Origin of the sequence: Arenibacter sp. ARW7G5Y1 (genome assembly GCF_003201775.1) — a bacterium.
Taxonomy (GTDB): domain Bacteria; phylum Bacteroidota; class Bacteroidia; order Flavobacteriales; family Flavobacteriaceae; genus Arenibacter.
This window is the reverse complement of sequence record NZ_QJJZ01000020.1, coordinates 1-57,671: the sequence shown is the minus strand read 5'-3', so window position 1 is coordinate 57,671 and position 57,671 is coordinate 1. Positions and strand designations below refer to the sequence as shown.

The following is a 57,671-nucleotide window of genomic DNA, read 5'->3' as shown; positions in this document are numbered from 1 at the left end:
TTCCACCACCGCCGGTTTGCTGCATTTCTTTCATACGCCTCATAAACTCAGGTTCCGTTATAATGAACGGAGAGGAGTTACTATCCATGGCCTCCAATTGAACGGTATAGCTTTTATTGTTGATGGCAGTCTCGATATCGGTTTTTAAGACTTCTTTCTCCTCATCGGACAGCTTGGAAATTTGGGTGTCCTCTTTTTTGATGAGATTGTCCAAGTGATCCGCATCCACACGTGCAAATGAAATTTTCTCCTTGGAGGTTTCCAGTTTCTGCATTAAATGCGATACTATAGGCGAATCCAACAGTAAGACCTCGAATCCTTTGGCCTTGGCAGCCTCTATATAACTGTGCTGTTCCTCCTTATTGGAGGCATAAAGGATTACTAATTTATCGTCCTTGTCCGTTTGGTTCGACTTTATTTTTTCCTGTAGTTCCTCAAAAGTATAGAAGGCGCCGTCCACAGTTGGGTACAATGCAAATTTATCCGCTTTTTCAAAGAACTTGTCTTCCGAAAGCATACCATATTCGATAACGATTTTGATATCGTTCCATTTTGCCTCAAAATCTTCTCTGTTATTTTTAAATAAAGAGCTTAATTTATCGGCAACTTTACGGGTGATATAGGTCGATATTTTCTTGACCGCACCATCGGCCTGCAAGTAAGACCTACTAACGTTCAACGGTATATCCGGAGAATCGATGACCCCTCTGAGCATGGTCAAAAATTCAGGGACGATTCCTTCCACGTTGTCAGTGACAAATACCTGATTTTGGTATAATTGAATCCTATCCTTTTGGGTATTTAAATCATTGGTGAGTTTTGGGAAATATAAAATCCCTGTAAGGTTAAAAGGATAATCAACGTTTAAGTGTATGTGAAATAAAGGTTCCTCAAATTGCATTGGGTAGAGTTCCCTATAGAATTCCTTATAATCCTCCTCCTTCAATTCCGTTGGCTGTTTGGTCCATGCCGGGTTGGGGTTGTTAATTATATTGTCTACCTCTTTTGTAGGTGCAGGGTCTTCTTCTTTTGCTCCTTCGGGTTTGGGAAGAGTTTCCGTTGTAGTCCCAAACTTAATCGGGATTGGCATAAACTTGTTGTATTTTCGAAGTAGTGTGCCAATCTTACCTTCTTCCAAAAATTCTGTGGAATCATCCGCGATGTGTAGGATTATTTCCGTACCACGGGTGGTTTTCTTGGCCTTTTTTAGGGTGAAATTGGGCGAACCATCGCAGATCCAATGTGCTGCAGGCTCGTCTTTATAACTCTTGGTGATAATTTCCACTTTGGATGCTACCATGAAGGCCGAATAAAACCCAAGTCCAAAATGGCCAATAATTCCTGAGTCCTTGGCAGAATCCTTGTATTTGTCCAAGAATTCTTCAGCCCCGGAAAATGCAATTTCATTGATGTATTTTTGTACTTCCTCCTCGGTCATACCTACACCTTCATCAATGATATGGATCTTTTTTCCCTCCTTATCGATCTTTACCTCGATAAGTGGATTTCCATATTCAACCTTGGCTTCTCCAATGGTGGTAAGGTGCTTAAGTTTTAAGGTTGCATCTGTTGCATTCGAAATAAGCTCCCGTAAAAATATTTCATGGTCGCTGTAAAGGAATTTTTTTATGAGCGGAAATATGTTCTCTACGGAAACATTGATCTTGCCTGTGGCCATACTTCTATATTTTTTAGTTTAACGACTTAACACTGTCAAAAAAAATACCATTGTTGGTGGAAGTGACAAACTGACATTTTTTAGGGGGTTGAAAATACTCCAAATGCCATTGTGTGTATTGAAATTCTCCCAATGGCCTTATGATCAATATCATTATATTCCAATATATTTTTATTTAAATTGGATGTAACTAAAATTATTTCCCATATTTTAGATTTTATAATAGAAAAAGAGGGGAGCCTTGGCTCCCTAATAACTTAATTTTCCAACAGATGTTCAATTCAAAAATAACGGGTCTTGGTTACTATGTACCAAAAAATGTGGTTACCAACGATGATTTGTCTAAAATAATGGACACCAATGATGCTTGGATTCAGGAGCGTACCGGTATCCAGGAAAGACGGCATGTTAAAAAAGGCGACGGGGATACCACTACCACTATGGGGGTTAAAGCGGCAAAGATTGCTATAGAACGCTCTGGAATAGATAAAAATGATATCGATTTCATTGTTTTTGCCACATTGAGTCCCGATTACTATTTTCCTGGTCCCGGGGTCTTGGTACAAAGGGATTTGGATATAAAGACCGTTGGAGCCCTGGATGTGCGCAACCAATGCTCTGGATTTATTTATGCCTTGTCTATTGCCGATCAATATGTAAAAACTGGGATGTATAAAAATGTTTTGGTAATCGGCTCCGAGCTACATTCCCATGGCCTTGACATGACTACCAGGGGTAGGGGGGTATCGGTGATTTTTGGCGATGGGGCCGGGGCTGCCATCGTAAGTAGGGAGGAAGACGCCCAGAAGGGCATTCTTTCCACCCATTTGCATTCCGAAGGACAGCACGCCGAGGAATTGTCCCTTATAGCACCAGGAATGGGAAAGCGTTGGGTAACGGATATTTTGGAGGATAATGACCCCAACGATGAGTCCTATTTGCCCTATATGAACGGCCCATTTGTTTTTAAGAACGCGGTGGTCCGTTTTAATGAAGTAATCATTGAAGGATTAAAGGCCAACAATCTTGAGGCAAAGGAAATAGATATGTTGGTACCACATCAGGCCAATCTGAGGATATCCCAATATATCCAAAAGAAATTCGGGCTAGGGGATGATCAGGTATTCAATAATATTATGAAATACGGCAATACTACTGCAGCTTCCATACCCATTGCTTTGACCGAAGCTTGGGAGCAGGGAAAAATCAAGTCTGGGGATTTGGTAGTGCTAGCCGCTTTTGGTAGCGGATTTACTTGGGGCAGCGCTATAATAAGGTGGTAAAGGATTCAAAATTATAATATACAAAAACAAAACCCGGAACATATGTCCCGGGTTTCTTTCATTGATAGACTATACTAAACACTAACCATTAACTATAAATATATAGCGTTATCAATGACCAAAATTTTTATATACACCTTAAAGTACGAATATTCCATTACCTTCTTACAAGTATTAACACACTTTAACTTCAATATAGCAGAGTGTTAACACCAATTTTTGGGTGCCGTTCTTTTTAAGAAATAAGCCAATAAATTCAAATTGCATTGCGGCTATAGGACTGGGGGAACTATGCCTTGAACAAAATAAGGGTTAATTATTTTATTATCAAAATATACCACTCACAACTTTATCTTAATTTCCTGTAAAACGACTTTAAATTGATAGCATTTGGTATTAATAAATACAAGTCTCAGGGAGTGGATTGTGAAATGTATGTTGTAGGGTGTGTGTTTAATTTGTTGTAAATCAGAATGTAAGAAGATTGTTCCTTGTGTTGGTTCCATATGCCTTGTTACACCTGTGTGAATTAGGGGTCAATTTGATGGACTGTTTTGAATCTGAAAATTATTTATAACGTATTGAGTTGCCTATCGATGAAAGGTTATTTGTTTCGACAAATGGTAAGCAAATATTGGGAAAGCATTTACAGTGGAAAATGGTACGATAAGAAAGGTGATTTGCCAACATTCAATTTGCAGGGCATATTCACATTTAAAACTAATGGCAAGTATTTATCGTTGGGCCTTGATGATATGAATTGTAAAATGCTTGAAATTTACTTTTAGTGGGAATGCCTTAAATTAATGGTATAAAATTGTAATTTTGTGGTTATGGAATTTTCATCTAAATTATTGGAAAATGCGGTCTATGAGATGTCCCAATTACCAGGTATAGGAAAACGTACCGCGCTGAGGTTGGTCCTACATCTCTTAAAACAGCCAAAGGAGCAAACCGCTAGATTGGCAAATGCATTGATCAATTTAAAGGACAATATCAAATTCTGTAAAAATTGCCATAATATTTCCGATGTGGAGGTGTGTGAGATATGTTCAAACCCCAGAAGGGACGAAAGTCTTGTTTGTGTGGTAGAGGATATTCGGGATGTGATGGCCATAGAGAATACAGGTCAGTTTTTAGGGTTGTACCATGTCCTAGGAGGGAAAATCTCCCCTATGGAAGGTGTTGGGCCCCAGGATCTGTCTATTTATTCCTTGGTGGACAAAGCAAAACGGGGAAAAATAAAGGAATTAATATTCGCATTAAGCTCTACTATGGAGGGGGATACCACCAACTTTTATATTTACAGGCAATTAGAAGGTCTGGACATAAAAACTTCAACCATTGCAAGGGGCATTGCGGTGGGAGATGAATTGGAGTATGCGGATGAGGTAACTTTGGGGAGAAGTATTCTGAATAGAATTCCGTTTGAGAATTCATTAAAAGTATAGGGGTTGTTAGTAAAAAGAATGAATAAAAATCAAAAATACGACCTTTTATTTGTTAGTTTTGCAATTTATTAATCATTACAAGTGTATTAAATAAGGATATGTCAAAATTTGAGCTAAAATTACCACAAATGGGAGAAAGTGTTGCAGAGGCAACACTTACCTCATGGCTGAAGGAAGTTGGCGATACCATAGAAATGGATGAAGCCGTTTTTGAAATAGCCACGGATAAGGTAGATTCTGAGGTTCCTAGCGAGGTAGATGGCATTTTAGTGGAGAAATTATTCAAAATAGACGATGTTGTTAAAGTAGGCCAGACCGTTGCCATTATAGAAATAAATGGAAGCGGATTAGAGTCTGATAATGAAGGGGATGGTCATAGTGTTTCTGTAAAGGATGATGTTTCGAACAAAGTGGTAGAGGAATTGGAAGTTGCGGTTTTGAGTGCCAAGGAAAGTACTAGCGCGCCGGTAATTGATTATAGTGGAACCGATCGTTTTTATTCTCCCTTGGTAAAAAATATAGCAAAGCAGGAGGGAATTACCTTGGCGGAGTTGGATACCATAAATGGCACTGGAAGTGAGGGTAGGGTAACCAAAAACGATATTTTGGATTATGTTGCTTCGGGCAAGGTGGGCCAAGGGCAGCCTTTTCAGGAGAAAAAGCAAGAGAATGCAATGCCTGTGGTAGAAATGGAGGAACAAGTTGCCAAACCTGTTCCCGACAAAAAGGAGGAAACAAAACAGGAGGAGGTTAAACCGACTTTGGAGAAGGAGCTGCCAATTAATGGCGACGAGCATATTCCTTTGACACGTATGGGTAAATTGATTGTCCAGCATATGACAGCAAGTGTTGCTACTTCGGCCCACGTGCAAAGTTTTGTTGAGGTTGATGTGACCAACGTGGTCAATTGGAGAAATAAGGTCAAGGATGCCTTTGAAAGAAGGGAAGGCGAGAAACTAACCTTTACCCCTATCTTTATGGAAGCGGTGGCCATTGCCTTAAAAAAGTATCCCATGGTGAATATATCCTTGGATGGCGATACCATCATAAAGAAAAAGAATATCAATATTGGTATGGCAGCGGCCTTGCCCGATGGAAATTTGATTGTTCCCGTGATTAAAAACGCCGATCAGTTAAATCTGGTAGGTATGGCCAAAGCGGTCAACGATTTGGCCAAGAGGGCAAGGAATAATGCGTTAAAACCAGAAGAGGTGAAGGATGGTACCTATACCGTTACCAATGTGGGTACCTTTGGTAGTGTTTTTGGTACGCCAATTATCAATCAACCACAAGTGGGTATATTGGCATTGGGGGCTATACGTAAAATACCCGCAGTAGTCGAAACCAAAGAGGGCGATTTTATAGCCATTCGAAGTAAGATGTATTTGTCCCATAGTTATGATCACAGGGTAGTGAACGGGGCTTTGGGAGGAATGTTTGTAAAGGCTGTAGCCGATTATTTGGAGGCCTGGGACGAGAATAGGGAAGTTTAATAAATCCCTGGGATTGATTTATTTTCCTTGTTATTTTTAATTATGCATTTTAGCATGGTTTGTTCCGCTGGTCTGTGGGGTTGTGTGTTTAATTCTGATGGATATTCTTGAATTTCCCTGCTTCTAAAAGGATTTTAAACATTTTGTGGGGCTATTTTTAGTCAAAACCTTTGTAAAAACTATCTTTGTATAAAGAACCTACAACATGCAATTAAAGCTTACAAGACCAATTTGTTTTTTCGATTTGGAGACCACGGGAACTAATGTTGCCAAGGATAGGATAGTGGAAATAGCTATTTTGAAAGTGTATCCAAATGGAAATAGGGAGAGCAAAACATGGTTGGTGAACCCGGAAATGGAAATCCCTGCCCAGGTAGTTGCCATTCATGGCATTTCCAATGAGAAAGTGGCCAACGAACCTACATTTAAACAGCTTTCCAAGGAAATTTACAAAATGATAAAGGATAGCGATTTGGGAGGCTATAATTCGGATCGTTTTGACATTCCTCTGTTGGCCGAGGAGATGCTCAGGGCCGAAATAGATTTTGACATGAAGAATACGGTTTCTGTGGACGTGCAGACCATTTTCCACAAAATGGAGAAAAGAACCTTGGAAGCTGCCTATAAGTTTTATTGCGATAAAGACCTTGTGGATGCCCATAGTGCTGAGGCCGATACCATGGCTACTTATGAAGTGCTATTGTCGCAATTGGACCGTTATCCTGAATTGGAGAACAATATTAAAAAGCTATCCGAATTTACTACTAGGAAACAAGCGGTTGATTTTGCGGGCTTTATTGTGTTGGATGAAGAGGGGGAGGAGATTTTTTCCTTTGGAAAGCATAAGGGCAAAAAGGTGCATGCTGTTCTGGAAAAGGAACCTGGGTATTTTGGTTGGATCTTAAATGCCGATTTTCCATTGTACACAAAAAAGGTTTTGACCCAAATAAAATTGAGCAAATTGAACAACAAATTGGGCTAAGGATTTGGTATAATGGTAGTTACCGATTTTCAAAAAGGTTACTTGCCCTACTTTTCCAAAACAAATGCCCAAAGTCAATTGCCGAACATCACTCTGTAATATGAAGATTATTTGCATTGGTCGCAATTATGTGGATCACATAAAGGAATTGAATAACGAGAGGCCTTCAGATCCGGTTTTGTTTATTAAGCCGGACTCGGCCGTTTTGCCTAAAGAACAGGATTTTTATATACCTGAATTTTCCGAAGATATACATTACGAAGTGGAAGTGTTGGTGAAAATTAAAAAAGTAGGAAAGCATATAGATTCGCGATTTTCACATAATTATTACGATGAGGTGGGTTTGGGAATCGATTTTACGGCTAGGGATCTACAATCTCGATTAAAGGAAAAAGGATTGCCTTGGGAAAAGGCCAAGGGTTTTGATGGATCTGCGGTTATAGGTAAATGGTTGCCAAAATCCAATTTTGATGATGTAAATAATTTAAATTTCCAACTTAAAAAGAACAATATAGTTGTTCAGGATGGGAACACCGGGTTAATGCTTTGGAAGATAGATGATATAATTTCCTACGCGTCTAGTTTTTTTACTTTGAAAAAGGGAGACATTATTTTTACCGGTACCCCTGCCGGTGTTGGTAGAATAAGTGCAAATGATTATCTTTCGGGTACATTGGAGAATGAACAAATGTTCTCATTAAATATAAAATAGATGATTTATAATCTGGACAAGATAAATGAAATGGCAGAAGGTGATGATGAATTTATTAAATCTGTCGTAGCTGTTTTTTTGGAAGAAGTTCCTCAGGATTTGGATGAACTTGAGAAAGCATTGGGGGTAAAAAATTATGATAGCGTATATAAACTGGCACATAAGATTAAACCTAACGTAGATTTATTGGGCATGGAACAAACCCGAGAAATAGCCCTTCAGATAGAGACTTTGGGAAAAAAGGTAGAGGATACTGAAGAAATTGAGCGTTTGGTGCCATTACTTAAAAAGGACGTAGATCAAGTGGTTTCAGAATTAAAAAATGACTTTAGAATTTAATGTTTGCTGAAATCATAACTATTGGCGATGAGATTCTCATTGGTCAAATTATAGATACAAATTCGGCCTTCATTGCCCAGGAACTAAATAAGATAGGGGTTTCCGTATATCAGATTTCTTCGGTACAGGATGAAAGGCTTCATATTCTCGAAGCTCTTAAGGAAGCGGAATCTAGAGCCGACATTATTATAATTACGGGGGGATTGGGCCCTACCAAAGATGATATCACCAAACATACGCTGTGCGAGTATTTCAATGATACCCTGGTGGAAAGCAAGGAAGTGTTGTCCCATGTGGAGGCTATCTTTAAAAAACACTTGGGAATACCTTTGTTGGAGGTCAACAAAAATCAAGCCTTGGTGCCTTCTACGGCCGATGTACTCCACAATGAATTTGGTACAGCGCCCGGTATGTGGTTAAAAAAAGATGGAAAGGTCTTCGTTTCATTGCCAGGTGTACCCTTCGAGATGAAAAATCTAATAACATCCAAGGTCATTCCTAGAATAGTACAAGAGTTTAAGCGGCCTTATATTGTCCATAAGACCATTATTACCTATGGGATGGGGGAAAGTTCGCTGGCCGATAGGATATCCTCTGTGGAGGACAATCTGCCCAGTATGGTAAAATTGGCCTATCTACCAAGTCTTGGGTCCGTTAGGCTTAGACTTTCTGCAAAGGGAAACAATAGTGAGGAGCTAAACTCCATGGTGGAGTTGGAGGCGGAGAAAATTAGAAACCTCTTGGGCGATATTGTCTTCGGTGAGGAGGGGGGAGAATCTGTAGAATCGGTGATTGCCCAATTATTGACAAAAAAAAGGATGACAATGGGTACGGCGGAGAGTTGTACCGGGGGTAAAATAGCCCAACAGATTACGAGTATGCCAGGTGCATCCGCCTATTTTAAAGGGAGTATTGTGAGCTATGCCACAGAAACCAAGATAGAGGTCCTTAAAGTTTCCAAAACAACTATTGAACAATTTTCAGTAGTGAGCGCGGAAGTAGCCATTGAAATGGCCACTAATCTGCGAAATATGCTGAAGACCGATTTTGCTATAGCCACTACTGGGAACGCAGGTCCAACAAAAGGAGACTCGGATGCGGAGGTAGGAACTGTGTTTATTGCAGTTGCTAGCCCCGAAGCTGTGGTGGTAGAGAAATATCATTTGGGGAGCCAGCGTGAAAGAATTGTGCAAAAGGCTGTAAATAAGGCTTTTGAAATGCTTCGAAAAGAAATTTTAAAATTCTGACAAAGAATTTTGTCCGTCCCATAAAATTAATTTAAATTTGCACCCTGTTTATAACAAAATAAAAGTAGAGAGATGTCAAAAGTTTGTGATGTTACTGGAAAGAGAGCCATGTTTGGGAATAATGTGTCCTTCTCGATTAATAAAACCAGAAGAAGATTTGATGTAAATCTTTCTAAAAAGCGTTTCTATATTCCAGAAGAAGATCGTTGGGTAACCTTAAAGGTTTCAGCCAAGGCGCTAAAGAGTATCAATAAAAAAGGAATTTCCGTTGTTTTAAAAGAGGCAAAGGAAAAAGGGTTAATTAAATAATCCTGAAATACTAAGATTATAATGGCAAAGAAAGGTAACAGAATTCAGGTTATTTTGGAATGTACAGAGCATAAGGAATCTGGCATGCCAGGTACTTCAAGGTACATAACCACTAAGAACAAAAAGAACACTCCAGATAGGATGGAAATTAAAAAATTCAATCCTATTCTAAAGAGAATGACAGTTCATAAAGAAATTAAATAATACGTCATGGCAAAGAAAACGGTAGCGAGTTTACAAACAAGTTCAAAAAGATTGACCAAGGCCATTAAAATGGTTAAGTCGCCCAAAACAGGTGCTTACACTTTTATGGAGTCTGTAATGAGTCCGGAAATGGTAAACGACTGGTTGAAAAAAAAATAATAACCTAAATTTATTGGTTATAAAGCTACTTTCTGATGAAAGTAGCTTTTTTATTTTTATATCTTTGATGAAAAGGAACATGCCAAAAATATGAGTTTATTTAAGAAAATATTTTCTGCACAAAAAAAGGAATCTTTGGACAAAGGTCTGGAAAAGACCAAGACCAATTTTTTATCCAAACTTAGTAAGGCGGTAGTTGGAAAATCCAAGGTAGATGATGATGTTTTGGATAATTTGGAGGAAGTATTGGTTTCCTCCGATGTAGGTGTAAATACCACTTTAAAAATAATAGACCGTATAGAAGCTCGTGTATCCAAGGATAAGTATTTGGGGGTAGACGAGCTTAATGTTATATTAAGGGAGGAAATAGCAGGATTACTGTCCGAAACCAATTCTGGATCAGAAACCGAGTTTACGGTTCCCTTGATAAGAAAGCCTTACGTAATAATGGTTGTTGGTGTCAATGGGGTAGGTAAAACTACCACTATAGGTAAATTGGCCTATCAATTTAAAAAACAAGGTTTAAAGGTAGTCCTTGGTGCGGCCGATACATTTAGAGCAGCCGCAATAGACCAACTTCAGGTATGGGCCGATAGGGTAGATGTCCCTATCATAAAACAAAATATGGGCAGCGACCCTGCCTCTGTGGCCTTTGACACCCTGAGTTCGGCACTTAAGCAGAATGCGGACGTGGTAATTATCGATACTGCGGGTAGACTGCATAATAAGGTTAATTTGATGAATGAATTGACCAAAGTGAAGCGCGTTATGCAAAAGGTGGTTGAAGGTACTCCTGATGAGGTCCTCTTGGTTTTGGACGGATCCACAGGGCAGAATGCCTTTGAGCAGGCAAAACAATTTACCAAGGCCACGGAAGTAACATCCTTGGCAGTGACAAAATTGGATGGTACCGCTAAAGGTGGTGTGGTTATTGGTATTTCAGATCAATTCCAGATTCCGGTAAAGTATATTGGGGTAGGGGAAGGAATGGAAGATTTGCAGGTCTTTAATAAGATTGAGTTTGTGGATTCGTTTTTTAGTGGAAAAGAATGAAGATAGTCCGTCGATTATTGAAAGGAATATTTTTTTTACTTCTCCTGTTGTTTATTGTTTATTTTTTAGGTCCCAAAGTAGATAGGCCTGTATTGACAATGGATTTGCCAGTAGTGGAAACGGATTTAAATATACTGAACAACAATCTTCTACAAAGGGAAAAGGAAAATACAAAAATTAAGATCAATAACGAATCGCGAATAATTTGGTACGATTCTATCCCTGGAAAAACAGAATATTCTATTCTTTATCTTCACGGTTGGTCCGCCAGTCATGAGGAGGGTGCGCCTTTGCACAGGGAATTGGGGCAAAGATATGGTGCCAATGTATACTTGCCCCGTTTGGAAGGGCACGGAGTCCGGGAAGAACAAGCAATGCTTCACCTAACGGCTACAGACTATTTTGATTCGGCAAAGGAGGCTTTGGCCATAGCAAAACGGATTGGAAAAAAGGTTATTGTTATGGGGACTTCCACTGGGGGTACCCTGGCACTTTATTTGGCCCAAGGGGACAAGGATATAGCGAGCCTTCTTTTGTATTCCCCAAACGTAAAGATCTACGACCCGTCGGCAGTATTACTGTCGGGGCCTTGGGGATTGGAAATAGCCAAAACCATTATGGATAGCGATTTTTATGAATCTGAAGCGGATTCTTTAAAAAATAGTTATTGGACAACAAGATACAGGGTAGAGGCATTGACGCAATTACAGGCCTTATTGGATGTAACAATGAAACCGGATGTCTTTCAGAAGATCCATCAACCCACTTTTTTAGGATATTACTATAAAAATGAGGAAGAACAGGATAAGGTGGTATCGGTCCCTGCCTTGTTGGAAATGTACGATGAATTAGGGGTAAAGAGCCATTTAAAGCGCAAAGTTGCGTTTCCACAAGTGGGTAACCATGTAATGACCTCTTATATAACATCAAAAGATCTGGAGTCCGTAAAAAGGGAAACCATAGGGTTCTTGGAAGAAGTGGTGCAACTTCACCCGGTCAAGTAAAGGTTTTGGGTTTCAATATAATTTAGTTGATTACGGCATTTATTTTTCCCCATAAATCATTATCAAAGGTAGATGGTCCCAATTCATCTTCATTGGCAGAATCGCCCATTCGTATAATTACCAATCCTTTACTGGGTACTACATATAGTTTTTGGTCAAAGGCACCTAGTCCGGCTATTAGGTCGTCCGGAGCATTGGGGATTAATTTGCCAGGGTATAGTTCTTCGGTACCGGGCAATCTAAAACTACTTTTTCCATTCAACCACCAGAGATAACCATAAGACTTGTTCAGTTCTTGGGAGGTCGTGGTCATGTTGGTGAAATAATTGGGATCGTCCAGAATTACGGTTTCGCCCCATATGCCTTTGTTCAGGTTCAGGAGTCCAAATCGGGCCATACTTCGGGCGTTGCTAAAGTACAGATTAAGATATCCTGTCTTTACCCAGGATCCCTGCATCCCAATCTTGTCACGGACCTTATTGTTAAAGTATTCCTTATACTCTTGATCAACAGCACCACTTAAAATATTGTCCAATAAGGTATAGGTGGCATTATGGTAGTACCAAAAGCTGTTGGGATCATCTTTGTAAATCAGGCATTCAGCATCAGTGCAAAAATTATTTTCTACGGTATAATCCAGCCCAGTTGTCATGGTGAGATGGTTTTTTACGGTAATCTGCGCCTCTTGCGCTGGGCTAAGGGAAGACCAACCCGTTCCCATATAGTCCGATGAGGGATGGTCCAGGGCAAGATGTCCCTCTTTTTGGGCAATTCCCACAGTAAAGGCGGTCAAAGTTTTGGCTGCCGAGTTCCAGGAGTGATTTTTTGTAGCGTTGAAACTTCCAAAGTATTTTTCCAGCACAATTTTTCCATCCTTCAATAAGATAAAGGCCTCTGTTTTATTTGTTTCCAGGAAGTCATACAGTGGTTGTTCCGCATTTGAATTCCAATCTAGCTCTTCCAGGGACACAGTTTTCCATTCGTCGGAATTTAAGGGTGGAAAATACAGGGCTTCCTCGGGTGGAATCGGGATTTGGTCATCATTGCCTTTGGAGCATCCCATTAAACTGCAAATCAGAAATAAACCGGAAATAAAAAGTTGGGTTTTCATAGGGCTTTATGAGTTAGAGCTCAATTGGTTATAAAGGTTTAACGTTAAAAGAATAAAAAAAGATATATTGGGACTACAATCTTTTTTCAAGTTGTACTTTTGCACTTTATTTGAAAAATATGCGTACTAAATCACTTAAGAAGAATAGGATAAATGTAGTAACCTTGGGGTGTTCCAAGAATGTGTACGATTCAGAGGTGTTGATGGGACAATTGAAGGCCAACAACAAGGAAGTCGTACATGAAGAGGAAGGGAATGTTGTGGTGATAAATACATGCGGTTTTATAGCCAATGCCAAGGAAGAGAGCGTAAATACCATTTTGGAGTACGTTCAAAAAAAGGAAGCCGGGGAAGTGGATAAGGTATTTGTTACAGGTTGCTTAAGTGAACGTTATAAACCTGATCTGCAAAAAGAGATCCCTAATGTGGATGAATATTTCGGAACCAGCGAATTGCCCAATCTATTAAAGGCCCTGGGGGCCGATTACAAGCACGAACTTATAGGGGAGCGATTAACGACCACGCCAAAAAATTATGCTTATCTGAAAATTGCGGAAGGATGTGATCGTCCCTGTTCTTTTTGTGCCATCCCCATCATGCGGGGCAAACACAAGAGTACTCCTATAGAGGATTTGGTAATGGAAGCTAATAAATTAGCAGCCAAAGGGGTTAAGGAATTGATCCTTATTGCCCAAGATCTTACTTATTACGGATTGGACCTTTATAAGAAAAGGAATTTGGCAGAATTGCTGAACGAGTTGGTAAAGGTAGATGGTATTGAATGGATTAGATTGCACTATGCTTTCCCTACCGGATTTCCTATGGATGTCTTGGAAGTGATGAAACGCGAGCCTAAGGTATGTAATTATCTGGATATTCCGTTGCAGCACATTTCCGATGCCATATTAAAGAGTATGCGTAGGGGAACAACCCAGGCCAAGACCACAAAATTGTTACAGGACTTTAGGGCTGCGGTACCGGAAATGACCATTAGGACCACCCTAATTGTAGGTTATCCAGGCGAGACAGAAGAAGATTTTCAAACTTTGAAAAGTTGGGTGGAAGCAATGCGCTTTGAAAGATTGGGATGTTTTACCTATAGTCATGAAGAAAATACGCATGCCTATAATTTGGTAGACGACGTTCCCGAGGAGGTGAAACAACAAAGAGCTTCGGAAATTATGGAGCTCCAATCACAGATATCATGGGAGTTGAACCAAGAAAAAGTGGGTAAAACTTTACGTTGTATAATAGATAGAAAGGAAGGCAAGTATTTTGTGGGTCGATCGGAGTTCGATTCCCCCGATGTGGATAACGAAGTCTTGGTGGATGCGGCAAAGCATTATCTGAAAGTAGGGGAATTTGTTGACCTTCATATTTTTGAAGCTGCGGATTTTGACCTTTATGGAGAGCCAATTCAAGGTTGATCTGTTAAAATTAAGTTCCAACTCGTTGTAGCAGCCATACGATAATAGGTCCATGACCCCTTTGGGGCCTATTGGTTACATTAGAATCTTGAACTGTTAGTTCTAGCCTGTAAGTGGGAAATACGTCACTTTTTTTCATATTTTAGTCGAATAATAAACTTTAATATGAATCGCAGATCCTTTATTGCAGGAGCAGCCACAGCTAGTGTTGCAACAATCTCGTTGGCCAACACCGTGCCAATGGAAATTCCAAAAAAAGAAAAAAGATACCAAAATGGACAGAGTCCGTGGCCCATTTGTTTGGATACGGCGACCATAAGACCTGCCGAGGGTTTGGAAAAAAAGGTAGAGATTGCCATAGCTGCTGGTTACGATGCCATAGAACCATGGGACAGCGATTTGGAGGAATACGAGAAGAGTGGCGGCGATCTTAAAAAATTAGGCGCTAAAATAAAGGAAGCCGGATTGTTTGTGCCCAGTATGATAGGCCTGTGGGGTTGCATTCCCAGGAATGAGGAAGAGTTTCAAAAATCCTTACCAGCTACCAAAAACAGAATGAGAATGGCATCTGAAATAGGTTGTACCTATGTACAGGCCATACCCAATCAGGTGGGGGATAATTACGATGTTGGATTTGTTGCTTCTTGTTACCGAAGGTTATTGGAAATAGGAATTAAGGAGTATAATGTAATACCGGCTTTGGTATTTGTAAAGATGTTCCCTCTCAAGACCATGGGCCAGGCATCCGCTGTTGCCCTTGACGCCAATCACCCCGAAGCCAAAATAATACCCGATGTATATCATATGTATATTTCGGAAGGAGGTTTTGAAGGGTTAAGGCTTTTGAACGGTGATATATTTGCCATTTTTCAATTTAACGATGCTCCCAAAGGAATGGAAATGGCCGATATGGAGGATAAGCATAGGGTTTTTCCAGGTGACGGAATTTTACCGTTGCCACAAATATTGAAAGACCTTAAAAGCACAGGTTTTAACGGTTGTATTTCCTTGGAGCTGTACAATCCGGAGTACCACAGTATGGATTTGTTGGAGGTGGCCAAGACCGGCTTACAAAAGACCTTGAAAGTTATTAAAGAGGCGGGAGTTTAGCCTTTTTCCGCATCGGTAAAACAAATGGCTTGTCGTAAAAGGTGATTCGTATTCCCAAGAGTAAAATAATACCGCCTAAAATCATTTGTAGGGTAATTAACTCGTTGAGGAATATCCAAGCCAAGATGGCGGCCAAGATGGCCTGCGCCAATAGACTTAGGGAGACTCTTGTGGCTCGCATATGTTGGGTGGAATAGCTTATGGACAACCATGCCAATAACTGGCAGACCAATCCTTGGATAAACAGTACGAACCAACCAATATTTGAGAAGCCTGTAAAAGGCTCGTCCAGGGCATAGGACAGGATTCCTAAAAACAGGGAAGAAGATATTAGGCTTAGCGTCATAAAATTTACTATGGATGTCTTGGTCAGGACTTCTTTACTGATTAGAATATAGATGGCGTAGAACACCCCGGACAATAATCCAAAACTAAAGCCAATATCAAAAGAAAATTGGGCAAAGAATTTAAATCCGACCAAGGTGATCATCCCTAAGAGGGCAATTACGGTACCTATCCAAAAATTAATGGAAGGTTTAGGTTTTAAAAAGAAAAATGTACCGATGCCTACCCAAACCGGAGATAGGTTTGTCAGGAACGACGCTTGTGTGGCCGTGGATTCCTGAATGGCAATATTCCATACTGCCACGTCAGATCCAAAACATATTCCGCAAATAATAGTAAGCAATAATGTGCGCAGATCCGGGATTTTCAATTGTTTGGTAAATAGAACATAAGGCAAGATTATGCTTAGCGCGATAGCCATACGATAGAAGGCGGAAATAAGGCCCGGAGTATAATTCAGTTTCACCAATACCGGGAATATGGAAATACAAACTATTCCGGTAATTAGGGCAATACGAGGTTTTGTTATCATTTTTGAAAAATGGACAAAAATAGAAAATTGGCAGAATTGTTGTTACCCATATCCTTGTAAAATCATTATAATATTGATACCCCTAAATAATTACAAATTCAGATCCCGCGCAAGCTTGGTTTTGTAGGCCATTTATTATGCCATTCCGGATATAGTTGTCCATTTTGGTAATCTTTTCTTGTGCGGCCCTGGGATGTCCGTTAGGAGACTTTTAAGTGGCTTTGCCCAAAAACCAAACCGTAATTCCTCGTACAACAAGCCCAATAAATTTTTTCCATATTGGTTTTTTGTAAAGGGGGGGGCAAAATTTAAGGCTGTCATTGTCGTTGTTTTCTTGCTATTTCCAGATGATAGATCTCTCTGCCCAATTGAGCCAAAAACGGAAGTGCTATATCTTCGTATTCATAGGAGTTATCGTTAAAGATTTTATTTTTATTGGCCAAAAGAGTGGCAGTAAGTATAAATTCCACATTATTTTTACGGTCCCATATATAGGCACAATCCGTCACTGTGCCATAGGCATTGCCTACTTTATTGTATATTTTGAGATATTCTGGTATGGTATCCCTGGTATCTCCGAACATAAAAAACTTGCAATAGCCGTCATAATACTCCATGTCATCGTACCCCAAATCTCTAGGAGGGTCACTCATGGCCTTCATGAGAAAACTATGTTGGTCGGGGCTAAGGTTGAATCGCTCACTTTTCGGGAATTGCTCCGGGAAAACTATCCTTTTTAAAACCTCGTTCTGGGCACTAATTGGAAAATAATTTTTTAAGTTAAAATCGAAGGGTTCCTTAATTAGGGTATTTTCTTCATAATGGGCCGTACCTTTTTTTATCCTGTTCAGGGCCAAGGGAACAGCAGGTTTGTTTACGCTCGGTTTTAACCAGCTTAGTGTAGTGTCGTTTAGGAAGACAATAAGTGGTTTTGTAGTTACTTCAAAAGCATTTTCCGTTGAAAGTCGATGGGAGATTCTCACCGGTGCAATACCCTTGTCCTTTAAACTCATGTTTATTCGGTCCTGTCCCAAAAATTCGAAAAGTCGATTATTGGCTTCATTGTCACTTACGGCAAAAATCTTGATAATTTCGTTGGCAAATGTTGTTTCAATGGAATCACCTTCCACATAAAACCGGGTGTAGCGGTCCAAGGAGTCCATTTCATTCAGTTTTTCTAGGGCAAGTATGGCGGTTAGGGTTTTAACCGTGCTTGCCGGGTAGAAGTAGTTGCTGTCGTTAACCTGAAAATTGAAATCAGTAAAAATTATACTGTCCCTATTCCGGTCAATTCGGGTATATCTTGCTTGCAGCTCATATTGGTCCAAGCTATCCATAACCTTTCTTATTTTGGAATTGTTGGAGGCCAGGGCTATTTTTAATAGGTCAGGATCCTCAGTATGGTGGGTACATGAGAAAAATAGGGTCGTTATTGGGAAAATGAAAATTAAGAATCTACTGCCCATGGGTTCTTTATATGGATTTAAGCTAGTCTATTGGAGTATAGACTTCACCGCGATGAGGCCTTAAGGCGTCCCTGACGGCAATCATCTGGGATTCGTTTACCACTAGAAATGCTATGGAGTGCATATTGGTAATGTCTGCACTTCCCGTAATGTTCAAGGTCATATTTTGGGTCAACACATATTCTTTAAGATGTATTTCATGATGTTTTGCTGTTTTTTGGGCCGCTTCACCCCTAAAATCCCAAATGAGTTTTATTTGTCTATCCGTCATGGAATAAAATTAATGATAAAAGCAATAATAATAGCAGTAAACCTTCCGATAAATGCTGGAGGATTTTATTGGGAAATGAGGACTTGCATAATGCTGCTTAATTGCTAAATTTGCGGAATGGATTTTTGTCAATTAAAGCTGGAAAAAGTATCAGTGTTTTTAGTAAGTGTAGTATTGTTATGCACTTTTATATCCTGTGATTCGCTTTTTAATAAGAAGGAAGACAAAATTCCTGTGGCCAGGGTAGGGGATACATATTTGTACAAGGAAGACCTAAAAGAGTTACTTTTGACCAATATGTCCAAAGCGGACAGTACCTCTTTGGTGAACAACTATATTAACAATTGGGCTTATAAGCAGCTGTTGCTTTCCAAGTCCAAAATAAATCTACCCGAGGAGAAGCTGGAGCATTTTGAGCAATTGGTATCCAATTATAGAACGGATTTGTACACGGGTGCCTATAAGGAGGCACTGGTACTACAATCGCACGATACGGCTATAACCCGTAACCAACTCACCGAGTTCTACGAACGCGAAAAGGAAAATTTTAAGCTTAAGGAACGGATAATACAGTTACGGTTTGTGGAATTGCCCACGCAATTCTTGGACAAGGATGTGGTTGCTAAGAAGTTAAAGGATTTTAAGGAGTCCGATAAACGCTATTTGGATTCTATAAGTGTGCAATTTAGAAAAGTGAATTTTAACGATTCTATTTGGGTAAATGTTTTTCGGGTAATGGAAGAGATTACTCCCTTAACTAATGAAAATCAGGACAAGTACTTAAAAAAATCACAATTTTTTGAATTACAGGACTCTTTAGGGGTATATTTGGTGAAGGTAAACGATATGTTGGATATCAACGATATTGCTCCCCTTACTTATATTGAACCTACCATTAAACAACTGCTTTTAAATAGAAGGAAGTTGGATTATATGAAAAAATTGGAGGTAGAGGTAATGGATGAAGCTATTAAAGAAAAAGAATTTGAAGTTTATGAACAAGGTAATTAAAACAGGTTTTTCCCTTTCTATTTTATTTTTGACAGGGATAATAAGTGCACAGGAATCGGAAGGTATGCCGGACACCCAGGTAGAACCGCAAGAGGTGAAGGTAGAGGAATCAATGGTTTCCAAGAACGATACTGTCAACAATTTTAAAAGAATTAAGTTGGACGGGATAGCTGCTGTGGTAGGGGATTATGTAATCCTGGAATCGGATATTGAAAAAACTTTGATAGATCTAAAGAGCCAGGGGGCTTCCACTGCCGATGTAACAAGATGTAGCCTTTTAGGTAAGCTAATGGAGGATCGTCTGTACGCGCATCAGGCTGTACAAGACAGTATTTTGGTTTCGGATGATGAGGTAAATGCCCAAGGGGATCGACAATTGCAACAATTGGTTTCCCAAATTGGTTCTATGGAGAAAGTATTAAACTATTATAAAAAGGATGATGAGATCAGTTTTCGTGAAGAACTGTACAAGATTAACAAGTTGAGAATGCTTTCCGAAAAAATGCAGAACAAGATTGTTTCGGAAATAGAGATTACCCCGGAGGAGGTAAGACAGTTCTTTAATAAGATCCCGGTAGATGAGAGACCGATCTTCGGTGCAGAGTTGGAAATAGCCCAGATTGTAAAACAACCCAAGGCATCCGAAGAAGAAAAGCAAAAGGTTATAGATAAACTAAATGAAATTAGGGCAGATATTCTGGAGAACGATGCCAGTTTTAGTGTAAAGGCAATTCTCTACTCCCAAGGACCGTCAAAGTCCAGTGGTGGACTTTTGGGAAGTATCACCAAAGAGTCGGGATATGTTAAGGAGTTTAAAGATGTAGTATTTAGTTTAAGGGAAGGGGAAATTTCGGAACCTTTTGAAACAATGTTTGGATACCACATTGTGTTTGTTGAAAAAATTAGAGGTCAGGAAAGAGATGTGCGTCATATAATTATGATGCCGGAAGTTTCCCAAAAAGAATTGGATAAGGCGAAAAATGAATTGGATAGTATTAGGCAGGGGGTGCTGGACGGTAAATTTAGCTTTGCAGCTGCAGCTCTGAACTTTTCCGATGAAAAGGAAACCAAGTTTGATGGGGGACTATTGAGAAACCCACAGGATTATAGTTCCCGTTTTGAGCTTACCAAAATGGAACCATCGCTCTATAACCAGGTGAGGGATATTAAGGACAATGAAATTTCCATGCCCATCTTGGAAAATGATCCTAGGGGAGGAGCTCCCAAGTACAAGATTATGAAAATCACCAATCGTTATGATGAGCATGTTGCCGATTTTGCAAAGGATTATATAAAAATCCAGGAATTGGCACTTAGGGAAAAGCAGTACAATGCCATTAAAAAATGGATGGACGAACATATTGAAGATACCTATGTGAGTGTTAATTCCGCGAATAAAGAATGTGATTTTGCAAATAATTGGGTAAAGGAATAAATGCATGTCAGACGTAGCGGCAATTAAGGCTCTAGTTGAAAAAAATAAGGTTCTAAAACAAGAAATAGCCAAAATTATTATTGGGCAGGAGGAAGTGGTAGATCAAATACTACTGTCTGTATATACAGGAGGGCACTCTTTACTTATCGGAGTTCCCGGTTTGGCCAAGACCCTCATGGTAAATACAATTGCCTCTGCTTTGGGATTGGGCTTTAAAAGGATTCAATTTACCCCAGATCTGATGCCGAGTGACATACTAGGGAGTGAGGTGTTGGATCAAAATAGAAATTTCAAGTTCATTAAGGGACCAATTTTTTCGAATATAATTTTGGCCGACGAAATAAACCGGACCCCTCCCAAGACCCAAGCGGCATTGTTGGAAGCCATGCAGGAAAGAGCGGTGACCATAGCTGGTAATCAATATAAATTGGATCTGCCATATTATGTTTTGGCAACGCAGAATCCAATTGAGCAAGAAGGAACTTATCCTTTGCCCGAAGCGCAATTGGACCGTTTTATGTTCGCCATAGAATTAAAATATCCTTCCATTGAGGAGGAAATTAAGGTAGTAAAGGAAACCACATCGGATAATAAGCAAATAATTGTCCCCTTATTTACCCCAGGGGAAATAATGGATATTCAGCATTTGGTCCGTAGAATTCCAGTACCTGACAACGTGGTGGAATATGCCGTGAAGCTAGTGAACAGTACAAGGCCAAACCAGGACAATGCCTCGGAATTTGTAAAGCAATTCGTAGATTGGGGAGCAGGTCCCCGAGCTTCCCAGAATTTGATATTGGGAGCCAAGGCCCATGCCGCCGTACACGGTAAATATTCTCCGGATATCGAAGATGTAAAAGCAGTGTCCCTGGGTATCCTAAGGCACCGTATAATAAAAAATTACAAGGCGGAGGCCGAAGGAATTTCTGTAGAGCATATTATCCTCAAGCTTTTATAGCCAAACCTAATAGGCAAGGAAGTACTACTTTTCATGGTATTAAAAAACTGTAATTTATTGCATTTCCATTCCAATTAGTGCATTCTTTTTTACAATTACATAAATTTGGCGTATTCTTGGGGTATTCTTGGTTTAAAAGTTTTATAAACGTAAGGTATTTTCTTAATTTTGAAGAATAACTTAAACTAAAATTTTATAGATAATGGCATTCGATATTGATATGATTAAAAAGGTGTATGCCAACATGTCTGAACGTGTTGATAAGGCACGTGAAATTGTTGGCAAACCCTTAACCCTTTCAGAGAAAATTTTGTATTCCCACTTGTGGGAAGGCAATCCTGACAAAGCGTTTAGAAGAGGTAAGGACTATGTTGATTTTGCACCGGATCGAATTGCCTGTCAAGATGCTACTGCCCAAATGGCGTTATTGCAATTTATGCAAGCCGGAAAGCCAAAAGTGGCAGTTCCTACCACCGTACATTGTGATCACCTTATACAGGCAAAAAGTGGTGCGGTGGCCGATTTAAAAGTGGCCAATACTTCCAGTGCCGAAGTCTTTAATTTTTTGGAATCCGTATCCAATAAGTACGGAATAGGTTTTTGGAAGCCCGGTGCAGGTATAATTCACCAAGTAGTTCTTGAAAACTACGCCTTTCCTGGAGGAATGATGATAGGGACGGACTCCCATACCGTTAACGCCGGGGGTCTTGGAATGGTAGCCATAGGTGTTGGTGGCGCAGATGCCGTGGATGTGATGGCCGGAATGGCTTGGGAGCTTAAGTTTCCAAAATTGATAGGAGTAAAGTTAACGGGTAATATCTCTGGCTGGACATCTGCCAAGGATGTTATTCTTAAAGTAGCAGGTATACTTACCGTAAAGGGAGGTACAGGAGCTATTATAGAATATTTTGGAGAAGGGGCAAAAAATTTGTCATGTACCGGTAAAGGTACCATATGTAACATGGGGGCTGAAGTTGGGGCCACCACTTCTACATTTGGATATGATGCCTCCATGGAAAGATATTTAAGGGCCACGGATAGAAACGATGTGGCGGATGCGGCAAATGCGGTCAAGGATTACCTTACGGCTGATCCAGAGGTATATGCCAATCCTGAAAAATATTTCGATGAAATTATTGAAATAGATTTGAACACACTTAAACCACATCTGAATGGTCCGTTCACCCCTGATTTAGCTACTCCGGTAGGGCAGTTGGGAGAAAAGGCCAAAGCGAATGGATGGCCTTTAAAAGTGGATTGGGGACTTATAGGGTCTTGTACCAATTCTTCATATGAGGATTTGACCAGGGCTGCCTCCATTGCTCAACAAGCTGTTGATAAAAAGATAAAGCCAAAATCCGATTTTGGAATCAACCCAGGGTCCGAGCAAATTAGATTTACGGCGGAACGGGATGGTTTGTTGCAGATATTCGAAAATTTAGGGGCCACTGTATTTACAAATGCATGTGGACCATGTATAGGGCAATGGGACCGTAGTGATCTAAAAGGCGATGAGAAGAATACCATAGTACATTCCTTTAACCGTAACTTTTCCAAAAGGGCGGATGGAAATCCAAATACCCACGCCTTTGTAGGTTCCCCGGAAATGGTGGCGGCCATAGCTATTTCAGGTCGTTTGGATTTTGATCCAATGAACGATACCCTCATCAATGAAGATGGCCAAGAAGTTAAGTTGGACGAACCCTTGGGGATTGAATTGCCCCCAAAAGGATTTGAAGTGGAAGATGCAGGTTATTTGGCACCCATGGAAGATGGTACAGGGGTTCAGGTAAAGGTAGATCCCAAATCAGAACGTTTGCAATTGTTGGAACCCTTTACTCCTATAAAACCAGAAAGTCTTCAAGGCGCTAAACTATTGATCAAGGCATTTGGTAAGTGTACTACAGACCATATTTCCATGGCTGGTCCTTGGTTGCGTTTTAGAGGTCATTTGGATAATATTGCCAATAACACCTTAATTGGGGCAGTAAATGCCTTTAATAAAAAAACAAATTTCGTTAAGAATCAATTAACGGGAGAATATGGTGGTGTTCCTGATGCCCAACGGGCTTACAAGGCGGCTGGGATAAAAACAGTGGTTGTGGGAGATCATAACTACGGAGAAGGATCTTCTCGTGAACATGCCGCAATGCAGCCAAGACATCTCGGCGTTGCAGTGGTAATCGTGAAGTCTTTTGCCCGTATCCATGAAACCAACCTTAAGAAGCAGGGAATGTTGGGGCTAACCTTTGCCAATGAAAGTGATTATGACTTAATTCAAGAGGATGACACCTTCAACTTTGTAGATATAAAGGATTTTGCACCAGAAAAGCAAATTACCTTGGAAGTGGTACATAAAGATGGTTCTAAGGACACAATAAAATTGAACCATACCTACAATCAATCGCAGATTGAATGGTTTAATGAAGGTTCTGCCCTTAACGTGATAAAGAGGGAGAACGCAGCTTAAAATTGTGTTGTAAATACTTTGTAAAAACTCCTGATATTCATCAGGAGTTTTTTAGTTTTGACAAAAGGATAAATTAAATGAATATTCGAAAAAAAACTGTTTTGAACATCGCTGTAATGGCTTTGATTTTATCTTTTTTTGTGACCCCTTTAGGGGATTATAGTAAGGTATTGTTAAATAAATGGTTCTCCTTTTCGCCAGAAGTGACTAAAGAAATAAATAGGGGACAGATCAAGGATTACGATTGGAAACTAAAGGATGCCAATTGGAATTTTTTCAATTTTAAGAAATCCAAAGGTCGTGTTGTCTTTATCAATTTTTGGAGGTCATGGAATATTCCGAGTGAAGCCGAAGTGGAGAGTATACAAAAACTATATGACGATTATAAGGGAAAGATTGATTTTTATATCATTACCAATGAGGAAAGGGAGCCGGTAGAGAAATTTATGGCAGATCATGGTTTTACCTTTCCGGTGACCTATTCCATAGTGGGCGATCCCATGCCAGTGGATGGTTCCAAGCCACCACGGTCCTATTTGCTGGATAAGAAGGGAAGGATTGTGATTAGCAAGGAAGGGGTAGCGGATTGGGACAATGATAAGGTAAAGGCCATTCTGGACGATCTTATTGCTAAATAGATGCTATATGGTTCCCAATAGGAAATGGATTTTTAACGGTGTGCTTATTCTGGCTGTACTTGTACTTCTTTTTACTCCAGTAGGTTTTTATATAAAAGTATACGTCAACCGCATTTTGGCATTCAATCCTACACCAGTTGAAGCACGTGAACAACAACTTATAACGGACTATCACTGGAAATTACAGGATTTGGGGAATAGCGATTTTAATTTTGAGCAAGTAAAAGACGAGGTAGTATTGATCAATTTCTGGGCTTCTTGGTGTCCTCCATGTGTGGCGGAAATGCCATCGCTACAAAACTTATATAGGGATTATGGCGATAAGGTAATTTTTATGTTTGTAGCTCAAGATCAACAGAAAAGGGTGGAAAAGTTCTTGAAAAAAGGAAATTATGAATTGCCTGTTTATTATGAGAATTCCACCACTCCAAAACAGCTTTTCTCTAAAAGCATTCCATCTACTTACATCATAGATAGGGGTGGAAGAATTGTGGTGGCAAAGACAGGCGCTGCCGATTGGAACAGTAGTGAAACAAGGATGCTTTTAGATGGGCTGTTGGGCCGATAGTAATAGGGGTTGGTTCTATTTATCTTTTTTCTGGAAATATTTAAAGGGTACCATTAACATTCCAAAACATTCCCCATCCTCTTTTCCCAAGTGTTTATGATGCATTTTGTGTGCCCTCCTTACCCCTTTGGCATACCAATTATTTGCATTTCTAAAGAATTTAAACCTTTGGTGTATAAAAATATCATGCACCAAGAAATAAGCGGCGCCATAAGCCAATATTCCAAAACCTAAGGGCCATCCGTACCAAAAATCGGTTTGGGAGCCCAGCCAAAAGAAAGTCATACTGACCCCTGCGTAGAACAAAAAAAAGGCATCGTTTCTTTCGAACCATGAATCATGATCCTTTTTATGGTGGTCCCTGTGCAACGACCACAGGAATCCATGCATTATATATTTATGGGTAAACCAGGCCATAAATTCCATAAAGGAAAAAGTAGCAAAGAAAATTAAGATCCAAATCAACATTTTCATTCTAAACCAGTTTAAATTTATAGTCAATATACGATTTAGCCAATAATCTAAATTTACGTAGGTTGGAAACCCGTATTCTGGAAGACATGATCTTCGATGATGGCGTGTCCTCCAGTTTTTTCAATAGCTTAAAATAATATCGATATGCCGTAAAAACACCAAATTTCGCTTCCTTGGGCAAGCGGATTATTCCAGAATAACCCAACTTGAAATCAGCTTTTATTTCATTGACAATTTTGTTTTTGGCATCTTCGGTCATATTATGGAGATCGGTGTTCGGGAAATAGGTCCTGTTCAAAACTTCAAAATCGGTTTTTAAATCCCTTAAAAAGTTTACTTTTTGAAAAGCAGACCCCAAAGCCATGGCGGAGGGTTTAAGTTTTTCGTACTCTGCTTTGTTGCCCTTTACAAATACCCTTAGGCACATTAAGCCAACTGCGTCGGCGGAGCCATAAATATATTCCTGATATTGGCTGTCCGTAAGACGAATCCTTTTCTCTAAATCCATCCGCATACTTTTTAGGAATGAGGTTATCAAATGCAAGGGGATGTCATATTTGTGGAACGTATGTTGAAAGGAGTTTAAAATGGGATTAAGGCTTATTTTTTGTTCAAGGGCATCATTTAAATCCTTCTCAAATTTATTCAATAGATACAACTTATCATATTCATGGAAACTGTCCACAATTTCATCGGCAAATCGGACGAAGCCGTATATGTTGTATATATCCCCTCTAATGGAAGTAGCCAACATTTTAGTGGCTAAGGAAAAGGAGGTGCTATAATGTTGTGTAACGAGCTTACTGCAATCTAGGGAAACGGCATCAAAAATTGACTTCATAAATTATTTTTTTTGATGTTCAACAATAAGTTCGGAAACCAGTTTTCCGGAAATTAAGGCTGGCGGTACACCGGGACCAGGTACGGTAAGCTGCCCGGTAAAAAATAGATTGTTCACTTTTTTACTGTGCAGTTTGGGCCTAAGAAAAGCGGTTTGCAAAAGGGTATTGGCCATGCCATAGGCATTTCCCTTATAGGAATTGTACTGATCTATAAAGTCATTTACACAAAAGTCTTCCTTAAACAGCATGCTATTTTCTACTTTTTGTCCTGTAAGTTTTTGAAACCTGTTTAAAATAATTTCAAAATACTTATTTCGGAGATCCAGGGTATCTTCCAGACCTGGGGCTATTGGAATTAAGAAAAAGCCCGTTTCACAACCTTTTGGAGCCATGCTGGCATCGGTAATGGATGGAAAGTTGGCGTAGAAGAGGGGTGCTTCGGGCCATTTGGGGCTGTCATATATTTCTTTGGCGTGTTGCTCAAAGCTGGTGTCGAAAAATAGGTTATGGTGGGATACATTTTGCAGTTTTTTATCAAAGCCCACATAAAACAACAAGGAAGATGGGGCAAAGGTCTTTTTGCTCCAATAGGCCTCCGAGTATTGGCGATATTGCTGGTCCAACAGTGTTTCTGAATGGTGATAATCGGCACCACTTAGTACAATATCTGCCTTAATGGTGTTGCCGTTAACTTTAATGCCTGTGGCCTTACTCCTGGTTACTTCAATCTTGGTTACCGTTTGATCGGTGTAGATTTTGACTCCCAGTTCCTTGGACAAAAGCTCCATAGCCTTAATTACTTGGTACATTCCACCTTTGGGATGCCAAGTGCCCAGTCCAAAATCGGCAAAATTCATAAAACTATAAAAGGATGGGGTTTTGTTGGGTTTCGCCCCTAAGAACAGCACTGGAAATTCCAGGGTAGCAATTAGTTTTGGATTTTTAAAACGTTTGCGGACCTCTTTACTTATAGATTTAAAGAACTGGTCCAGACGTACTATGGTATCTTTAGTGACCAATTCCATAGGGGAAAGGCCTGGGCGAAGTACTATTTTGTGAATCGCAATTTCGTAATTGTCCTGGGCTTTTTTAATGAATTTTCGCAAAGGTTCCGCACTTCCCTTTTCTATTCGTTCAAATTCTCTGCAAATTTTATCCATACTGTCCCCTATGGTCATCACATCGTCTGAAAAGAAAATATTATAGGCAGGATCTAGTTTGTCCAGTTGATAAAAATCCGATGGACTTTTTCCAAAATCATTGAAAAAGCTTTCAAATATATCTGGCATCCAGTACCAGCTCGGCCCCATATCGAATGTGAAACCGTCACGTACAAATTGCCTTGCCCTACCTCCAACAGTTTTGTTTTTCTCATAGATGGATACATCAAAGCCTTGTTTTGCCAAATAGCAGGATGCAGAAAGGGATGCAAACCCAGATCCAATGATGATAACACTTTTGCCCATAGGTATTTATATATAATTTCGGCACTTCAATTTTGCTAAACGTCCGATTATGAAAATAAGGCTTATTTTCCAAATATGTATCGCAAATTTTGTAATTGATGGCTTGCAATCATTTCCTTATACGATATATGTTTGACCAAGCGCGAATTTGTTCTTGATCAGGAAATAAGGTGTGGGAATAAAAAAAACCGCCAACTTCATTTAAGAAGTCAACGGTTTTTGGTGCCCACGACTAGATTCGAACTAGCACGTCCTTGCGAACACCACCCCCTCAAGGTGGCGTGTCTACCAATTTCACCACGTGGGCTCTAAAAGTCTTGTTAAGGTACTTTTATGTATTCTTAAATAGTCCCTAAATTTAAGTAATTCGAAACTATTTTAAACAAAAAAAGTTAAGTACGTGACTTAACTTTTTTGTGACCGGGCTGGGGCTCGAACCCAGGACCCTCTCCTTAAAAGGGAGATGCTCTACCAACTGAGCTACCAGGTCAAAATGTGTTGCAGACTATTGCTGTTTGCGGGTGCAAATATAATATCATTTGTTTGTTTTGCAAGGCCTTTTTGAGAATTTTTTATTTTTTTTTGAATTACCATTAAATTAGACCATTTTTACAAAAAAAATAGGAGGTGAAAATAGTATTGGTTGGATATATGGGTAGTGGTAAGTCTACCATAGGCAAATTGTTGGCTAAGAATTTGAAAATTAGTTTTTTAGACCTGGATGAAATCTTTGAGGAAAGACAGGGAAATTCTATTGCAAATATTTTTAAAGGACAGGGCGAAATTTTTTTTCGGAAAAAGGAACATGAATATTTAATGGATGTTTTGTCCCAAAACAACAACTTTATACTATCTACCGGTGGTGGAACACCTTGTTATTCTGGAAATATGGAGGCTATGTTGGACAAGGCGGACTATGTTTTCTACTTAAAAATTTCCATTTCGGGACTCGTTGAAAGGTTGATAAAGGAAAAAGAACATCGTCCCTTGATCAAAAATATAGCGGATACGGACTTGCCCGAATTTATAGGCAAACATTTATTTGAAAGAAATAACTACTATCTAAAGGCTACACATATTGTGGAATGTGACCATAAGGATCCTGAGACCTTGGTTGCAGAAATACAAGAACTACTCGCTTAGATACACAGAATCGTTTTTGGCCTTGAATTCTACATTGATGTGTTCTTGGAGCGATGTGGACAAGGATATCCCTTTGTAATCTGCTTTTACCGGATATTTCTTATGGTTCCTGTTTACCAATACGGCCGTTTTAAGTTGTTTTAACGGCACTCGTAAAAAATGATGCACTCCATATATTAAAGTTGTCCCTGAATTAAGCACGTCGTCTACCAAGACAACCGATTTGTTGGTGTATTCCGATTCAGGGATGGAAGTCTTGACCCCACTGGCCAAAGGGTTGGACTTGTCCATGATCACTTTGCACAAAATAATGTTGGCTCCTGTAATCTTTTGTAGCACGGCCTGAATCTTTTTGGCAAAATTTAATCCCCCTCCTTCTATCCCGGCAATAATAATTTCGGGTTCGTCAACGTTGGTCTCATAAATCTGGTAAGCAATCCGTTTTATTTTATGTTGGATTTGCTCGTGGGATAAAATTCTATTGGACATAGTCATGTTTATTTAGATTCAAATATAAAAAAGAGTTCCTTATCCGCTCTCGGTTTTATGGAATTGTATGCGGTTTCCAAGATCTTAATTTGAAAATGTTCTTGAAAAAGGGTTTTATATTCGGATAGGCTACCCCCAAAAGGCGGTCCGGATTCCGTTAAAGGGAAATTAAATAGCAGCCCTGCCAGTTTGCCATTAGGTTTTAACAGTTGTTTCATTTTTAGAACATATTCCATTCTAAGGCTTGGATCTAGTGCGCAGAAAAAAGTCTGTTCCAGGATTAGGTCAAAATTGTCCAATTCCAGATCAAAGAAATTCCCTTCCAAGAGCTGGTTCCTGGGGAAATCCGAAATTCTGTTTTTTATATTTTCCAATGGCTGTTTGGCAATGTCGATAACAAAAACATTGGTAAAACCCTTTTCCAAAAGATAAAGCAATTCATATGCATTGCCGGCACCGGGTATTAGGATCTTTAAATTTTTATCCTTTAATTGGTCAATGTATTTTTTCAGTGGCGTTGAAATGTGGCCAATGTCCCACCCCATTTCCCCTAGCTGATACTTTTTTTCCCAGAAATCCTTATTCAGCTTCTTCATCCAAATAGCCATCTATGTCCCTTCTATCCTTTTTGGTAGGCCTTCCAGTTCCTTTTTTTCGATAATAGTCTTTGGAGAACTGTAATAACTCGTTGTGTTCAAAGGCTTCCTTGGGAGTAGTATCCTTGCGGTAAATGTCTACTAGTTTGGCCCCAACCCTGCTCTCAGGGACATCCAATACGGTGAACTCGTAATTGATCTGGTTTTTCCTTACAATTACCTTATCCAAGGGATATACTTCCCTAGATGGCTTAACCACCTGTTCATTGATTCTTACATGCCCTTTTTTACAGGCCTCAGTGGCAATATTTCGTGTTTTAAAATAGCGGGTGCTCCATAGGTATTTGTCAATTCGCATAAACTATTGAAAATCTTTGTTAACGTCTTCTACAAAAATAGTTGAAAATTGTATCTTGCGCCCTTTAAATAAGAAATCAATGAATATAAAGAGAATTCTTTTGCCTGCTTTAATTTTTATGGCTATCTGGTCTTGTAAAAAAGATGATGGTAATGACATTGAAGTGGTGCCCCCAAGATTGCTAAGTGAGGTGATTGTGGAAAATGATGCTGAAATTCAGGCTTATTTAAAAACACATTTTTACAACTATGAAGATTTTGAGGAGCCTATCGATGAAGGTTTTGATCTAAGGATCAGGATCGATACCATAGCCGGAGCCAATGAGGACAAAAGATCTTTGTTTGAAGATGCCAAAACGCAGGTGGTAAAGATATCGTCCAGTGACCTGGGATTGGATGCAGGGGAAATAGATGTTGAACATACCTTGTATTATGTTGTGGCAAGAACGGGAATTGGTGAAAACCCTACTCCGGTAGATTCTGTATATTTAAAATATCAGGGTATGCGCTTGGATGGTCATGTTTTCGACAGTAGACTGGGTTCTCCTGTCTGGTTCGATATGCAGGGATCTGGAGTGTCCGGCAATTCTGGAGTTATAAAAGGATTTAAGGAAGGAATGCCCAAGTTTAAAGTGGGTGGTGACATCATTGAAAATGGCGATGGCACCTTTACTGTGAACGGAAGTGGAGTGGGGCTAATCTTTATGCCCTCAGGGCTTGCTTATTTCAGCGGTAGTGCTCCTGGGGCCACCTACGCGCCATTAATGTTTGAAGTAAACCTATTGGCCATGAATACTGCCGATCATGATAGGGATGGGGTAGATACGATTTTGGAGGATTTGGATGGGGACGGTAATCTCTTTAACGATGATACCGACGAGGATGGTATTCCTAATTATTTGGATACCGATGATGACGGTGACGGTATCCTTACCAAGGATGAAATAAAAGATGCCAATAACGATAATATACCCGATTATTTGGACAAGAATATATAAGGTGAAGTTTAGCTGTTACCAATAAAAAATGCCCCCGTAATTGCGGGGGCATTTTTAGTGAGCTATTTTCTTTAACTTTAAAGTTTTAAAGCAAGACTTAGTACCAATTGGTCTGGTCTTGTGTCGATTCGGTCATTGGAAAAAACTCCGTCAACAACGGTCACTTCATTTTCACTGAAACCTCTTTCGTATCTTAGGTCTATTCCAAACCTACCAAAAGAAACTCCGGCGCCAATATTAAGGCCTACGGTAAAATCATTTTCAACATCGCCTATGGTGATGCCTTCATAATCCGTGTCCAAAATATACTGAAATGCCGGTCCTGCAAAAACATTGAGCGGGCCTATGATATTGAAGCCCAATAGCACCGGAAGATCCAATTTGCTCATGTCCAAACTATTGTTGTCGTAGTCGGATTTTGTTTTGGTGTATACCAATTCGGGTCTCAGGTAAATTTTATCGCCTAATTTCCCAAAGACTCCAATGTGGTATCCTACATTGCCCTTGGGGTCTTTGTAGGCTTGCTCGGTAGATTCAAAATAATCACCATTGGCGCCATAATTGAGTCCGCCCTTAATTCCAAAACCTGAACCTGTCTGCGCATGTGCACTAAAACCCATTAGGGCAATAGCGGCTAATAAAACTGTTTTCTTAATCATAGTGTGTTCTTTTAAAATTAGAATACATTGTGCAATTTTAGGCACAACATTTTTAATTGTTTGACTTAAAAAGAATTTATCTTGACACGGATAATTGAATTTGTGGCACAAAAAAACCGCTAAATAAAAGCATTATTTTCAGCTTGTAAGTTTAGCAGTTTAGTTGAGTTCTGTTCCACAGTTTTCGCCATATCTATGTTAAGAATCTTCGCCACCCCTAGGGGGTTCGGAATTATTTTCTTTTCAACACATTGACAACGGCGTTAACTATGGCTTTATTGTTTAATCCGTATTTATCCATTAATTGTTCAGGAGTACCACTTTCGCCAAAAGTATCTTTGGTAGCTACAAATTCTTGTGGGGTAGGCTGCGTGGTAGCAAGGAGTCCGGAGATACTCTCGCCAAGGCCACCTAAATAATTGTGCTCCTCAGCAGTCACGATACAACCTGTTTTTTTAACAGATTTTAACACTGCTTCCCCATCAAGAGGTTTAATGGTATGTATGTTTATTACTTCGGCAGAAATACCTTGTTTTTCCAAAGTTTCGGCTGCTATCAAAGCTTCCCATACCAAGTGTCCGGTCGCTACAATGGTGACATCGGTACCTTCATTGAGCATAACGGCCTTACCAATTTCAAACTTTTGGTCTACAGGGGTAAAATTGGCCACTTTTGGACGTCCGAACCTTAGGTAAACGGGACCTTGATACGCTGCTATGGCAATGGTTGCGGCTTTGGTCTGGTTGTAGTCACAGGTATTTATAACCGTCATTCCCGGCAGCATTTTCATCAATCCCAGATCTTCCAGAATTTGATGTGTTGCACCGTCTTCCCCTAAGGTAACCCCCGCGTGTGAAGCACAGATTTTTACATGTTTATTGGAATAGGCAATGGACTGTCTTATTTGGTCATATACCCTTCCCGTAGAGAAGTTGGCAAAAGTTCCGGTAAAAGGAATTTTTCCTCCTATGGTAAGTCCGGCAGCAATGCCCATCATATTGGCTTCGGCAATACCAATTTGGAAAAAACGCTCAGGATTTTCCTCTATGAATTTCTCCATTTTCAGAGAGCCTACCAAATCGGCGCATAATGCCACTACATTAGGGTTGGTCCTGCCCAATTCGGCCAGTCCCGCACCAAATCCACTTCTTGTATCGTTCTTACCTTGATCTATATATTTTTTCATCTGTACTTTCTTTAATTTTTTGTTGGAAAAGGATTAGTAGTCTCCTAAAGTTTCAGGATTTTGTTCCAATGCTGTAGCTAATTGCTCATCGTTGGGAGCTTTGCCGTGCCAGGCGTGGGTATACATCATAAAGTCTACTCCATGTCCCATTATGGTGTGCAATAGTACGCAAACCGGTTTACCTTTTCCGGTCCTGCTCTTGGCTTCTTTCATTCCTTTTAGAATGGCTTCCAGATCATTTCCTTCCTTGATGTCCACTACATCCCATCCGAAGGCTTCAAATTTCTTTTTTAGGTCGCCCATCGGGAGTACGTCTTTGGTAGCTCCATCAATTTGCTGTCCATTATAGTCGATAGTGGCCACAATATTGTCCACTTTCTTACCTGCGGCATACATAATGGCTTCCCAGTTTTGGCCTTCCTGTAACTCGCCATCACCGTGAAGCGTGTAGACCAGTTTGGAATCTTTGTTCAGTTTTTTTGCCTGTGCAGCGCCCAGGGCTACGGACATACCTTGGCCCAAAGATCCAGAGGCAATTCTTACTCCTGGTAAACCTTCGTGGGTGGTAGGATGACCCTGCAAACGTGAATTGATTAATCTAAAGGTATTCAGTTCATCAACAGGAAAGTAACCTTTTCTTGCCAAAACACTATAGAAAACAGGGGATATGTGGCCGTTGGACAAAAAGAAGAGATCTTCTCCCGCACCGTCCATATCAAATCCATCCTTAAGCTCCATAATCTCATTATAAAGGGCAACAATGAATTCGGTACAGCCCAATGAACCTCCAGGATGCCCGGAGTTAACCTTATGAACCATTCTTAGAATGTCTCTGCGAACTTGAACGGTCAAATCTTGTAATTCTTGAAGTTTTGGCATTTTATCTATATTTTTTAAACTTTTCAAAAGTAATGGCAATCTTTTGGGTACACAAGCATGATTTATAATATTTTATCAACTATCATGGCCAATAACAGAACTTTATTTTTTTGTTAAGGTTTTAATGGCATTGAGTTGACTATATTTGCGACTTTAAATAGACTTTTTTGAAATTTACCTTACAACATTCAGACACAAGGACAAAAGCTAGGGCGGCGGAGCTTATCACGGACCACGGTAAGATAGAGACTCCCATTTTTATGCCTGTGGGCACTGTAGCTTCCGTAAAAGGGGTACACCAAAGGGAATTGAAGGAGGAGATAAACCCGGATGTTATTTTAGGGAATACCTATCATCTGTATTTAAGGCCTAAGACTGAAATTTTGAAGCAGGCTGGTGGACTTCATAAGTTCATGAACTGGGATCGAAATATCTTAACGGATAGTGGGGGGTATCAAGTTTATTCCTTATCGGCTAATAGAAAGATAAAGGAAGAAGGGGTTAAGTTTAAATCCCATATAGATGGTTCCTATCACGTCTTTACACCGGAGAACGTTATGGAAATACAGCGTGTCATCGGTGCCGATATCATTATGGCATTTGATGAATGTACTCCATATCCTTGCGATTACAATTACGCCAAAAGATCCATGCACATGACCCATAGGTGGTTGGACCGCTGTATTAACCATTTGGAAAAAACTCCTTTTACCTACGATTATGAACAAACTTTTTTTCCAATTGTACAAGGCTCAACATATAAGGACCTAAGAAAACAGTCTGCGGAATACATTGCCAGTGTTGGGGCCGAAGGTAATGCCATTGGCGGACTTTCCGTTGGCGAACCTGCTGAGGAAATGTATGCAATGACAGAGGTGGTCTGTGAAATATTGCCAGAGGATAAACCTAGATATTTAATGGGAGTGGGTACCCCCATCAATATTTTAGAGAATATTGCCTTGGGGATAGATATGTTCGATTGTGTGATGCCTACCAGAAATGCCAGAAATGGCATGTTGTTTACGGCACATGGTACCATCAACATAAAAAATAAGAAGTGGGAAGACGATTTCTCCCCTTTGGACGAGATGGGAACTACTTTTGTAGATTTGGAATATTCCAAAGCCTATCTAAGGCATTTGTTCGCTGCCAATGAATATTTGGGCAAGCAAATTGCGACCATCCATAATCTAGGATTTTATTTGTGGTTGGTTCGTGAGGCAAGAAGACATATTTTAGCAGGGGATTTTTATGAATGGAAATCCGTAATGGTAAAACAAATGGATAAAAGACTCTAGGTGCTGACCATAATAGACAAATACATACTAAAGCGTTATCTGGCAACTTTTTTTGTGATGTTGTTGCTATTTATCCCTATCGGGATAATGGCAAATTTGGCGGAGCAGATTGGAAAAATGATCGACAATGAGGTTCCTCTTGCCGAAATCGTAATGTATTACTGGAATTTTACCTTGGTCATAGGAAACCTGTTGTTCCCAATTTTCCTTTTTCTGTCCGTAATCTTCTTTACCTCCAAATTGGCCAACAATACTGAAATTGTGGCAATATTAAGTTCGGGGGTTTCTTACGGACGTTTTTTACGGCCATATCTCATTGGGGCAACGATTATAGCCATTATCATGTTTTTTATGAATATGTTTATTGTGCCTCCGGCCAGCGTGGGGTACAACGAATTTAAATTTAAATATTTAAAGAAAGGGAAGCAGGATAGGGTCACCACCAACATATTTAACCAATTGAATGAAAGTGATTATATCTATGTCAGCAGTTTTGACCCGGCGAGGCAGATTGGGTATAATTTCACTATGGAGCGTTTTAACGAGGAAAATACGCTGGACTTTAAGATATCTGCTGCCAATATTCGCTGGATAGAGAAGGATACGGTTTATAGGCTTACGTCCTATGAGAAAAGAAAACTGGTCAATAATCAAGAGATTGTGGAATCAAAGCGAAGATTGGATACTATTTTTGACTTTAAGATAGATGACCTTACCCCGGTTTCCTATATAGCCGAAACCAAGAATATGTTTGAGCTGGACAAATTTATAGAAGTGCAAAGAAAAAAGGGAGCTTCCAATATAAATAGTTATGTATTGGTTAAGTATAAGCGCTGGTCCCTGCCCATAGCTGCCTTTATCCTTACTATAATCGCCGTGGCTGTATCCTCTGTAAAAAGACGGGGAGGTATGGGGGTAAATCTGGCTTTTGGCATTGGGGTTGCCTTTATATATATCTTTTTTGACAAGGTTTTTGGGACACTCGCGGAACAATCCGGATTTTCACCCTTATTGGCAGTGATCATCCCGAATGTTATGTTCGGGGCCATAGCGTTTTATTTGTTGCAGAATGCCAAACGTTAAGCTCAATAATTATCTTCACCTACATTTTATTGTTTTCGTCTGGGGCTTTACAGCGGTCATTGGTAAGTTGATTACTATTGATGCCCTTCCTTTGGTCTGGTACCGTATGTTAATGGCTTCACTGATCATTTTTGCCTATATTCTTATCAGGAAATTTCATTTGAAGGTACCCCCAAAAGCATTGTTGACCCTTATTTTGGGGGGTATCGTGGTATCTTTGCATTGGGTCACTTTTTTTATGGCCATTAAAGTTTCCAATGTGTCCATTGCACTGGCAACGATGTCTACAGGCGCATTTTTTACAGCCGTGTTGGAACCGTTTTGGTATGGTCGTAAAATGGTAGGCTATGAAGTGGTTTTCGGACTAATCGTTATGTTGGGCCTTTATATAATGTTTAGCGTGGAGACGGGCTATTTAAATGGCATACTTTTGGCCTTGGTATCTTCCCTGCTTTCTGCAATTTTTTCATTGATCAATGGTAAATTGACAAAGGAGCATAGGCCTTCGGTAATTTCTTTTTATGAATTGGGAAGTGGTGTACTGTTCCTGTCTTTATACCTGGCATTTTCAGGTGGTTATCACCCGAAATTTTTTCAGTTGTCCCTAAGTGATTGGTTGTTTATTTTTTTTCTTGCATCGGTCTGTACCGCTTATGCATTTATTGCCTCGGTCAAGATTTTGAAATATATTTCTCCCTATACCGTAATGTTGACGAACAATATGGAACCGGTCTATGGAATAATATTGGGGGTGCTCCTTCTTGGTGACAGTGAAAAAATGAAACCGCTTTTCTACATCGGGGCACTATTGGTCTTGACAACCGTGGTGGCAAATGGGGTATTAAAAAATAGAAAAAAATTAAAAAAAACTACTAATGGGTTACCTTCCCATTAAAGTTTTATATTTGTTCGTTGAAAAGAACTAAACCTATAAACCTATGGAGTATTTAGATTTTGAACTGCCAATTAAGGAGCTGGAAGAGCAATTGGATAAGTGCATGATAATCGGTGAAGAAAGTGAAGTTGATGTTTCTGAGACTTGCAAACAAATAGAAAAAAAACTAGTTGAGACCCGTAAGGAAATATATAAGAATCTAACGGCATGGCAAAGGGTACAACTGTCTAGACACCCCAACAGACCTTATACGTTGGATTATATTAGGGCCATTTGTGGAGAAACCTTTTTGGAATTACATGGAGATCGCAATGTAAAGGATGATAAGGCAATGATAGGGGGGCTTGGTAAAATTGGAGATCAGAGTTATATGTTCGTCGGGCAACAGAAGGGCTATAATACAAAAACCAGACAGTTGCGAAACTTTGGGATGGCCAACCCCGAAGGGTACAGAAAAGCATTGCGTTTAATGAAGTCTGCCGAAAAATTCGGTATCCCTGTAGTATGCTTAATAGATACTCCCGGGGCATATCCCGGCATTGAAGCGGAAGAAAGGGGCCAAGGGGAGGCTATTGCAAGGAATATCTTGGAAATGACACGTTTAAAAGTCCCGATAATTGTGGTCATCATTGGGGAAGGTGCTTCAGGTGGTGCATTGGGCATAGGTGTAGGGGATAAGGTATTGATGTTGGAAAATACCTGGTATTCCGTTATTTCACCCGAATCCTGCTCTTCCATTCTTTGGAGAAGTTGGGAGTACAAGGAAATTGCGGCGGAGGCCTTAAAGCTTACTGCTACGGACATGAAGAAAATGAAATTGATAGATGAGATAGTTCGTGAACCGGTAGGAGGTGCCCATGCAAATAGGGATAAGACTTTTGAAATTGTAAAAAATAAAATTTCCTCGCACTATGAGGAATTAAAAAAGTTATCACCAAAAGAATTGGTGAAAAACCGAATGGACAAATATGCCAATATGGGGGTATTTAATGGATAGTATCCCTTTTTGTCAAGGTAAAAAAAACTGGAGCGGAAATTCTCCGGTTTTTTTTTGCTTATGAACAAATTTCGTAACTTATCAACAGGTATAATGTTGAACAACTGTTAATATCCCAAATCTCTTTTTAATTCTTATTTGTATAATTTAGCACTCATGGAAAAAACGAACCCCATTATTGGTCATCGAATAGACAAGTCGACCATCATTAGTCTTGAGAAAGGGAAAATTCCCCCTCAAGCTGTTGATTTAGAGGAAGTTGTGCTTGGAGCGATGATGATCGACAAAAAGGGGGTCGATGAAGTAATAGATATCCTACATCCTGAAGTCTTTTATAAGGATGCCCATAGATATATCTATGAAGCCATTTTTAAATTGTTCGAAAACTCGGAGCCGGTGGATTTATTAACCGTTTCCTCCCAATTGAAGAAGGATGGTCGTTTGGAAAGTGCCGGGGGCGATTTTTACTTGATAAAATTAACCCAAAAGGTAGCATCTTCGGCACATATTGAGTTTCATGCGCGTATTATCCTGCAGAAATTTATCCAGCGTAGTCTTATTAAGATTTCAAATGAAATAATAGAAGAAGCCTATGAGGATGCTACCGATGTGTTCGACTTATTGGACACCGCTGAATCAAAATTGTACGATGTTACCCAAGGAAACTTAAAACGATCTGCGGAAACGGCCCAGAACTTGGTGATTCAGGCCAAGAAGAGAATAGAGGAAATTGCAGGCAAGGAAGGACTTAGTGGTATCCCATCCGGTTTCGACAAATTGGACAAATTAACATCAGGTTGGCAGCCCAGTGATTTGGTTATTGTGGCAGCCCGTCCAGGTATGGGTAAAACAGCACTAACCCTGTCCATGGCCAGAAATATTGCGGTGAATTCCAATATTGGAGTGGCCTTCTTTTCTTTGGAGATGTCATCCGTACAGTTGATTACCAGATTGATTTCCTCAGAGACAGGCCTGTCTTCCGAAAAATTAAGAACAGGGAGACTGGAAAAGCATGAATGGGAACAGTTGAACGTTAAGGTAAAGGCCTTGGAGACCGCGCCATTATTTATTGATGATACCCCTTCGCTCTCTATTTTCGACCTAAGGGCAAAGGCTAGGCGTTTGGCTTCACAGCACGATATTAAAATGATCATAATTGATTATTTGCAGTTGATGACAGCGGGCGGGAGTCAAAAAGGAGGAAACCGGGAACAGGAAATATCCACCATCTCCAGGAACTTAAAGGCCTTGGCCAAGGAATTGAACGTTCCTGTAATAGCCCTGTCGCAGTTATCGCGTGCGGTAGAGACCAGGGGCGGTAGTAAGAGACCAATTTTATCGGATTTACGGGAATCCGGGGCCATTGAGCAGGATGCGGATATTGTTTCCTTTATCTATAGACCGGAATATTACAAGATTGATGAATGGGATGATGAAGAACGTTCACCAACTGCCGGTCAGGCCGAATTTATTGTGGCCAAGCATAGAAATGGAGGTTTGGAAAATATCAGACTCAAGTTCCTTGGGCATTTAGGTAAATTTGACAACTTGGATGATTTTGATTCTCCCTTCGAATTCCAATCGAAAATGAATGCCGATGATGATAATCCTTTCATCACCAAAAACCTGCCGAATGCCAATGAAGCCTTTGGAAGTTCCATGAACGATGATTCCATGCAGGATGATAACGATGTGCCTTTTTAATCTTGGTGCATAGGTCCATCATATGGCCGATTCTTTTAGTTGGACTGTAACGGACCTTCAAAATGTAGAAATTTCGATTCCCTCAGTATAAGGTCATTTTCAAAATTTTAACCCTTTTCAAAATTGAAACATCAATTTTCCACTATCTTTGGGGGGATGCACATTAGAAATTGGTACATGCAAAAGTATTTTTTCTCCCTTTCCTTTATTCTTTTTTTTATAATGGAAATTTCGGCCTCGTCCATTCTTATTCCTATGGACGCTGATAGTCAGAAAAACCATTTAAAGGCATACGGTATTACCTATTGGGTATTGTCCAAACAGCAAAAAGTACAATGGCTCTTAAATTACAGGGGTGGATCTTTTTTGTTGCCCGATGGCGAAAGCATTCGTAGGGAATGTCAGATAAGGGGAGTATCCTTTGAGATTATTTCGGATTCCAGGGCCCAAGTTATTTTGGAAGAAATATCGAGTCCTTCACAAAATCAGGAAGCTGTAATTTTGGAGAAGGCACCAAGAATTGCGGTTTATTCCCCTAAGGACAATTCCCCCTGGGACGATGCGGTTACCATGGTACTTACCTATGCCGAAATTCCCTATGATCAGATTTATGACGAGGAAGTATTGGAGGATAAATTGGTATTATATGATTGGTTGCATCTACACCATGAAGACTTTACCGGGCAATACGGGAAATTTTATGGCGCCTATAGGGCGGCACCTTGGTATATTGAAGGAAAACAGCAGGCAGAAGCCTTGGCCTCAAAATTGGGGTTCAATAAAGTTTCGGAGGAAAAACGGGCCGTAGCCTTGAAAATAAGAAATTACGTTATTGGCGGAGGGTTTATGTTTGCTATGTGCTCCGCTACCGATAGTTTTGATATAGCCTTGGCTGCTGACGGCGTGGATATATGTGAGCCCATGTTTGATGGTGACCCCTCGGACGCCAATTATCAAGCTAGGTTGGATTATGGGAAAACTTTTGCCTTTACTAATTTTATATTGGAACGGAATCCGCTGCAATATGAATTTTCTTCCATAGATATGACCAAGAGGAGGGGTAATGTGCCCAAGGAATCAGATTATTTTTCATTAATGGATTTCTCGGCCAAATGGGACCCCGTTCCTACTATGCTCTGTCAGAACCATACAGCTTTGGTAAAAGGGTTTATGGGGCAGACCACCGCTTTCGCCAGAGAGGAGATTAAGCCTACGGTCTTGGTTTTGGGTGAAAATAAAATTAATGGCGAGGCCCGATATATTCATGGAATTAAAGGCAAGGGATTCTTTACTTTTTATGGAGGGCACGATCCGGAAGACTATCAGCACAGGGTAGGGGATCCCAAAACAGAATTGGAACTGCACCCTACCTCTCCGGGCTATCGACTTATTTTAAACAATGTATTGTTTCCGGCTGCCCAGAAAAAGAAGCAGAAGACTTGAGTTGTAATCAGTTTTTCAACATTTTTAGTGATGGATATTAATAGGCTTAATAGCAATCCATTCTAATCTGCTTACGGTTTTGGTAATGGCTAAGGTCTTTGCCCAAGTGTTCGTGGCAGAGTTGCCGTAATTCCAGTAAGACCTCGTTTTGCATGGCAAGGGACCCACAGATCATAATGCAACCTTTCTTTTTCAAAACCTCTATAAATAGCTCTTTATCCCGTTGAATAAGGTGCTGTACGTAAATTTTTTCAGCTTGATTTCGGGAGTATGCAGTATTAAATTTGGTCAGTTTTCCATCCTGAATAGCCTTTTCAATATAATCTTTGTAAAGTTGAAAGGAACCGTTGGTCCTGGCCCCCCAATACAAATGGATTTCTTTTCTTTTAATGTTTTCCTGTATCATCCCCAAGAACGGACCAATCCCTGTTCCGGTAGCAATGAAAATGTTTTTTTTGGCCTTTTTCGGAAAATGGAAATTTCTATTATTTATAACAGTGGCTGAAATTTTTTCATCTTGTTCCAGTTGATACAAATAGTTGGAACAAAGGCCCTGTGGATGCCTTCGGATGCTGATCACTAAAGTATCATTATTTAGTTTTCCTATGGAATACAGTCGTTCACGAACACCTTCCGCTGGCGCCAAGGATAACAAGTCGCCTGAAATTGGGTTTGCTCCATTTAGATTTTTTAGGCACAAAAGAAAAGTGTCATCTTGGGGTAGTTCGGTTTTATTTATAATTTTAAAAGACGAGGGTGGCTTGGAATTGGAAATCAATTTGGGTTTTTTCAGCTGTAAGGGGAGGCCTACTTTATTTGCCCAAGCTTTGGCCCATTGGTTGAATGCTTCAAAAGATTGATCGTTCACTGTAAATACATCCAGCAGGGCAGTACTGTTTTTAGCTGAGTTTAAGGCGTCATTTGCGGTGTAAGCATATTGGCAGAAATGGGGATAGGCTGTAGAACCAAAACCAACCACACTAAATTGGAAAGCTTGTTTTTGGTGGTTTTTTTTAACAAGTTGGAGGAAGTTTTCGGCTGTCGCCGGAGCTTCTCCTTGTCCGTACGTAGCCGTAATGATGATTAGATGGTCCATTTTTTTAAAATGGGTGTATTGATTCATCAATGTGAGGTGACTTTTCTTTCCTGCCGATAGAAGTTGTTTGTGTAATTCCAACGTAAATTGAAGGGTGGTGCCACCCTCCGTACCTACCAAAATAACAAATTCACTTTCATTTTTGGAGTGTTCATTTTTTATCTTGGCTTTGGGCCTTTTGAAATATACAATGAAGCCTGTAACGGTGAGAAAGGGTATCGCTAAACTTCCCAAACCGAGTACCATCGACCATAAAATACTACCTTCCCCGGTATGCAATACAGTTGCCCACGAAGACAAAACTTTTATTGTAGGATGTGTTTCTTCGGCCAGAATGTCTCCCGTAACTTGGTTGAGGTATATTTCCCTATCCTTGAGTTGAATTATATAATAATCTTCTACAAATTCAGAGAAAGGAAATTCCAATTCCCGAAGTTCTGATAGGGGGGTGGTTTTAAAAAGGTCAAATTCGGTGTAATCTTTTAGTGGTTCCTCCTGTATGGAATCGAAGTCAACTTGTAGGGAGACGGGAGAATCCGGTATAATATCAAAACGGAGTAAGGAAAGATATACTCCCGTTAGAGCCAATGCCAAAAGTGGAATTAGGGCAAATCTTGCGTAAACAACATGATGGTATTGGGAAAAATTCTCGCGGACAACAGGCGCAAAAAATTGCTTGTAACCACCTTGTCTCTTTGCAATGAGCACTATGCCCGAAATACTGATAAGGATTAAAAGGAAAGAGGAAAATCCAATTATAAAACGGCCTGTGGATTTAAGAAAGAGAGAGCGGTGGAGGTTGGTGGCAAATTGAAAAAGTGGCTTTTTTTGAATAAGACTTCCCAGTTTTTCACCAGTGAATGGATCAATGTAAAATTCATCATTTTTTCCATCCATGATAACCGTAGCGCTTACGAAACCGTTTCGATCTCGCGACACTGCCAAAACCTCTTCATATTTAGCATTGATATTCTTTAAGGTCTCGGCCAAAGAAAGGTCATCGGCCCCGACAACACTGTAAGGCTCAATTTTATTCGAAATTGGCTCAACAGCAAGAATAACACCGGTGACCGATGCAATCAAAAGAAAAATAGAAGAGGCAATAGCAAATAGTAAATGCCCATACCTCCAAACCGATACAATCATATAATCTATCTATTGGGAACCATTCTTATATAACGGATGTAACCTTTACCTTCCACCTTTTCCTTTATGGTAGCCGAATTTAGTTGAATTTCGGCATCTACGGAATGATATTCCTGATTCTCCACGGCCGACTCAAAGCGAACTTTGTAACCCGCATCAATTTGGGAAGCGTTAAAGCCTAATGAGATGATGTTTCGTTCGCCGTTGCCAATGGTGGCTCCCGTAATGGCATCTATGTTTTCCTGGGCCCCATTACTGAATTTCCACCAGTTTTTTAAATCAGGAAACCATTCCTCATCGTCTCCCTGAACATAAAGGGTCTTTTCGTATTGCCCTTTAGGGTTGATCAGCGTAACCACTACATAGGCTTTTTCACCTGTATAGTTGGTCATCTGTATCATACATTTATAGCTTACTTCCGGTTCTTTTATAAAAGAGGACAACACGAAAATTGTAGATGCCAAACACAGGGCTCCTACTGCTTTGATCATTATATTTCTCATGGAATATTAGTTTAAAAATTTAAGATCAACCTTGTTTTTGGCCAACAGTTCGTTCTCACTGGCCAGGTCGTATGCAGTTTCACCAAACTCGGTCGTAGACTGTAGATCAGCTCCATTATTTATCAAATATCTTAGGATGTCTGCATTGTCTGTCGTCATGGCCGCATAGTGCAGTGGGGTATTTCCATTGGTATCCTTGCCATTGACATCCGCACCAAATGCACTTACTTTTTTCAGTAGCCCCAGGTTGTTCTTGGAAACCGCTAAATGCCATACCGAGCTATTATCGCCCTGTAGTTGTTTAAAATCAAAGCCATTATTTTTCAACGAGGCCAACTTGGCATCAAAATCACGAGGTATACCCCGGCTGGCAAAGAGGTAAGAAGCCAGGTTGTTTCCTTTGCTGTCCTTAATGTTCACATCGGCTCCTTTAGAAATCAGGTAAGAGACCACCTCACCACTATTACTTTGAACGGCAACCGCCAGGGCCGTACGGCCATCTTTATCGGCATGGTCTATATTATCCGCCTTATCGGCAAAGTATTTTACAGCTTCTATTTTATTTCGTGCCGCCGCAGTCAACAGAGCAGTGTTACCCTCATTATCAACTGTATTTGGGTCTACCCCTTTCTGTATGAAATAATCGAAAATCTTGGTGTCTATGGACGAACTTGCCAAATTATGCAAGGGAGTTACACCTTTTTTAGTCTTTACCTTGGCACTGAGGCCTATACTTTCTAAGTATTTATACAAAGCAAGGGAGCTTTCCCTGCCCTTGCTGGCAAAGAAAATAGCATTTTCAGCAGTGGCATCATTCTTTGCTGTGGAAACGCCCCTTTCCTTCAATTGCTTAAGAATTTCAATATTACCACCTTGTGCGGCGTAGTGAAAGATACCATTGCCTTGGTGATCCGTACTATTGATATCCAAACCTTTATGGATAAAATAGTCGACCAGCTTTAGGTCTTTGGCCCTGGAGGCGGCCACATGAAGCGCGTTGTTTCCATGGTGGTCTTGTTCTTTTTGAATGTCAGCACCCTTGTCAATAAGATAATCATAGATGTCCGTATCTGTCTGTCCGCTGGCAGCGCTAAATGATATAGGTCCCCATCCGTGAGAGTCGGCCATGTCTAATTTGGCACCTTTTTCAACCAAGAATTTAACAATATCAAGATTACCACGGGATGCGGCCCAAAATACGTAGGTACGGGAGTCATGGGTACGTTTGTTTACATCATTGCCCTGTGAAACCAAATACGCAATAGTACTTACCGGGTTGTTGCCAAAGATAGCGAAAGTAGTGGCATCAAAACCTCCACCATTGGCAGCTGTTATGGAATGTCCTTCTTTTTGTACTGATTTAATATCGTCAATAGTTGGTAGCGATTCCCAATAGTCCCTGTTTAAAAAAGGATTGCTCGATTTTTCCATGATTCTTTGTGCTGTGGCGCTAAATCCTATTAGGCCTGTAGCAACAACAAGGGCAATGGTCTTAAAAATAGTAGTTTTCATTTTCTTGTGATTTTGTGTATTTGAACATCTAAAACCATTATCGAAACCGTGGTTCCGATAACGGTCTTTAAATTTATGGCAGTGAAGTAATCCTAGGTATACCGGTATTGATCTATAAGGTATTGACTTTGGCATTCAAATCCACTTCTTTTTATATTCCCTGGTAGGGATTATAATAGTGTCTGGTAGCAATATCTACCGTTTTGTGTACGGGCGGCCAAAGCTATATAGGATTACTTTGATGCTGAAAATAACTCCTGTGGGTTTAAAAAACGCCTATAAAGTGACTTCCCGCTACGTTTACCAATTCAGCTCCTTTGGTTACTTCACCAGTTTCGGTATCTACTATGTATATATTTCCGTTTTGCCCTACAGGGGCTTGGGTAAGGTATATTTCAGTTCCGTCGACTACAAAGCCTTGATATTGGAAAAGGTAGAAATCTGGGTCATAGGGGATAGCTTCGATTTTTTGTGCCGTTTTAGCGTTCAAATCGGCCAAAGCAAAAAATCCTTGCGCTCCTGCTACTCCTTCTACAGAACCATCATGCCGGTAGGCAATAACTGCTTTTCCATTGGCTGCAGGCCTCCAAGCAAGGATGTAAGCACCTTCTACCCCTAAAGCATCGTCTAGATTAAATTCATAAGCATCGTCATATTCGTTGTCAGCATCAATCTTTAAAATGTAAGAACCTTCTGGGTCGCCCTGATTTGCCTGATATACACTACCGTTATATTCGAAGGAATTAATACTGCGGTATCCATTTGTATTTCCGTGACCTACCGCAGAGGTAATTACGGATGGGTTCAATAAAGAAGGGTAGTCCAGTACAATGGTTTTGGAACCTAAAATCTCATAATCACTATCATTTTCAGCAGTAGCAGGATTTACTTTGCTTAAACGTGCACCAATATATAATTTATTTCCAGCTGCATTTAAAGTAGGCATATCGATTCTTGAAATATAGTAACCGTTAGCTTCTTCCTCAGCACTTAAGGCAACACTGTGTTCTTGAAACTCTTTTATTGATGAGTTGACCAAATCCAAAGTTACTACACCAATGGTAGCCTCTGTACGGCTATAATTATCGTTTTCATCAAACTCATGTTCTGTTGAGACATACACTGCCGCCCCTGTTTGATCCCCGTCAAATAGCTTTATCCATCTTGGAGCGGTGCCTACGTAAGGGGCAATGCTTACCTCGGTACCTGTTGGTGTAAAGGTTTGCCCCCCTTCTACGGTGTACTTTGTATAGTTGCCACCGGTATCTCCCGCGTAACTAATATTAAAAATGGTGTTGCCATCTTCGGAAGATTGTAATCTTGCCGTTCTATTGGACGGTGCTATAAAGCCATTTTGAAAAGGCTCAATTGAAACTGTTGGGTCTTTGGCATCATCGCTAGAAACTGAATATATTAAAGTTCCTCCATTGCCGTCGCCAGGGTTGTCGCCCATTTTGGCTCCGGCAACGGTAATCCATCTAGTTTCTTCCGGATTGTCGGTACCCGGTGTGGTTATGGTATCGTCATCGCTGCTACATGCGCCAATTAGACCAGCTGTTAATACAATGGCAGCAAAGGTTTTAAGGTTTAAAAATGTTCGTTTCATTTTAGGTATTTATTAAAAGGTTAAAATTTATTAATTGCGTAATTCAGTTTTAAGTAAAAAGCCCGTCCCGGCTTTTGTACGGAAAGATTATCGTAAACGGGTTCGTCCAATATATTTTTGATGTCAAAGCTCAGCACAAACCTGTTTTTTGGAAAATTGTAACTAAGTCCTATATCTTGTGCCAATTGTCGGGGTACTTCAAAAAACTCATTGCCCACGGTGTTCGTCCCCTGTGCGGTCAGGAATGAAAATTCATCAGTGAAATAGACATTGTAGAAAAGGTTTAAACGTGATCTCTTGAGGAATACATTTTCAAAGGAGTAGCGTAAACCACCGTTCATTGTAAAGAATGGGGTATTTGGAACGTCTATCTCGATACCTTGATTCTCAATTTTTAAATTGAAACGCGAAATGTTGAAATTGAGACCAAAATTATGGTTGTAGGTGTAGTTTAATTGTGCGTCTATTCCTTTGGATGTACCACTGCCTTGATTTACGTATACAATTAATTCGTCATCTACATTTAGTGAAGTTTCAATAGGTAAACCAATTCTATCCTTGATGTTTCGGGTAAAAACATTTGTTGATATGGTAAAATCATGCTTATCGATATTAAACGTCCCAAACCTGAAGCCTAAGTTGTAGTTGTTACTTTTTTCAGGATCTATACTTGAATTGGCTACAACATTGTCTCCATCGTTCCCAAATACTTCGGTTTCGTTTGGCAATCGGATGGCTTTTTCTGCTGAAGCCAAAACTGTTACATTACGGATAAGGGCGTAGGAGGCCGCAAAACCATATCCATCGTAATTCTTATGACTGCTGACAACTTCATCAACTACCAGATCGTTTCCGTTGACGTCTGTTTCTATGGCGGGATCAACACTTACTGTTTTTTGTTGATAGTGTTTGCCAAATAAACTGGCTCTTAATTTTTTGTCAAAAGCCGTTAATTCATAGGTTAAGGAATATATATTTTTATGTAGATCCCTGGTTCCTATAAATGTATTTTCCAGTACAGATCTTAATGCATCACTATCTTCTCTATCAATACTACTATATACATGGTTCAATAATACCTTGTGGTGGTCATTGATGGAATAGGATACTCCTGTTCTAATGGAGGCAACATTTCTTTTTATTTTTGCCAGGGTAGGACCACCTTCTTGTTGAGAACCCCAAGTGTACTCAAATTCATCTCCTCTAAAATCAATAGCCCGTTCACCGCTCCAACTATAGGCCCATGCTACGGTATCGGTGACAGCACGATTTCTTTTACCGTACAGACCGTTTATAGCAACATTGAGGCCAGGGGTGAAAAGGTCTTTCTTTTGGTAGTTTATACTTGCCAAAAGGGCATCGGATTCCAAGTGCCTATCCTTGTAGGGGGTAATGGTCATAAAAGCCCCGTGTTGAACTTCTTTATAATCATCCGAACCGGTAAGGCCTATGAAAAATTGGTCTGCCCATTTTACATCGGTATAACCAATTTGGGCCATTCCACCTGTAGACCTATAGGCGTCATTGAACCTTTTTGCTGTGATTGGTGTTTGTACCCCTCCTAAGCCTGTAACTACAACACTTCTACCCGAAACTTTGTAATTGTTATCGGAATAGTTATGGAAAAAGGACGCTTTAACGGTGAACCCTGATTCATTAAAGCGATACAACCCGTTAGTACTGGTTTGAAAGGTGTTGAAGGATCCATAGGAAACCGAAGTATTGAAATTGGTTTTTGTATCCTTATGAAGTACAATGTTGATGGCGCCACCTAATGCGTCGTCCGCCAGATGTCCGGGAACAACCCCTTTGTATACCTCGATATTTTTAATCATTGAAGGTGGTATACTATTTAAGTTAAAGGAAGAGCCATAAGTTGAAATGGGAATGGCGTCGATGAATATTCGAACAGAGTTTCCCGATAATCCGTTTAAACTATAGCTTACATCTGAGCCCAATCCTCCATTTTGACGAATTTTCACACCAACTGTAGTGTTTAGCAATTCGTTTGTCTGAATATTCCGCAGACTGGCTTCTTGGGTTTTTACTGCATTTACGGCAAAACCTTCTGTCTCAAGCTCTGTCTCTTTGGTCTTTCCATTAACGGTTACCTCGTCCAGATTTTCTAAGGATTCCTGTAAGGTAAAATCAACTTTAATGTCCCTGTGGTTTTCATTTACCTCAATTATCATTGAGCGCGAACGGTAACCTAGAAAGGAAACCACTACCCTGTGCTTGCCTTTGGGAAGCTTCCCAATGGAGTAGTCCCCATTGTCGTCCGTGAGGACACCTAATTGTAAGCCTTCCAACAATACACTTGCATAGGGTAATGGCTTTCCCAAGGCATCACTTACCCTTCCGGACAATGTGCCGGATGTTTTTTGACCTTGTACAGACCAGATTATGACCATTAAAAAAAGTTGTAGTAATCTTTTCATTAAATAATTGCTTATTCTTATTAAGATTTAATCTAAATAAATAACTTTGCAAATCTAAATTATGTTTTCAGTTGGGACTAACGAGAAAGGAATTATTAGTAACGAATAAAGAAGTAAGGAATAATGGACTGTGGAATTTAAGGAGGTCCACCCCTATACACAGTGATGTAGATCAAATGGTATTGGAAAAATCCTCCAGTGCTTTTATCTCACATGAACTTAAGGGCAAGATAGGGGGGTGGCAAGAAGAGATTAGAATGGACAAGGCCATGATCCTGATACGTAAACTGTCTTTGGTAGAGGGGGTTGTGGAAGAGGTAGAAGGCCAGGATTCCTATATAGGGATACATTTCGTATTGCAAGGCTCCTATGAGTGTATGCGCCATAAGGATTCTGTTAATTTGCTTATACCCTCTGGTTCATATAATATTGTTCACTGGTCCAAAGATGTAATTGAACAGAAACTTAGTGGCCAAAATTACGTGGCCTTGGAAGTATTTTACAAGGTAGAATTTCTTGAAGAAATGTTGGGGAAAGAGTGTAGAGTGGATGGTAATTTGTTTGAGGATAGTACTGCCCTTGGTTTTTGGAGCAGATCCAAGCCAATAACTATGCCAATGCATTTAGCGATGAATGACATATTAAATTGCAGTTTGCCCGGCAATGCCAAGGTGCACTATCTGGAATCTAAAATTAAATTGTTGCTTATTGATTTATTTTTGGGGCAAGAAACACAGATTGCGAGGGATAGGGAGGTGTCTTTATCCACATCAGATTATGAAACTATTGAAAATTTGGTTCGCTATATCGAGACCCATTTAAAAAAACCATTGACTATTAAGGAATTATCGGCTGTTGCTGGATATAATACTACAAAATTAAAAAGCTATTTTAAGAAGGTCCACAATACTACCATTTTTAAGTTTATTACAAGTCTGCGAATGCAAAAGGCCAAAGTATTGATTCTTGAGGATAATTATACCATAGCCCAGGCTTCTTATGAGGTAGGATATTCCAACCCACAACATTTTACAGTGGCATTTAAGAAAAACATGGGATATTTGCCAAGTACCTTGTTGGGAATGGACCAATAATTAGCAGTGTTGTTATGTATATGAGAGCAACGATTCCAAGATTTTTTCTACGCCGTAATTATCATTGCTATCGGCACGATAGTTGGCAGCTTTTATTACGTTGGGGTGGGCATTGGCCATTGCAAAACTAAAATCGGCCATTGCCAGCATTTCCAGATCATTATTGTAATCTCCAAAAACCATGGTTTCCTTTCTGCTTATCCCATACTTTTCCTGAATATGTTGAAGCGCATATCCTTTGTTGGCGTTCATATGTGAAATATCCAACCAATTCTCGCCAGAAACTTTCACTTTTAATTCGGATTCCAAATGATTTACCAAAGGGTAGATGTACTTTTCAGAACTTTCAAAATGATAAATGGCTATTTTTAAGACTTCCCCATCAAAGGAAGAAATATCGTTTAGGATGCTGAACTCGGAATAGTACTCCTTTAATTTGTTTACAAAATCATCGGATTTTCCATTGATATAGGCATTGTTCTTTCCGCATAATACGGGATGTATGCCTTCAACATTTCTTAATAGTTCTATAGTTTTCTTAATGGTATCCTGGTTCAAAGGGGTAGCCAATAATTCCCGGTCCCGCTTTTTAACAAAAGCTCCATTTTCCGCTACAACTATGATATCATCCTTGATGGTATCCAATTTGTCCACTATACTGTTGTATTGCCGCCCGCTGGCGGCCACAAACCTAATGTCCCTTTTTTTTAATTCTTCAAATAATTTGAAGAATTTATTACTTACTTCATGTTTGGAGTTCAATAAGGTGCCATCCATATCGGTGACCACCATTTTTACCTTTGATAGATCCATTCAAATAAATTAAGATGCAAAGGTATTTGATATTGACCTAATTAATGGCCTTCTTGCATAAAGTTTCACATTTCTTAATATTTATCGAAATTTGAATAATTTATATACTCTAATAGTTATGCTGTTTTATCAGAAAGAATTGCGTTTAAAGGCCTATAACAGGGGCTTTCATTTAATTACGGATACTATACTGGAACACCTACCGCACTTAAATAGGATTAAATCAGGTATGCTGCAGGTGTTTATAAAACATACTTCAGCAAGCCTTACCATAAATGAAAATGCGGATTCCACTGTAAGGTCCGATTTTGAAAGTCATATGAATATTATGGTTCCGGAAAATGCTCCCTATTACCTTCATGATTATGAAGGTTCGGACGACATGCCGGCGCATATAAAATCCTCCTTGATGGGAGCCTCCGTGCAGATACCAATTAGCAATGGAAAATTAAATTTGGGGATTTGGCAGGGTATCTATTTGTGCGAGCACAGGAATCATGCAAGTGGTCGTAATTTGGTAGTTAGCTACTTTGGGGTCTAGTCAACCGTTTTTTATTAGTGAAACTCAATATTGGGAAGTCGGTAAGGCGCACTTAAAATTGCAAGTTGAACTAATCCCGCCTTTTTCGGCGGGATCTAGGTTCTATACCTCTACCCTAGGGTCGATTCCTATTAATGGCAGGCTTGCCCTGAGGTTTAATACCTTTTATTTAGTAAATTAGTGAAATACGAATTTTAATAAATTGGGCATGGCTACAAAAGATATGATATTGGATAAAATACAGATTCTGATCACCAATAAATTTAAAACGCCGGAGGAGGCCTATAATTTTTTTGATGAAGATGGGGATGGAAAACTCAAAAAAAGTGAGATTGTTGAATTGTTGAAAAAGGCGGAAATAAGTGGCTTTTTACGAGGAATTGTTTCTTCCAAGCTAATTGAGGGTTATGACAAATCTGGCGATGAGTTGATAGATTGGGAAGAATTTAAGGCGGCAATCAGTAAAATAAAAACGACCTAACAATAGTTGGTTCTGGGATCAATCCCAAAAGTTGTGTGTGAATTGCAAGAAGATATAATTTACTATCTCAAGTTTGTGTTCTGTTCATTTTTTGCATCGCCCAAATGCGTAGCATTCATGAATACCATTAAAAATCAATAGACCAGCCGATGAATAAAAAACGACCAGGGCCGAATAACCAAGGTACGGTGTACCTTGGTTAGGAGGAGCCAGCTGTAGCCATGGCCAGCTGATTTTAAATTTCTTTAAATCTACGCATTTTCCACCGCCGCGCCGTCCAGGCCGCTTTCACTAGGGTGAAATGCTCTTTGGACAGCTACCTGAACCCAATGTGGAAACCACTTGATTTAAGACGAAATTGAAAATAGGCCGGTCCTTTCGTTCCGTCAACCTTCATGTGGGGAAAAGTCATTTTCCGTTATTAAAAACCTTTGAGCATTGTCCTCAAGGTCTATGGTTCGGTCGTTCTTCTTCCGTAGAGGAGATGGCATGGCCGTTAAGAATTATTGAAGCCTTGGAAATAATTTAGGCCATGGCATCGGTCCTTAAAATCCAGGGATTTTAGGGACCACCTAGCGAAGAAGGGTCTTTTCTTTTGTTTAGCTCATGGCTGGTTATTTTCCTAATTATGTATTCGTGAACCTGCGGTTTCGTTTTATTCATTGCCTTTTTATTTTATAATAAGGTATTCATGAACCTCCTGCGTCGGTTTCATTGGGCAAGCAAAGAAATCGAAGATTCACGAAAACTATTAAAAAACTATAAAAACCACTTGAGTAAAATGATAGAATAATTTAGTCATTGGTTTTACTAGATTGCTCCTATTAATTAAAACTATTGATCCAAAAACGCGACTGATCAAATTATTCCTAATTTGTCATAAACACAATAATTGTTTCTGATCTTGGTTTAGAGTTGAGTATTCTTTAGCAATATTAACAGGGCATAAAAAAACCTGTTCCATTTGGAACAGGTTTTTATAAGCGAGATAAGTTTATTAATTTATTTTACTTTGTTCACAATAGCTTTGAAGGCCTCTGGGTGGTTCATGGCCAAATCAGCCAAAACCTTACGGTTAAGCTCTATGTTATTGGCTTTTACCTTGCCCATAAACTGGGAATAGGACATTCCGTGCAATCTGGCACCAGCGTTGATACGGGTAATCCATAGGGAGCGGAAATTTCTTTTCTTGTTTCTACGGTCTCTGTAAGCATATAACATTGCTTTTTCAACCGCATTTTTGGCTACTGTCCAAACGTTTTTACGTCTTCCAAAGTAACCTTTGGCCTGCTTCATCACCTTTTTTCTTCTGGCTCTGGAAGCAACTGAATTTACTGATCTTGGCATAATTTTAATTGTTTTTTGTAGTAGGCGATCCTATATTGTAGAATACTTTAACTGCCTAACTCCAGGGTTAATAATTACCGATGGAACGATTACTTTAAACGCAATTGTTCCTTAATACTGTTAACATCCGACTCGTGAACTAATCCAGAGTGGGTTAACGCAAGCTTACGCTTTTTAGACTTCTTCGTAAGAATATGGCTCTTAAAGGCGTGCTTTCTTTTAATTTTACCACTACCAGTAAGCTTAAATCGCTTTTTGGCACTGGATTTTGTTTTCTGTTTAGGCATTTTCTTCCTATTTATTAATTTATCTCGCTTACTATCTTTGTGCTAAAACAAGCTTAGCACTTTATTTCGTGTAACCAAAGCCAATTGGGCAAGGATTATTTTTTAGTTTTTGGGGCGATGAACATGGTCATACGCTTTCCTTCAAGTTTAGGCATTTGTTCCACTTTGCCCAAGTCCTCCAATTCGGAAGCCAATTTAAGCAACAGTATTTCCCCTTGGTCTTTATAAACAATGGAACGACCCTTGAAAAATACATAAGCTTTTAGCTTGGCACCATCTTTTAAGAATTTTTCTGCGTGTTTCTTCTTAAACTCATAATCGTGGTCATCCGTTTGTGGACCAAACCGTATTTCTTTTACGATCACTTTGGTGGCTTTGGCCTTCATGACCTTTTCCCTTTTCTTTTGCTCGTAAAGGAACTTCTTGTAATCTATAATTTTACACACTGGAGGATCTGCTTTAGGGGAAATCTCCACTAAGTCCAATTCCAGTTCTTCCGCTTTGGCCAAGGCTTCACGGGTGCTATATACACCTACTTCTACATTGTCGCCAACCAACCTAACCTTGGGCGATGAAATGCTTTCATTAATGTTGTGAGGGTTTTTATTTTCCCTCCTAGGTTGGGGTCTAAATCTTTTTCTAATTGCTATGACGTAATCTTTTTAGTTAAACATTTACTACTCGATCCTCTTTCCGTTTTCATCTCTCTTTGGGAGAGCTTGGATCTGTTTTCATAAACAAATCCGGTCGAGGCATTTTTAAAACGACTTTAAGGTACTGTTTATTTCATTTACTACCAAGTCGGTAAAGGCTTTTACGGAGATGGCGCCTAAATCTTCGCCACCGTGTCTCCTTATGGAAATCGTTTCCTCTTTTTCTTCATTCTCCCCTACAATCAGCATAAATGGGATTTTATTCATTTCTGCTTCACGTATTTTTTTGCCTACCGTTTCGTTTCGGTTGTCAATGAGGGCGCGAATGTCGTTATTTTCCAAGGAATTTAAAACTTTTTGGGCATATATTTCATGTTTTTCGCTGACAGGCAGGATTATAGCCTGCTCCGGCATCAACCAAAGTGGAAAATTACCGCCTGTATGTTCCAGTAATAAGGCTATAAAACGCTCCATACTTCCGAAAGGAGCCCTGTGGATCATTACTGGTCTATGCAGTTCATTGTCACTTCCTTTATAGGTAAGGTCAAATCGCTCCGGTAAATTGTAGTCCACTTGTATGGTTCCCAATTGCCAGTTCCTGCCAAGGGCGTCTTTTACCATAAAATCCAACTTTGGACCGTAAAAAGCAGCTTCACCACTTTCAATAACAAAATCAAGACCTTTTTCCTTGGCTGCATTGATAATGGCATTTTCCGCCTTTTCCCAGTTTTCTACAGATCCAATATATTTCTCGGGATTATCCAAATCCCTAACGGACACTTGGGCCGTAAAATTCCCAAAGCCCAAAGATCCCATTACATATAGGGTTAGATCTATAACGTTCTTGAACTCGTCGGCCAATTGGTCCGGAGTACAGAATATATGGGCATCATCCTGGGTAAATCCGCGTACCCTGGTAAGGCCATGCAATTCGCCACTTTGTTCGTATCTATAAACAGTTCCAAATTCCGCGTATCTTTTGGGGAGTTCCCTGTAGCTAAAGGGTTTGGTGTTGTATATTTCACAGTGATGTGGACAGTTCATGGGCTTTAATAAGAACTCCTCGTCTTCCTTTGGGGTTTTTATAGGTTGAAAGCTGTCTTCCCCATATTTTGCATAATGCCCAGAGGTTACGTAAAGTTCTTTCTGTCCAATATGTGGGGTAACTACCATTTCGTATCCGGCCTTCTTCTGGGCTTTCTTGAGGAAATTTTCTAAACGTTCCCTTAATGCCGCTCCTTTAGGGAGCCACAAGGGGAGTCCTTGGCCTACTTTCTGTGAGAAAGTGAACAATTCCAATTCTTTTCCCAGTTTCCTGTGGTCTCTTTTTTTGGCTTCTTCCAATAGTTCCAGATACTCGGTAAGTTCCTTCTGTTTTGGAAAGGAAATACCGTAAACCCGGGTCAACTGATTATTTTTTTCGTTCCCTCTCCAATAGGCACCTGCGACACTCAATATTTTAATGGCCTTTATGATGCCGGTATTGGGAATGTGTCCTCCCCTACATAAATCGGTGAAGGTATCATGGTCACAGAAGGTAATGGTGCCATCTTCCAGATTTTCTATAAGTTCTACCTTATATTGGTTCCCTTGTGATTTGTATAGCTCCAATGCCTGTGCCTTGGTAACGGAGCGCATTTTAAAATCGTGTTTTCCCCTGGCAATTTCCAAGGCTTTCTTTTCAATCGCAGGAAAGTCTTTCTCTGAAATAGTGCCCTCGGCCAAATCCACATCATAATAAAACCCATTGTCAATGGCTGGTCCTATGGTTAGTTTTACACCGGGGTACAATTCTTCCAGAGCTTGGGCCACAACGTGGGAGGTGGAATGCCAGAACGCGGTTTTTCCTTCTTTGTCGTTCCAGCTGTACAGAATAAGGGATCCATCTTCATTTAAAGGTGTAACCGTTTCAACAGTGACTCCATTAAATTTTGCGGAAATAATATTTCGCGCCAAACCTTCGCTTATGCTTTTGGCTACCTCTAAAGGGGTAGTTCCTTGTGCATATTCCCTTATGCTTCCGTCCGGTAAAGTTATTTTGATCATGCTTTTTTGTCGTAATAAGTGTGCAAAGATAACATCTAGTATTTATGTTGGCAATATATATAGGAAGGATTTTGTATCGGTATACCAAGTTAGGCCTTGGCGCCCCCTCTTTTTGCCGTTCCGTTCGGCCTGCGGTCTTGGGCTGGCATGTCCACTTAGGGGGGGGCGTTCCTGTTTTAACGTTTCGGTGTTTTGCGGTCAGGGAAAAAAGTGTTAAATTGTTCTCCCTTTTTTGCGGGATGGTTCGTTGCAAGATGCTTGTTGACAGCGTGTTGTGCGCATCCTGTTTAAAAAGGCAAAAAAAGTTTAAAAAAACCCTTGTGGATTTAAAAAAGGGTGGTAG

At 39.9% G+C, this 57,671-nt stretch carries 55 protein-coding genes and 2 tRNA genes (1 of these 57 running past the window's edge); 31 read left to right on the top strand and 26 right to left on the bottom strand.

The annotated features are described in order from the left end of the window. Positions 1 to 1,678, bottom strand: partial view of a molecular chaperone HtpG gene (htpG, locus tag C7972_RS21060; protein ID WP_110358141.1) — the 5' portion only. It extends 209 nt beyond the left edge of the window; 1,678 of the gene's 1,887 nt are visible here — the first part of the coding sequence; its start codon is at positions 1,676 to 1,678; its stop codon lies beyond the left edge, outside the window. Between the two features lie 272 nt (positions 1,679 to 1,950). Between htpG and C7972_RS21055 the strand changes: the two genes are divergently transcribed. From C7972_RS21055 to C7972_RS20995, 12 genes are all read left to right on the top strand, one after another. After that, a complete protein-coding gene (locus tag C7972_RS21055; RefSeq protein WP_110358140.1) occupies positions 1,951 to 2,961 on the top strand; it encodes a 3-oxoacyl-ACP synthase III family protein in 1,011 nt (336 codons plus the stop codon). 833 nt (positions 2,962 to 3,794) lie between these two features. Next, on the top strand, positions 3,795 to 4,412 hold the full coding sequence (gene recR, locus C7972_RS21045; RefSeq protein ID WP_110358138.1) for a recombination mediator RecR: 618 nt from the start codon (positions 3,795 to 3,797) through the stop codon (positions 4,410 to 4,412). A 98-nt stretch (positions 4,413 to 4,510) separates the two neighbouring features. After that, positions 4,511 to 5,905, top strand: a complete 1,395-nt coding sequence (locus C7972_RS21040) for a dihydrolipoamide acetyltransferase family protein (RefSeq protein WP_110358137.1) — start codon at positions 4,511 to 4,513, stop codon at positions 5,903 to 5,905. A 205-nt stretch (positions 5,906 to 6,110) separates the two neighbouring features. Next, entirely contained in the window at positions 6,111 to 6,887 is a 777-nt protein-coding gene (locus C7972_RS21035) for a 3'-5' exonuclease (RefSeq protein ID WP_110358136.1), read from the top strand. Between the two features lie 100 nt (positions 6,888 to 6,987). Further along, the gene (locus C7972_RS21030; protein ID WP_110358135.1) at positions 6,988 to 7,599 is read left to right on the top strand and encodes a fumarylacetoacetate hydrolase family protein; all 612 of its coding nucleotides are present in this window, start codon (positions 6,988 to 6,990) and stop codon (positions 7,597 to 7,599) included. Next, a complete protein-coding gene (locus C7972_RS21025; protein ID WP_110358134.1) occupies positions 7,600 to 7,938 on the top strand; it encodes an Hpt domain-containing protein in 339 nt (112 codons plus the stop codon). It abuts the gene before it with no gap. After that, positions 7,938 to 9,185 (top strand): competence/damage-inducible protein A, encoded by a 1,248-nt coding sequence (locus C7972_RS21020; protein WP_110358133.1) that lies wholly within the window; start codon positions 7,938 to 7,940, stop codon positions 9,183 to 9,185. The genes C7972_RS21025 and C7972_RS21020 overlap by 1 nt, the downstream gene beginning before the upstream one ends. A gap of 72 nt (positions 9,186 to 9,257) precedes the next feature. Next, on the top strand, positions 9,258 to 9,494 hold the full coding sequence (gene rpmB / locus C7972_RS21015; protein ID WP_031444792.1) for a 50S ribosomal protein L28: 237 nt from the start codon (positions 9,258 to 9,260) through the stop codon (positions 9,492 to 9,494). Positions 9,495 to 9,515: 21 nt separating this feature from the next. After that, positions 9,516 to 9,698, top strand: coding sequence for a 50S ribosomal protein L33 (rpmG, locus tag C7972_RS21010; protein WP_031444791.1), 183 nt, complete (start codon positions 9,516 to 9,518; stop codon positions 9,696 to 9,698). 6 nt (positions 9,699 to 9,704) lie between these two features. Next, positions 9,705 to 9,857 (top strand): DUF4295 domain-containing protein, encoded by a 153-nt coding sequence (locus C7972_RS21005; protein ID WP_110358132.1) that lies wholly within the window; start codon positions 9,705 to 9,707, stop codon positions 9,855 to 9,857. 90 nt (positions 9,858 to 9,947) lie between these two features. Then, positions 9,948 to 10,910, top strand: coding sequence for a signal recognition particle-docking protein FtsY (gene ftsY / locus C7972_RS21000; RefSeq protein WP_110358131.1), 963 nt, complete (start codon positions 9,948 to 9,950; stop codon positions 10,908 to 10,910). Beyond that, the gene (locus C7972_RS20995; RefSeq protein ID WP_110358130.1) at positions 10,907 to 11,914 is read left to right on the top strand and encodes a carboxylesterase; all 1,008 of its coding nucleotides are present in this window, start codon (positions 10,907 to 10,909) and stop codon (positions 11,912 to 11,914) included. The genes ftsY and C7972_RS20995 overlap by 4 nt, the downstream gene beginning before the upstream one ends. Before the next feature lie 22 nt (positions 11,915 to 11,936). Here the strand turns inward: C7972_RS20995 and C7972_RS20990 are convergent, their stop codons facing one another. Continuing rightward, entirely contained in the window at positions 11,937 to 13,025 is a 1,089-nt protein-coding gene (locus tag C7972_RS20990) for a serine hydrolase (RefSeq protein ID WP_110358129.1), read from the bottom strand. 119 nt (positions 13,026 to 13,144) lie between these two features. Here C7972_RS20990 and rimO point away from each other — a divergent pair, with 119 nt between their 5' ends. Beyond that, a complete protein-coding gene (gene rimO, locus C7972_RS20985) occupies positions 13,145 to 14,452 on the top strand; it encodes a 30S ribosomal protein S12 methylthiotransferase RimO (protein WP_110358128.1) in 1,308 nt (435 codons plus the stop codon). Between the two features lie 165 nt (positions 14,453 to 14,617). After that, a complete protein-coding gene (locus C7972_RS20980; protein WP_110358127.1) occupies positions 14,618 to 15,562 on the top strand; it encodes a sugar phosphate isomerase/epimerase in 945 nt (314 codons plus the stop codon). On the opposite strand, the gene C7972_RS20975 is transcribed toward C7972_RS20980, so the two are convergent. The 3 genes from C7972_RS20975 to C7972_RS20960 form a co-directional block, all read right to left on the bottom strand. Next, on the bottom strand, positions 15,543 to 16,439 hold the full coding sequence (locus tag C7972_RS20975) for a DMT family transporter (protein ID WP_110358126.1): 897 nt from the start codon (positions 16,437 to 16,439) through the stop codon (positions 15,543 to 15,545). The two genes, C7972_RS20980 and C7972_RS20975, sit on opposite strands and share 20 nt — an antisense overlap. A 317-nt stretch (positions 16,440 to 16,756) precedes the next feature. Then, positions 16,757 to 17,905, bottom strand: coding sequence for a serine hydrolase (locus C7972_RS20965; RefSeq protein ID WP_110358124.1), 1,149 nt, complete (start codon positions 17,903 to 17,905; stop codon positions 16,757 to 16,759). A gap of 22 nt (positions 17,906 to 17,927) precedes the next feature. Beyond that, positions 17,928 to 18,176, bottom strand: coding sequence for a hypothetical protein (locus tag C7972_RS20960; RefSeq protein WP_110358123.1), 249 nt, complete (start codon positions 18,174 to 18,176; stop codon positions 17,928 to 17,930). A 117-nt stretch (positions 18,177 to 18,293) separates the two neighbouring features. Here C7972_RS20960 and C7972_RS20955 point away from each other — a divergent pair, with 117 nt between their 5' ends. From C7972_RS20955 to C7972_RS20930, 6 genes are all read left to right on the top strand, one after another. Next, a complete protein-coding gene (locus C7972_RS20955; protein ID WP_110358122.1) occupies positions 18,294 to 19,187 on the top strand; it encodes a peptidyl-prolyl cis-trans isomerase in 894 nt (297 codons plus the stop codon). Then, the gene (locus C7972_RS20950) at positions 19,171 to 20,622 is read left to right on the top strand and encodes a peptidylprolyl isomerase (RefSeq protein WP_110358161.1); all 1,452 of its coding nucleotides are present in this window, start codon (positions 19,171 to 19,173) and stop codon (positions 20,620 to 20,622) included. The genes C7972_RS20955 and C7972_RS20950 overlap by 17 nt, the downstream gene beginning before the upstream one ends. Before the next feature lie 4 nt (positions 20,623 to 20,626). Continuing rightward, entirely contained in the window at positions 20,627 to 21,580 is a 954-nt protein-coding gene (locus tag C7972_RS20945; protein ID WP_110358121.1) for a MoxR family ATPase, read from the top strand. A gap of 202 nt (positions 21,581 to 21,782) precedes the next feature. Beyond that, positions 21,783 to 24,050, top strand: a complete 2,268-nt coding sequence (locus tag C7972_RS20940; RefSeq protein WP_110358120.1) for an aconitate hydratase — start codon at positions 21,783 to 21,785, stop codon at positions 24,048 to 24,050. Positions 24,051 to 24,127: 77 nt separating this feature from the next. Continuing rightward, positions 24,128 to 24,688: a TlpA disulfide reductase family protein gene (locus C7972_RS20935; RefSeq protein ID WP_110358119.1), complete on the top strand. Its 561-nt coding sequence runs from the start codon at positions 24,128 to 24,130 to the stop codon at positions 24,686 to 24,688. Positions 24,689 to 24,695: 7 nt separating this feature from the next. Next, positions 24,696 to 25,256 carry a TlpA disulfide reductase family protein gene (locus tag C7972_RS20930; RefSeq protein WP_110358118.1) on the top strand — a complete coding sequence of 187 codons (561 nt, stop codon included), beginning with the start codon at positions 24,696 to 24,698 and terminating at the stop codon, positions 25,254 to 25,256. A 15-nt stretch (positions 25,257 to 25,271) separates the two neighbouring features. Here the strand turns inward: C7972_RS20930 and C7972_RS20925 are convergent, their stop codons facing one another. From C7972_RS20925 to C7972_RS20905, 5 genes are all read right to left on the bottom strand, one after another. Beyond that, a complete protein-coding gene (locus tag C7972_RS20925; RefSeq protein WP_110358117.1) occupies positions 25,272 to 25,730 on the bottom strand; it encodes a sterol desaturase family protein in 459 nt (152 codons plus the stop codon). A gap of 1 nt (position 25,731) precedes the next feature. Then, a complete protein-coding gene (locus tag C7972_RS20920; RefSeq protein ID WP_110358116.1) occupies positions 25,732 to 26,571 on the bottom strand; it encodes a phytoene/squalene synthase family protein in 840 nt (279 codons plus the stop codon). Between the two features lie 3 nt (positions 26,572 to 26,574). After that, positions 26,575 to 28,038, bottom strand: coding sequence for an NAD(P)/FAD-dependent oxidoreductase (locus tag C7972_RS20915; protein ID WP_110358115.1), 1,464 nt, complete (start codon positions 28,036 to 28,038; stop codon positions 26,575 to 26,577). Positions 28,039 to 28,258: 220 nt separating this feature from the next. Further along, positions 28,259 to 28,345: transfer RNA gene (locus C7972_RS20910), tRNA-Leu, on the bottom strand. Between the two features lie 110 nt (positions 28,346 to 28,455). After that, positions 28,456 to 28,528 (bottom strand) — tRNA-Lys (locus tag C7972_RS20905). 137 nt (positions 28,529 to 28,665) lie between these two features. Between C7972_RS20905 and C7972_RS20900 the strand changes: the two genes are divergently transcribed. Beyond that, entirely contained in the window at positions 28,666 to 29,181 is a 516-nt protein-coding gene (locus tag C7972_RS20900) for a shikimate kinase (protein WP_110358114.1), read from the top strand. Here the strand turns inward: C7972_RS20900 and C7972_RS20895 are convergent. The 3 genes from C7972_RS20895 to C7972_RS20885 are packed head-to-tail and all read right to left on the bottom strand — an operon-like array spanning position 29,170 to position 30,624. Beyond that, entirely contained in the window at positions 29,170 to 29,670 is a 501-nt protein-coding gene (locus tag C7972_RS20895) for a phosphoribosyltransferase family protein (protein ID WP_110358160.1), read from the bottom strand. The genes C7972_RS20900 and C7972_RS20895 overlap by 12 nt on opposite strands. An 8-nt stretch (positions 29,671 to 29,678) precedes the next feature. Beyond that, entirely contained in the window at positions 29,679 to 30,266 is a 588-nt protein-coding gene (locus C7972_RS20890; protein ID WP_110358113.1) for a methyltransferase, read from the bottom strand. Further along, positions 30,250 to 30,624: an RNA-binding S4 domain-containing protein gene (locus C7972_RS20885; protein ID WP_110358112.1), complete on the bottom strand. Its 375-nt coding sequence runs from the start codon at positions 30,622 to 30,624 to the stop codon at positions 30,250 to 30,252. The genes C7972_RS20890 and C7972_RS20885 overlap by 17 nt, the downstream gene beginning before the upstream one ends. Positions 30,625 to 30,703: 79 nt before the next feature. On the opposite strand from C7972_RS20885, the gene C7972_RS20880 reads away from it, so the two are divergent. Then, entirely contained in the window at positions 30,704 to 31,621 is a 918-nt protein-coding gene (locus C7972_RS20880; protein ID WP_110358111.1) for an FKBP-type peptidyl-prolyl cis-trans isomerase, read from the top strand. A gap of 77 nt (positions 31,622 to 31,698) precedes the next feature. Here the strand turns inward: C7972_RS20880 and C7972_RS20875 are convergent, their stop codons facing one another. From C7972_RS20875 to C7972_RS20865, 3 genes are all read right to left on the bottom strand, one after another. Further along, entirely contained in the window at positions 31,699 to 32,277 is a 579-nt protein-coding gene (locus C7972_RS20875; RefSeq protein ID WP_110358159.1) for a porin family protein, read from the bottom strand. A 235-nt stretch (positions 32,278 to 32,512) separates the two neighbouring features. Further along, entirely contained in the window at positions 32,513 to 33,466 is a 954-nt protein-coding gene (locus tag C7972_RS20870) for a transketolase family protein (RefSeq protein ID WP_110358110.1), read from the bottom strand. A gap of 33 nt (positions 33,467 to 33,499) precedes the next feature. Further along, positions 33,500 to 34,372, bottom strand: a complete 873-nt coding sequence (locus C7972_RS20865; RefSeq protein WP_258364916.1) for a transketolase — start codon at positions 34,370 to 34,372, stop codon at positions 33,500 to 33,502. Between the two features lie 140 nt (positions 34,373 to 34,512). Here C7972_RS20865 and tgt point away from each other — a divergent pair, with 140 nt between their 5' ends. The 6 genes from tgt to C7972_RS20835 all read left to right on the top strand — a co-directional run bounded on the left by tgt (position 34,513) and on the right by C7972_RS20835 (position 41,765). Then, the gene (gene tgt, locus C7972_RS20860; RefSeq protein ID WP_110358108.1) at positions 34,513 to 35,643 is read left to right on the top strand and encodes a tRNA guanosine(34) transglycosylase Tgt; all 1,131 of its coding nucleotides are present in this window, start codon (positions 34,513 to 34,515) and stop codon (positions 35,641 to 35,643) included. Between the two features lie 3 nt (positions 35,644 to 35,646). Next, complete coding sequence (locus C7972_RS20855; protein WP_110358158.1) at positions 35,647 to 36,726, top strand: LptF/LptG family permease; 1,080 nt, start codon at positions 35,647 to 35,649, stop codon at positions 36,724 to 36,726. Further along, the gene (locus tag C7972_RS20850) at positions 36,713 to 37,621 is read left to right on the top strand and encodes a DMT family transporter (RefSeq protein ID WP_110358107.1); all 909 of its coding nucleotides are present in this window, start codon (positions 36,713 to 36,715) and stop codon (positions 37,619 to 37,621) included. The genes C7972_RS20855 and C7972_RS20850 overlap by 14 nt, the downstream gene beginning before the upstream one ends. Positions 37,622 to 37,664: 43 nt before the next feature. Next, positions 37,665 to 38,618, top strand: a complete 954-nt coding sequence (locus tag C7972_RS20845; RefSeq protein WP_031444761.1) for an acetyl-CoA carboxylase carboxyltransferase subunit alpha — start codon at positions 37,665 to 37,667, stop codon at positions 38,616 to 38,618. A 156-nt stretch (positions 38,619 to 38,774) separates the two neighbouring features. Beyond that, the gene (gene dnaB, locus C7972_RS20840) at positions 38,775 to 40,322 is read left to right on the top strand and encodes a replicative DNA helicase (protein WP_110358106.1); all 1,548 of its coding nucleotides are present in this window, start codon (positions 38,775 to 38,777) and stop codon (positions 40,320 to 40,322) included. 177 nt (positions 40,323 to 40,499) lie between these two features. After that, entirely contained in the window at positions 40,500 to 41,765 is a 1,266-nt protein-coding gene (locus C7972_RS20835) for an asparagine synthetase B (protein WP_110358105.1), read from the top strand. 46 nt (positions 41,766 to 41,811) lie between these two features. On the opposite strand, the gene C7972_RS20830 is transcribed toward C7972_RS20835, so the two are convergent. The 5 genes from C7972_RS20830 to C7972_RS20810 all read right to left on the bottom strand — a co-directional run bounded on the left by C7972_RS20830 (position 41,812) and on the right by C7972_RS20810 (position 50,066). Next, on the bottom strand, positions 41,812 to 44,007 hold the full coding sequence (locus C7972_RS20830) for a PepSY domain-containing protein (RefSeq protein WP_110358104.1): 2,196 nt from the start codon (positions 44,005 to 44,007) through the stop codon (positions 41,812 to 41,814). A gap of 5 nt (positions 44,008 to 44,012) precedes the next feature. Next, positions 44,013 to 44,510, bottom strand: coding sequence for a DUF2271 domain-containing protein (locus C7972_RS20825; protein WP_110358103.1), 498 nt, complete (start codon positions 44,508 to 44,510; stop codon positions 44,013 to 44,015). Positions 44,511 to 44,516: 6 nt separating this feature from the next. Next, positions 44,517 to 46,022: an ankyrin repeat domain-containing protein gene (locus tag C7972_RS20820; RefSeq protein WP_181422957.1), complete on the bottom strand. Its 1,506-nt coding sequence runs from the start codon at positions 46,020 to 46,022 to the stop codon at positions 44,517 to 44,519. A 265-nt stretch (positions 46,023 to 46,287) separates the two neighbouring features. Next, entirely contained in the window at positions 46,288 to 47,628 is a 1,341-nt protein-coding gene (locus C7972_RS20815; protein ID WP_110358101.1) for a hypothetical protein, read from the bottom strand. Positions 47,629 to 47,648: 20 nt separating this feature from the next. After that, entirely contained in the window at positions 47,649 to 50,066 is a 2,418-nt protein-coding gene (locus C7972_RS20810; protein ID WP_110358100.1) for a TonB-dependent receptor, read from the bottom strand. A gap of 71 nt (positions 50,067 to 50,137) precedes the next feature. Between C7972_RS20810 and C7972_RS20805 the strand changes: the two genes are divergently transcribed. After that, the gene (locus tag C7972_RS20805) at positions 50,138 to 51,160 is read left to right on the top strand and encodes an AraC family transcriptional regulator (RefSeq protein ID WP_110358099.1); all 1,023 of its coding nucleotides are present in this window, start codon (positions 50,138 to 50,140) and stop codon (positions 51,158 to 51,160) included. Between the two features lie 12 nt (positions 51,161 to 51,172). Here the strand turns inward: C7972_RS20805 and C7972_RS20800 are convergent, their stop codons facing one another. Then, positions 51,173 to 51,973: an HAD family hydrolase gene (locus C7972_RS20800; protein WP_110358098.1), complete on the bottom strand. Its 801-nt coding sequence runs from the start codon at positions 51,971 to 51,973 to the stop codon at positions 51,173 to 51,175. Between the two features lie 118 nt (positions 51,974 to 52,091). Here C7972_RS20800 and C7972_RS20795 point away from each other — a divergent pair, with 118 nt between their 5' ends. Next, positions 52,092 to 52,514 carry a secondary thiamine-phosphate synthase enzyme YjbQ gene (locus C7972_RS20795; RefSeq protein WP_110358097.1) on the top strand — a complete coding sequence of 141 codons (423 nt, stop codon included), beginning with the start codon at positions 52,092 to 52,094 and terminating at the stop codon, positions 52,512 to 52,514. Positions 52,515 to 52,722: 208 nt separating this feature from the next. Next, entirely contained in the window at positions 52,723 to 52,995 is a 273-nt protein-coding gene (locus C7972_RS20790; RefSeq protein ID WP_110358096.1) for an EF-hand domain-containing protein, read from the top strand. Between the two features lie 1,002 nt (positions 52,996 to 53,997). On the opposite strand, the gene rplT is transcribed toward C7972_RS20790, so the two are convergent. The 4 genes from rplT to thrS all read right to left on the bottom strand — a co-directional run bounded on the left by rplT (position 53,998) and on the right by thrS (position 57,328). Continuing rightward, positions 53,998 to 54,342 (bottom strand): 50S ribosomal protein L20, encoded by a 345-nt coding sequence (gene rplT / locus C7972_RS20785; RefSeq protein WP_031444752.1) that lies wholly within the window; start codon positions 54,340 to 54,342, stop codon positions 53,998 to 54,000. A gap of 89 nt (positions 54,343 to 54,431) precedes the next feature. Continuing rightward, a complete protein-coding gene (rpmI, locus tag C7972_RS20780; RefSeq protein WP_110358095.1) occupies positions 54,432 to 54,629 on the bottom strand; it encodes a 50S ribosomal protein L35 in 198 nt (65 codons plus the stop codon). 95 nt (positions 54,630 to 54,724) lie between these two features. Further along, positions 54,725 to 55,279, bottom strand: coding sequence for a translation initiation factor IF-3 (gene infC, locus C7972_RS20775; protein ID WP_083260705.1), 555 nt, complete (start codon positions 55,277 to 55,279; stop codon positions 54,725 to 54,727). Between the two features lie 108 nt (positions 55,280 to 55,387). Further along, complete coding sequence (gene thrS / locus C7972_RS20770; RefSeq protein ID WP_110358094.1) at positions 55,388 to 57,328, bottom strand: threonine--tRNA ligase; 1,941 nt, start codon at positions 57,326 to 57,328, stop codon at positions 55,388 to 55,390. Positions 57,329 to 57,671: the final 343 nt, after the last annotated feature.

Coding starts and splice junctions, on each gene's coding strand:
- C7972_RS21030 (WP_110358135.1), top strand. CDS start 6,988: ATGAAGATTATTTGCATTGGTCGCAATTATGTGGATCACATAAAGGAA.
- C7972_RS20980 (WP_110358127.1), top strand. CDS start 14,618: ATGAATCGCAGATCCTTTATTGCAGGAGCAGCCACAGCTAGTGTTGCA.
- C7972_RS20890 (WP_110358113.1), bottom strand. CDS start 30,266: ATGAAGAAGCTGAATAAGGATTTCTGGGAAAAAAAGTATCAGCTAGGG.
- C7972_RS20930 (WP_110358118.1), top strand. CDS start 24,696: ATGGTTCCCAATAGGAAATGGATTTTTAACGGTGTGCTTATTCTGGCT.
- C7972_RS20990 (WP_110358129.1), bottom strand. CDS start 13,025: ATGAAAACCCAACTTTTTATTTCCGGTTTATTTCTGATTTGCAGTTTA.
- C7972_RS20790 (WP_110358096.1), top strand. CDS start 52,723: ATGGCTACAAAAGATATGATATTGGATAAAATACAGATTCTGATCACC.
- C7972_RS20915 (WP_110358115.1), bottom strand. CDS start 28,038: ATGGGCAAAAGTGTTATCATCATTGGATCTGGGTTTGCATCCCTTTCT.
- rpmI (WP_110358095.1), bottom strand. CDS start 54,629: ATGCCTAAACAGAAAACAAAATCCAGTGCCAAAAAGCGATTTAAGCTT.
- C7972_RS20895 (WP_110358160.1), bottom strand. CDS start 29,670: ATGTCCAATAGAATTTTATCCCACGAGCAAATCCAACATAAAATAAAA.
- C7972_RS20885 (WP_110358112.1), bottom strand. CDS start 30,624: ATGCGAATTGACAAATACCTATGGAGCACCCGCTATTTTAAAACACGA.
- C7972_RS20960 (WP_110358123.1), bottom strand. CDS start 18,176: ATGACGGATAGACAAATAAAACTCATTTGGGATTTTAGGGGTGAAGCG.
- C7972_RS20945 (WP_110358121.1), top strand. CDS start 20,627: ATGTCAGACGTAGCGGCAATTAAGGCTCTAGTTGAAAAAAATAAGGTT.
- C7972_RS20800 (WP_110358098.1), bottom strand. CDS start 51,973: ATGGATCTATCAAAGGTAAAAATGGTGGTCACCGATATGGATGGCACC.
- C7972_RS20845 (WP_031444761.1), top strand. CDS start 37,665: ATGGAGTATTTAGATTTTGAACTGCCAATTAAGGAGCTGGAAGAGCAA.
- C7972_RS20830 (WP_110358104.1), bottom strand. CDS start 44,007: ATGATTGTATCGGTTTGGAGGTATGGGCATTTACTATTTGCTATTGCC.
- dnaB (WP_110358106.1), top strand. CDS start 38,775: ATGGAAAAAACGAACCCCATTATTGGTCATCGAATAGACAAGTCGACC.
- C7972_RS20975 (WP_110358126.1), bottom strand. CDS start 16,439: ATGATAACAAAACCTCGTATTGCCCTAATTACCGGAATAGTTTGTATT.
- C7972_RS20940 (WP_110358120.1), top strand. CDS start 21,783: ATGGCATTCGATATTGATATGATTAAAAAGGTGTATGCCAACATGTCT.
- C7972_RS20810 (WP_110358100.1), bottom strand. CDS start 50,066: ATGAAAAGATTACTACAACTTTTTTTAATGGTCATAATCTGGTCTGTA.
- C7972_RS20815 (WP_110358101.1), bottom strand. CDS start 47,628: ATGAAACGAACATTTTTAAACCTTAAAACCTTTGCTGCCATTGTATTA.
- thrS (WP_110358094.1), bottom strand. CDS start 57,328: ATGATCAAAATAACTTTACCGGACGGAAGCATAAGGGAATATGCACAA.
- C7972_RS20965 (WP_110358124.1), bottom strand. CDS start 17,905: ATGGGCAGTAGATTCTTAATTTTCATTTTCCCAATAACGACCCTATTT.
- C7972_RS20850 (WP_110358107.1), top strand. CDS start 36,713: ATGCCAAACGTTAAGCTCAATAATTATCTTCACCTACATTTTATTGTT.
- C7972_RS20995 (WP_110358130.1), top strand. CDS start 10,907: ATGAAGATAGTCCGTCGATTATTGAAAGGAATATTTTTTTTACTTCTC.
- C7972_RS20825 (WP_110358103.1), bottom strand. CDS start 44,510: ATGAGAAATATAATGATCAAAGCAGTAGGAGCCCTGTGTTTGGCATCT.
- C7972_RS20820 (WP_181422957.1), bottom strand. CDS start 46,022: ATGAAAACTACTATTTTTAAGACCATTGCCCTTGTTGTTGCTACAGGC.
- C7972_RS20870 (WP_110358110.1), bottom strand. CDS start 33,466: ATGAAAAAATATATAGATCAAGGTAAGAACGATACAAGAAGTGGATTT.
- C7972_RS20835 (WP_110358105.1), top strand. CDS start 40,500: ATGCAAAAGTATTTTTTCTCCCTTTCCTTTATTCTTTTTTTTATAATG.
- C7972_RS21040 (WP_110358137.1), top strand. CDS start 4,511: ATGTCAAAATTTGAGCTAAAATTACCACAAATGGGAGAAAGTGTTGCA.
- C7972_RS20950 (WP_110358161.1), top strand. CDS start 19,171: ATGAACAAGGTAATTAAAACAGGTTTTTCCCTTTCTATTTTATTTTTG.
- C7972_RS21035 (WP_110358136.1), top strand. CDS start 6,111: ATGCAATTAAAGCTTACAAGACCAATTTGTTTTTTCGATTTGGAGACC.
- C7972_RS21055 (WP_110358140.1), top strand. CDS start 1,951: ATGTTCAATTCAAAAATAACGGGTCTTGGTTACTATGTACCAAAAAAT.
- rpmG (WP_031444791.1), top strand. CDS start 9,516: ATGGCAAAGAAAGGTAACAGAATTCAGGTTATTTTGGAATGTACAGAG.
- C7972_RS20795 (WP_110358097.1), top strand. CDS start 52,092: ATGCTGTTTTATCAGAAAGAATTGCGTTTAAAGGCCTATAACAGGGGC.
- recR (WP_110358138.1), top strand. CDS start 3,795: ATGGAATTTTCATCTAAATTATTGGAAAATGCGGTCTATGAGATGTCC.
- rplT (WP_031444752.1), bottom strand. CDS start 54,342: ATGCCAAGATCAGTAAATTCAGTTGCTTCCAGAGCCAGAAGAAAAAAG.
- C7972_RS20880 (WP_110358111.1), top strand. CDS start 30,704: ATGAATATAAAGAGAATTCTTTTGCCTGCTTTAATTTTTATGGCTATC.
- C7972_RS21025 (WP_110358134.1), top strand. CDS start 7,600: ATGATTTATAATCTGGACAAGATAAATGAAATGGCAGAAGGTGATGAT.
- rimO (WP_110358128.1), top strand. CDS start 13,145: ATGCGTACTAAATCACTTAAGAAGAATAGGATAAATGTAGTAACCTTG.
- C7972_RS20920 (WP_110358116.1), bottom strand. CDS start 26,571: ATGAAGTCAATTTTTGATGCCGTTTCCCTAGATTGCAGTAAGCTCGTT.
- C7972_RS20955 (WP_110358122.1), top strand. CDS start 18,294: ATGGATTTTTGTCAATTAAAGCTGGAAAAAGTATCAGTGTTTTTAGTA.
- ftsY (WP_110358131.1), top strand. CDS start 9,948: ATGAGTTTATTTAAGAAAATATTTTCTGCACAAAAAAAGGAATCTTTG.
- rpmB (WP_031444792.1), top strand. CDS start 9,258: ATGTCAAAAGTTTGTGATGTTACTGGAAAGAGAGCCATGTTTGGGAAT.
- C7972_RS20925 (WP_110358117.1), bottom strand. CDS start 25,730: ATGAAAATGTTGATTTGGATCTTAATTTTCTTTGCTACTTTTTCCTTT.
- C7972_RS20935 (WP_110358119.1), top strand. CDS start 24,128: ATGAATATTCGAAAAAAAACTGTTTTGAACATCGCTGTAATGGCTTTG.
- C7972_RS21005 (WP_110358132.1), top strand. CDS start 9,705: ATGGCAAAGAAAACGGTAGCGAGTTTACAAACAAGTTCAAAAAGATTG.
- C7972_RS21020 (WP_110358133.1), top strand. CDS start 7,938: ATGTTTGCTGAAATCATAACTATTGGCGATGAGATTCTCATTGGTCAA.